The sequence below is a fragment of the Microvirga tunisiensis genome (assembly GCF_009296175.1).
GTDB lineage: Bacteria > Pseudomonadota > Alphaproteobacteria > Rhizobiales > Beijerinckiaceae > Microvirga > Microvirga tunisiensis.
Window position 1 is genome coordinate 1 of record NZ_VOSK01000014.1, and the last position, 56679, is coordinate 56679.

The following is a 56679-nucleotide window of genomic DNA, read 5'->3' on the forward strand; positions in this document are numbered from 1 at the left end:
GAACAAGAGCATCCGGGAGTGGACCGAGCTGCTGGCCGGCGACGAGGTGCTGGCCACGGCCATCCTCGACCGCCTGCTGCACCGAGCGCATGTTCTCAACATCAAGGGGCGCAGCTATCGCCTGCGGGATCTGGAGGAGGCTCTCCAGCGGGCTCACGCTTGAGCCGTCGTAAAACTGGATGTCGCCTTATCTCGTAAATCTCGGTGTCGCTTGACAGCTTGGTGCTGATTGCAGCACTGCTCCAGACGAAGATGCTTTTCCTGGTGCAAATGGCGGCTTCAAACCGACCGTTGCTGCCACCTTCAGCTGAACGGCTTGAGGTAACGGCACCTGACGGCAATCGACTTGTAGGCGTGCGGCTCGGGGCTCCATCAAATCCGAAGTCCCCCCTCCTCGGCTTCGGCGGCAACGCCTGGAATGCAGACTCCATGGCGCTTTATCTCCATAGCCTCTTTCCGGACCACGAAGTGATCGCCTTCCATTACCGAGGCTATGCGCCGAGCGGCGGCGAGCCAAGCGCAAAGGCTCTGTTCGCGGATGCATTGACGATCTTTGACCACCTCCAACAGGGCCGCTCACATCCCATCATTGCAATAGGCTTCAGCATCGGCAGCGGCGTGGCATCCCATGTGGCGCGCCATCGTCCCGTGAACGGGCTGATCCTCGTCACGCCATTCGATTCCTTGAAGGCGTTAGCGAGAGAACACTTCTCCTGGGCACCGACGGGACTGCTCCTGCGCCATCATATGCCTGTCATCGATCTGGTGAAGGAGCAGCGGACGCCCACCGCAATGATCGCAGCCGGTCGTGACACCATCGTTCCGGCGCGGCGCAGCGCCCCGTTGCGGAGCGCCATTCCCAATCTCGTTCTCGATCGAACGATTACGGATGCAGGCCACAACGATCTCTACGATCATCCGGCCTTCGTGTCCGCGATGCGCGAAGCGGTGGCGATATTCGAGGCCACCGCTCCGCGCTGAGCGCTCACTCCGCGTAGAGCGGCACCAGCTCCATCTCCGGCACGAGCACCAGTCCCTTGTCGGTGATGCGGATCTCGGGGATGACCGAAAGCGGGATGAGATTGAAGCCCATATAGGGGATTTTGCAGCCCGCCTTTTCCCATGCGGCCTTCAGGGTGCGGGTCTCCTCGGCCACTTCCGTCACGCGCTTGTCGGAGAGAAGTCCCGCAATGGGAAGCGGCACCATGGCGATGACCTTGCCCTGATCCACCACGCAAACACCGCCTTGCGCTTCGATGATGGCATCGAGGGCCACCTGCATATCGCCCTCGTTCGTCCCCGCCACGATCAGGTTGTGGGAATCGTGCCCGACGCTGCTCGCGACCGCTCCGCTCTTCAGGCCGAAATCCTTGAGAAACCCATGGGCGATACCGGCCCCATTCGTGCGGCCGTGGCGTTCGATGACCGACACGAAGGTGAGATCGTTCTTGGCGAGCAGCGCACCCCAATCCTTCTCGGGCTGGAGCCGCACCTTATCATGGAAGAGCACGATGCCCGGCAATGCGACGCGGATCACATTGGCTTCGCAGGCTGATGTGGGCAGTTCCGGGATCAGCTTCGGCCGCTTCGAGACATGGACCGTGCGGTACGCCTGCGCGGGATAGCGATAGGGGTTGGAGAGTGCCTGATCGAGCACCGGCGTGATCTTTCTGTTTTCGACCACGAGTTCGCCACCATACCAGGTGTTCTGCACCTCGAGCGCGTCGTTGAGCAGCACCACGTCCGCACGGCGTCCGCCCCCAGGCCGCCGATCTCTCCCTCCATACCGAAGCGCGTGGCCGGGTGGAGCGACCCCATGCTCCAGGCCTGCTCGCAGCTCATGCCCGCGCGGCGGGCTTCACGCGTCACCCAATCCATGCCGAACATCATCAGGTCGTCGGCATCGCGGTCGTCGGTGCAGACGCAGATGCGCTTGTGCGAAGAACCCAGCTCCGTGATGGTCTTGATAGCCTCGGGCAGCGAATGCCACGGCGTCGTGGGTGGACCGCCGCGCAGGAAGATCCACACCCCCGCATCGAGCAGATCGTCGGCGATGTCGCGGTCGATGGCTTCATGCGTATCGGTGACGCCGCTCGCCGCATAGGCGGCCACGAACTCGCGTCCGTAGATGTGGCCCGAGATCGGCTTGCCGCGCTCCAAGGCCGCCGCGAGGATCGCGTGGCTGCGCTCGTCGCCCATGGTGACAGGCACGAAATCCATCTTCTCGCCGAGGGCCGCCGCCTCGGGCCACCGGTCGAAAAGAGCCGCGATCTTGTCTGGCGTAAGGTCGCCGCCCGCTGTTTCCAGTTCCGGCGAGGTCGCGGGCACCGTGCTTGGCACCGTGAGAAAGATGGATAGAGGCGCGTGGCGGGCGTCTTCCAGCATCATTTCTATGCCGGCGGCGTCCATCACATTGCCGATCTCGTGGCTGTCGCAGAAGATCGTTGCGGTGCCATTGAGCAGCGCTGCCTCCGCATAGGCGCAGGCCGTGATCATGCTGCTCTCGATATGGATATGCGGATCGACGAGCCCAGGCGCGACGATCCCGCCCTTCGCGTCGTAGACCCGGCCCGGCGCGCCACTCACCTGGCGATGCGCACCCGCAGGCTTCACGGCCGCGATGCGTCCGCCTGCGATCCAGACCTCCCGCTCCGGCGCAATGCGCTCGCTGTAGGTCGAAAGCACACGGGCGCCCGTAATCACGAGATCGGCGGGAGCCCGACCCGAGGCGACATCCGCGAGGTGCCGGGTCATGGTCGACAGGGGAGCCACGGAAAAGCGGGTCAGCGCCGTCTTAGGCGGCAGCGAAGGTGTGCGATGGTCCATGGTCTCTCATCCGGTTTGGACAATATTGCCCCAGGGTAGCAGGACGGAACGGGAACTGCATCTCGGATCGGCCGGGAGAAGTACCTCCCCCAACGGAAAGTTTTCTTATTATTAAGCCTGGATAAAATAGGAACTATGCCGATTCAGCACGTGACCCAGACGGCTTGTCGAAACTTATGGGTACCGGTCCGGAAAACAAAAGGCGCCTTTCGGCGCCTTGAGTTGGAAAACATAATAAAGAAGTGGTGGCCAGCTGGGGACAGCGTTGAGGAGGCAACGATCTGCCCCCAAGCTGGCCGAGCCCCCGAACTCCCAGGAGATGCGGCGGACCTGAGCATCCGTAGGGCATTACGTCCGCTCTAAGGCGGAGACTTGGGCTGAAACGTATAGGAAACATGGAACGATGCAAGCACCCATGTGGCCAAAAAGCGGCATTTTCCAAAAAAAACTTAAAGCCAAGTCATCTCAAGGAGATGACTCGTTCTCTTGAAGCTTCTGCTTGGGTCATGCCTTGAATTCGGCCCAGTTAAGACGGCTTGCCGTCGGCCTCCAGATAAGTTTTCACGGTCGCGATGAACTTGGAAACCGAGATCGGCTTGGACATATAGGCCTCGCAGCCCCCTTCCCTGATCCGTTCCTCGTCGCCTTTCATAGCGAAAGCCGTGATGGCAATCACGGGAATCGACTTCAGCTCGTCATCAGCCTTGAGCCAGCGTGTCACTTCGAGACCGGAGACCTCGGGCAGCTGGATGTCCATGAGGATCAGGTCCGGCTTGTGAGCCCGGGCCAGCTCCATGGCCTCGATGCCATGGCTGGTCTTCAAGGTCGCATAGCCATGAGCCTCGAGGAGATCGTTGAAGAGTTTCATGTTGAGTTCGTTATCCTCAACGATGAGCACAGTCTTCTTCATGGCCGTTATCCCCGGGGCTCCAGATGTACTACACCGGCCCAATGGTTCATTTGATGGTATAGTTACGTCCAAACCTATTGATGAAATGCAAATTGACAGAATGAACACTCCCTTAAAAAGAGTTACTCGCGAGGAGGCCGAAAATGTCGCACTCGGCGCTTTTTCGTTCCTTACGGGCGACGAGGAGCGCCTGAGTCGGTTCCTGGCGGTCTCCGGCCTGCGCCCCGACACCATCCGCTCGGCCGCCTCGTCCCCTGGTTTCTTCGCCGGGATCCTCGACTATGTCGTATCCGACGAGCGGCTGCTGATCGCGCTTGCCAAGGAGCTGAACACCAAGCCGGAACACATCATGCAGGCCCATTGGACCCTCTCCCCATCCGAGTTCGAATAGCCCTGCCGCCCATGAGCGACGCTCCTTTCTGCCGTGACTGTCTGACGCTTTCAGCCAACCCTCTGGCGGAGCGGTGCTCGGCTTGCGGGTCCCCTCGCCTTTTGCGGCACAAGGAGCGCGACAGCCTCTCCATCGCCCACGTCGATTGCGACGCCTTCTTCGCGGCGGTGGAAAAACGGGACGATCCGAGCCTCGCCGACAAGCCGGTGGTCATCGGCGGTGGCAAGCGCGGGGTCGTCTCGACCGCCTGCTATGTCGCGCGCACCTACGGCGTGCGCTCGGCGATGCCTATGTTCCAGGCGCTCAAGCTCTGCCCCCACGCCACGGTGATCAAGCCCAACGGGGAGAAGTACAGCAAGGCCGGGCGCGACGTGCGCCAGCTCATGCGGGAGCTGACCCCGCTGGTGGAGCCCGTCTCCATCGACGAGGCCTTTCTCGACCTGACGGGAACAGAGCGGCTGCATCACGGCAGCCCTGCCCTAACCCTCGCCCGCTTCGCCCGTAAGGTGGAAAAGGAGATCGGGATCAGCATCTCCGTCGGGCTCTCCTACAACAAGTTCCTGGCCAAGATCGCCTCCGACCTCCAGAAGCCCCGCGGTTTTTCCATCATCGGACGCGAGGAAGCCGCCGATTTCCTGGCCGACAAGCCGGTCGGGATCATTCCCGGGATCGGCACCTCGGCGCAGAGCAGGCTCGCCAAGGTCGGCGTGACGCAGATCGCGCATCTCCGCGACGTGCCGCTGAGGACCCTGTTCGAGGCCCTCGGCCGCGACTCTCAGCGCCTGTCTCGGCTGGCCTGGGGCGAGGATAGCAGGTCGGTCACGCCGGAACGCGAAACGAAGAGCATCTCGGCGGAAACGACCTTCGAGACGGATCTGCGCTCCTTCGAGGATCTGGAGCCGATCCTATGGCGGCTCTCGGAAAAGGTTTCCCGCCGCCTCAAGGCTGCCGGCCTTGCCGGGCAGAGCGTGACCCTGAAGCTGAAGGACAAGGATTTTCGGCTCCTCACGCGAACCCGGTCGGGCTTCGCCCCGACCCAGCTCGCCGCCCGGCTGTTCGATCCGGCGCGGCAACTCCTGAAGGCTGCCTGCGACGGCACCGCCTTTCGCCTCATCGGCATCGGCGCGGCCGACCTCTGCGACGCCGCCGATGCGGACAAGGGCGATCTCGCGGATCAGAGCGTGGTGCGCCAAGCTCACATGGAAGCCGCCATCGACAAGCTCCGCGACAAGTTCGGCGCCACCGCCGTGCAGAAGGGAATCGTGCTGCGCAAGCCGTAGAGTGCGAGCCCTAGTGCTGACAGGGGCTCGGCGCCTGCACGTCCAGGCTCTTCAGGTCGCCCTTCAAGGCGAAGTCCCCATAATCGAGTTTGAGGGCGCGGCTGACCCCGTTCGCGTACAGCTCGAAGGAGATCGTATAGACCGGCATCCGGTCAGCCTTGCCATCCTCGAAGTAGCTGATGGTGATGGGCCAGCGTGGGACCGAGGCGAGCTTTTCGCCTTGGGCAACATCCTCGAGAGAGGCCGTCGCCGCGCCTGCCTCGATCTTGCGGCCGATCAGGCCCAGGGTGTCGTAAACCTTGTCGCCCTTGTTGGAACCGTCATAGACCTTCACGGAGAGAGTGCTGTCCCCCCGGCGCCCCGCCTCGATCAGGCGCTTGAGGTGCTCGGTCGGGAACACCGTCTCGCCCGCGGCCTCGAACGCCTTTCTCTTCGGCTGCTTCAGATCGACGTTGAGGCTCCCCTGGGGCGTGAGCTTGGCGTCGCCATCGACCTCGCCGTCCTTGATCATGCCCTGCCGAAGCGATGTCGACTTGAAATGCATAGAGCGGCCGTCGCCCGTCTCATAGGTCGCGGTCTGGATGTCGAGGGTGTTGGAGCCCGACTCGCTGCTGTTGAGGATGGTGACCTGCCGGTATTTGAGGGTGTAGCCGTCGCAGGCATCACCGCCGAATTCCATGGCGATGCGCCCCCTTGCGTTCTCGACTCCATTGGACTCGCCGGCCCGCAGGAGCGAAAGGTCGTAGACCGCTCTGTGAGGCACGAGTTGAACTGCAGGCTTTGGCGTTTGCGCGAAAGCCGGCGCCAGTAAGGCGATGGACAGGCCAGAGGCTACAACTAGGAACCGCATATCTTCTCCCGATCCGAAGGCAGCCAGGATAGGATCCTCCTGCGGACAGGGCAATGTTCTCGCTTGCGTCCTTACGGCTCATCCGCCACTACTCCGTCCGAATGATGTCACGGAACGAGGCTTCCATGAGCGCAGTCGACAAAAAACTTCAGGAACTGGATATCACGCTCCCGACGCCGGCCGCACCGGTTGCGAATTATGTCCCATTCGTCCGGACCGGAAACCTGATCGTCATCTCCGGGCAGCTCTGCCTCGGCCTCGACGGCAAGCTGGCCGATGCCCACAAGGGCAAACTCGGCGCGGAAATCTCGCCCGAGGTCGGCCAGGAGGCCGCACGCCTTTGCGCCATCAATCTGCTCGCCCAGCTCAAGGCCGCCGTCGGCGATCTGGACAAGGTCACCCGCTGCGTCCGCCTCGGCGGCTTCATCAATGCGGTGCCGACCTTCGCGGCCCTCGCACCCGTCATGAACGGCGCCTCGGACCTGATGGTCGAGGTCCTGGGCGACGCGGGCCGCCATGCCCGTTCCACCATCGGCGTGGCGGAACTGCCCCTCGATGCCTGTGTCGAAGTCGAAGGAATGTTTGAAATCAAATGAGCACCCCGAGCTGGCTTGTCGCGAAGCCCATCGCCCATCGCGGCCTCCACAACAAAGCCGAAGGCATCATCGAGAACACGATCTCGGCCGCGGAAGCCGCCATCGTGCGCGGCTTTCCTATCGAACTCGACGTTCAGTTGACCGCCGACAACGAGGCCATCGTCTTCCACGATTTCGAGCTGGACCGTCTCACGGGCGATACCGGCCTCGTGGTCGAGCGGAAACTCTCTGCTCTGACCGGGATCGGCATCGCAGGCGCCACGGACGGAGACAAGATTCCATCCTTCAAGGACTATCTTGCCAAGATCGCCGGACGCACGCCCCTCGTCGTCGAGATCAAGAGCAAGTTCAACGGCGACATGCGGCTGACGAAGCGGGTCATCGAGACCCTGGCCGACTACAACGGCCCGTTCGTAGTGAAGTCGTTCGACCCGGATATCGTCGCCTATCTTCGCGAAAATGCGCCGAGCATCACGCGCGGGTTCATCGGAGAGCTGGAATACGCCTCCAAGTCCGACAGCTTCCTAAGCTCTGAGCAGAAGCACCGGATGGCGAACCTGCTGCATTTCTCCGAGACGCAGCCGCATTTCCTGTCCTGGCGCGTCAAGGATATCCCCTGTGCCTCGACCCATCTCAGCCGGATCCTAGGCAACCTGCCCGTCATGACCTGGACGGTGCGCAATCCTGAGGATCGCGCCAAGGCCGAAAAGCATGCGGACCAGATGGTGTTCGAGGGCTTTCTGCCCTAGAGCACCGGACCCGAAAGTGGACACCGCTTTTAGGATTGGTCCGATGCACCTCTTCTTGAAGAGCACATTGCGCGGAAGACCGGCGCCACTTTTCCGCGCGATGCGCCAACAGTTGCAAGGATCTTGCTGAGTGATTAGCTCTTAATCCCCGATGGCGAGATCCTTCCACCCAGTGACATTCCAAGTCAAAATTGCCCAAGGTCTCAAGGCGGTTCCTGCCGCCGACTGGGATGCCTGCGCGATCGGCACGGGCTCGGGCGACGACGATCCGTTCAACCCGTTCGTGTCTCATGCCTTTCTCTCCGCGCTGGAGGATTCCGGCTGCGTCGGGGCCAAGACCGGCTGGACGCCTGTTCATATTCTCGTCGAGGACGAGGCTGAAAAACTTCTGGGCGCGGCCCCCTGCTACCTCAAGTCCCATTCCATGGGCGAGTACGTGTTCGACCATTCCTGGGCGGACGCCTATACCCGTGCGGGCGGGCGCTATTATCCCAAACTCCAGGTCGCGGTTCCGTTCACGCCGGTCACGGGCCCTCGCCTCATCGTTCCAGATGGGCCTCGATCAGCGGAGATCCGCTCCTATCTGATCGCCGGTCTGAGAGCCTTGAGAGACCAGACGGGCGCTTCCTCCATTCATGCCACCTTCTTGCAGGAAGCGGATCTCAAGGCGCTGACCGCGGAGAAGTTCCTGCAGCGGGACGACCAGCAGTTCCACTGGTTCAATGACAACTATGGCAGTTTCGAAGACTTCCTGGCTGCCCTCGCCTCACGCAAGCGCAAGGCAATCCGGCGCGAGCGGCGCGATGCCCTGGCAAACGGCATTTCCATCGAGTGGGTGACCGGAGGCGACATCACCGAGGCGCATTGGGATGCCTTCTTCGCGTTCTACATGGACACGGGCTCGCGCAAATGGGGCCGTCCCTACCTCAATCGCCGCTTCTTCTCCCTCGTCGGTGAACGTATGGCCGACCGGGTCCTGCTCGTCATGGCCAAGCGCAACGGGCACTATATCGCGGGTGCCATCAACTTCATCGGCGACAAGCGACTCTATGGACGCAACTGGGGATGCATCGAGGATCATCCCTTCCTGCATTTCGAGGTCTGCTATTACCAGGCTGTCGAATTCGCGATCGCCCGCGGGCTCGACCGGGTCGAAGCCGGAGCTCAGGGAGAGCACAAGTTGGCACGCGGCTATAGGCCCGTGATCACAGCCTCGGCCCATGATATCGCCGATCCTTCGCTGCGCCGAGCGGTGCAGGATTATCTGGATCAAGAGCGTCTCTACGTATCGGAGGCTGCGGAAGAGCTGTCGGAAGCGACCCCGTTCCGGCACCGGGATGAAGATCAGGATTAGGGAGCGGATGCGTTTTGCCGTGCAGCCCGAACGTAGGCGGTGAAGCCTTCGAGATATTTGCGCAGCTGCTCCTCGATCTTCTGATCGGCGAATGTGCCGTCCTGGTTGAAGACCGCCTGCGCGCGCGAGACCATCAGGCGACCGCCGGCCCAGAAATCGGCTCTTAGCGTTCGGAGGACTGGAAGCCAAGCATTCTGGGACAGAATTGTGCCGAAGCCGCCCGGCGAGGCGCCGATGACAGCCACGGGCTTGCTGCCGAAGACGCGCTTGATGTCCGTGTCCGGCCGGGAGAGCCAGTCGATGGCGTTCTTGAACACGCCCGGGATGGAGTTGTTGTATTCCGGCGTGACGAGAAGCAGGCCATCCGCAACGGCGATGACCTCCTTCAGCTCCGTCACCCGCTCGGGAATCCCTTCATTGGCTTCGACGTCTCCGTCGTAGAGCGGAATTCCGCGGATGGTTTCAACGACGAGCTCCGCATTCTCGGGCATCAGGCCCGCCGCGTTCCGCAGCAAGGCGGAGTTGTACGAGGCTTGACGCAGGCTTCCCGAAATACCGATCAGTTTCGTCACATCGACCTCGTTGCCTATCAGAAGCTCTTCCCGCAAGTGAGCGAGGAATTTGCGAGGCTAGGATTCGGAGCAGATCAAGTCAAACCGCTCCAAAAGAATACTTCCTCAGCCCAAAGTCGCGTCAGCAAGCCCCAAGCTGCGCCCTAGACAATGCGCGACATTGGTTCATATGTGGACTATGCATCTGCGCGCCCCTACTGAACTCCTCACCGTCCATGAACATTGACACCACCTGTATCCTGCGGGAGTGCACTTGATGCAGGAACGTGTGAAGCTTCAGCCCGATTTCCTTGCGGAAGGCGCGATCATGGGCGAGCGCACTCGCCATCACGATTGGTCGGCCACGCCGGTCGGCCCGATCGAGACATGGCCGCATTCTCTGCGCACGGCCGTCGGCATCATGCTCCACTCGAAGTTTCCGACCTACATGCTGTGGGGCCGGGAACTGACGAGTTTCTACAACGATGCCTATGCACCGATCCTGGGATCAAGGCCGCAGGCCCTCGGTCGACCCTTTCGGGAAGTCTGGGCCGAGGCCTGGGACACGGTTGGCCCCATTGCCGAAAAGGCTCTTCTCGGACAGGCAAGCTACTTCGAAGACCTGCCCATCACTGTCGAGCGCAACGGCTACCCCGAGCAAACGTGGTGGACCTTCTCTTATAGTCCTATTCACGATGAAGCAGGTCATGTGGGCGGCATCCTCTGCACAGTCCATGATACGACCGCAAAGGTTCTGAGCGAACGTAGACTTGAGTTTGTCGTTCGCCTGAGTGATCGCCTACGCGGTCTGCACGAGCCCATCGAGGTGATCGCGGCGGCACAGGCGATGCTGGGAGAGCATCTCAAGACGAGTCGTGTCGGCTATGGGGAGGTCGAGGAGACGGCTCGCTATTTCACTACTGAGCGCAATTGGACCGACGGCACGGTCGCGCACAGGACCGGCACCCATGACCTCGCGGCGTTCGGCCCAGAGATCCATGACGCCCTCAAGCGGGGTGAAACGCTCGTGGTTCATGATGCGGCGGCCGATCCGCGTACCGATTCGCCGGAGCACCTAGCCGCCTTTGCCTTTCTTGAGTTCTCCGCCGTCGTCACCGTGAGTCTGATCAAGCGCGGACGCATGGTCGCTGCCCTCTACGTTCACAACCACGAGCCGCGCCTCTGGAGCCCGGGCGAAGTCAAGCTCATCGAGGATGTGGCCGAGCGGACATGGGATGCCGTCGAGAGGCTGCGGTCGGAAGCCGCCTTGCGTAAGAGCGAGGAGCGCCTTCAACTCGCCCTTGAGGCATCGAGCGTCGTCGGAACCTGGGACTGGGATATCCAGTCCGACCTCGTATATGCGGATGAGCGTTTCGCAATCCTCTACGGCGTCGATCCCGAATTCGCCGCAGCGGGAGCGCCCATCGCCAGCTTCGTGAACGGCATTTATCCCGACGACCGCAACCGGATCAAAGAACAGATCCAACAGGCGGTTGAGACGGGTGCTCCCTTGGCCGCTGAGTACCGCACGGTCGATAAATACGGGCAGATCCGTTGGGTCTTCGCGCAGGGACGCTGCTATCACGCAGCTCGTCAACCGGTCAGGTTTCCCGGTATCGCCGTCGACATCACGGAAAGAAAGAAGGCCGAGGAGCACCGCGAGCTTCTGATCAACGAGTTGAATCACCGGGTGAAGAACACCCTGGCCACCGTTCAGTCCATTGCCTCTCAAACCTTTCGTAACGCAGACACCACGGAAGCGGCCCGCTTGGCCATGGAGGCGCGCCTGCTCGCCCTGTCCCGTGCCCATGACGTGCTCACGCGGGAGAACTGGGAAGGAGCCGGTCTGATCGAGATCGTGCGAGAGGCCATGGCTCCCTATCGTCACGAACGCGAGAACCGCCTGCACATGGAGGGTCCGGACGTCCGCCTATCGCCGCGCATGGCGCTGGCCATCGCCATGGCCCTGCAGGAGCTGGCCACCAATGCCGTGAAATACGGCGCCCTCTCAAATGCCAACGGTGAGGTTCGGGTTGCTTGGTCCGTCGAGCGGAAGGGAGAAAAGCGCCTGCATCTCACCTGGTCCGAAACGAACGGTCCCAGGGTCGAGCCCCCCAAGCGCCGCGGCTTCGGCAGCCGCCTTATCGAGCGCAGCCTGGCGCAGGATCTGAACGGCGAGGCGCAGATCACATTCGCTCCGGCGGGGATCATCTGTACGGTCGATGCTCCCGTAACGTGAGCCGCCAAATAAAAAGCCGCATCGGCATGGGATCCGATGCGGCTTGATAGAGAGCCAAGTCTGGACCCGGCTTATCTCAAAGACTGGAGATGATCGCGTCGATCCCTTCCATGATCGCGGCTGGCGATGTGCCGACCGCGTTCAGGCCGATGTTCAGCAGCCAGTAGCAGCCGAAAACGATCACCGGCACGAGGATCCAACCGAGGACTTCCTCGAACCATACGCGCCGGCGACGACGCACGTAGCGCTTTTCGCGCCATGACGGCTTCGCCGGAGCGTCCAGGGTCCGGGACGCCTCCAGGGGTCCCTCGTGAATCTCACTCATCATGCTCTAACCAATGGAACTTTCGGAACGGTGCGGACACCTCCGCCTCCATTACCATCGGATCCCTTCGGTTTCACTGCCTTTTTCGCCTTCGAAGAAGCGGCCTTGGCCTTGGGCTTCTTCTTCGCGGCATTCGTTACGTCCTTCTCGGGCTTCGGCTTCACAGGCCCTTCGACGTATTCGAAGCCGAGGCTCTGCAGGCCGATGTCGTCCGTCTTGACCACCACGCGGACGGCTCCGCCATCCTTCAGGCGGCCGAAGAGAACCTCGTCCGCGAGCGGCGTCTTGATGGTCGACTGAATCAGGCGGCCCATCGGGCGGGCGCCCATGGCTTCGTCATAACCGTGCTCGACCAGCCAGTCGCGGGCCTCGTCGGTGAGTTCGATCGAGACGTTGCGGTCGGCAAGCTGGGCATCGAGCTGCATGACGAACTTGTCGACGACCTTCTGCACCACTTCCTTCGGCAGATGGGCGAAGGAGATGATCGCGTCGAGACGGTTGCGGAACTCGGGCGTGAACAGCTTGTTGACCGCCTCCGTATCGTCCCCCTCACGCTTGGTACGGGTGAAGCCGTAGGCAGGACGTGCCATATCGGCGGCCCCCGCATTCGTGGTCATGATGATGATCACGTTGCGGAAATCGACCTGCTTGCCGTTGTGGTCCGTCAGCTTCCCGTGGTCCATGACCTGGAGCAGGATGTTGAACAGATCCGGATGCGCCTTCTCGATCTCGTCGAGCAGGAGCACGCAATGCGGATGCTGATCGACACCGTCGGTCAGGAGACCGCCCTGGTCGAAGCCAACATAGCCGGGAGGTGCGCCGATCAGGCGGCTGACCGTGTGCCGCTCCATATACTCCGACATGTCGAAGCGCAGGAGCTCGACCCCGAGCGACGTCGCAAGCTGCTTGGCCACCTCGGTCTTGCCGACGCCCGTGGGGCCGGCGAACAGGTAGGAGCCGATGGGCTTCTCCGCATCGCGCAGGCCGGCGCGGGCCAGCTTGATTGCCGAGGACAGCGCCTCGATGGCCTTGTCCTGACCGTAAACCACCCGCTTCAGGGTATCCTGCAGGTGCGCGAGCACCTCCGCATCGTCCTTCGACACGGTCTTGGGCGGGATACGGGCCATGGTGGCGATGGTCGCCTCGATCTCCTTGATGCCGATGGTCTTCTTGCGACGGCCTTCCGGGAGAAGCATCTGCGACGCGCCGGTCTCGTCAATCACGTCGATCGCCTTGTCCGGCAGCTTGCGGTCGTTGATGTAGCGAGCCGACAGTTCCACCGCCGCCTTCACGGCGTCGTTGGTGTACTTCAGCTTGTGGAAATCCTCGAAATAGGGCTTCAGGCCCTTCACGATCTCGATGGCATCCGGCACCGAAGGCTCGTTGACGTCAATCTTCTGGAAGCGACGCACAAGGGCCCGGTCCTTCTCGAAATACTGGCGGTATTCCTTGTAGGTGGTCGAGCCGATGCAACGAAGGCTGCCCTGAGCCAGGGCGGGCTTCAGGAGGTTCGAGGCATCCATCGCTCCGCCGGAGGTGGCGCCGGCGCCGATCACCGTATGGATCTCATCGATGAACATGATGGCGTTCGGATGCGCCTCGATCTCCTTCATGACCTGCTTCAGGCGCTCTTCGAAGTCGCCGCGATAGCGGGTACCGGCAAGGAGCGTGCCCATGTCGAGGGAGAAGACGGTGGCTCCCTTGAGAACCTCCGGCACTTCGCCCTGGACGATCTTGCGGGCCAGTCCTTCCGCGATGGCGGTCTTGCCGACGCCGGGCTCGCCGACGAGGAGCGGGTTGTTCTTCTGGCGGCGGCACAGGACCTGGATGGTGCGCTGGACCTCGGATTCACGGCCGATCAGCGGATCGATCCGGCCTTCCTTCGCCTTCTTGTTGAGATTGACGCAGTAAGCCTCGAGCGCATCGCCCTTTTTCTTCTGGCGCGCGTCACCTTCGTCCTGCGTCGGACGCTCGGCCGAGGATTCCTCCTCGGATCCGCGTGGGGAGCGGCTTTCCGTGAGACCGGGGCGCTTGGCGATGCCGTGGCTGATGTAGTTGACCGCGTCGTAGCGGGTCATGTCCTGCTCCTGCAGGAAGTAGGCGGCATGGCTCTCGCGCTCGGCGAAAATGGCCACGAGCACGTTCGCGCCGGTCACCTCGTCGCGGCCGGAAGACTGGACATGGATCACCGCCCGCTGGATCACACGCTGGAAGCCGGCTGTCGGCTTGGAATCCTGGCGTCCGTCGGCCACGAGATTGGCAAGTTCGCTGTCGACGTATTCGACCAGATTGCGGCGAAGAATTTCGATATCGACATTGCAGGCCCGCATGACGGCCGCAGCATCCTGGTCGTCGATCAGGGCCAGGAGAAGGTGTTCGAGGGTTGCATATTCATGGCGGCGCTCGCCTGCGAGAGCGAGAGCTCGGTGAAGGGCTTGTTCAAGACTGCGAGAAAAGCTCGGCAACGGCTTGTCCTTTTATGAGACGGGGCTCGGCTAATTCTTTTCCATGACACATTGCAGAGGATGCTGGTGCTTCCGAGCGAAATCCATCACCTGGGTCACCTTGGTCTCGGCAATTTCGTATGTAAAAACTCCACATTCCCCCACGCCATTCTGGTGTACGTGCAACATGATCCGGGTCGCATCCTCACGGTTCTTGTTGAAGAACCGCTCCAGCACGTGCACCACGAACTCCATCGGGGTGTAATCATCGTTCAAGAGGAGAACGCGGTAAAGGTTCGGCCGTTTCGTGCGCGGTTTGGTTTTCGTGATGATGGAGGTGTTCGAGCGACCGCCATCGTCGCCCCCAGGGGGCTGTGACCCGCCGGCAGCGGAAACCGGATAAGACTCCGACAGGGTCAAAGTACCTTGAGCTAACCGCAACATAATCGGACGACCGCCCCTTCATCTGTTTTTGGCCTCGGCCTCCGGTCCGTCCTATTTCGGGCCATCAGCATCAATCCAAATGTATAGTCGCTCCATTCGGTTTGCCAGATCAACCAGATGGGTGGTCGCAGCCTCCAAGAAAAGAGCGACATGTTGGTCACTCCTGCGCGAGCGGGAAGCTCAGCCCTGGGCGCATGGCAGCCCCAACGCAAAACGCCCGGGACAGGCCCGGGCGCTTCATGAGAGAAGATCTGGCGATCCGGCCTCAGGCGGCGGTTGCCTTGGAGAGGAGCCCTTCGTAGGGCTTCATCGTCTCCGTCGCGAGAGCGGAATAGAGCGCGCTCATCTTGGCCGTCTGGCTGACGAGGCTGTCATAGGCGCCTTTTACGAAGGCGGTCTGGATTTCAACAGCCTTGTCGAGGGTCTGCACACCGAGGAGCTTCTCCACGGTCGCAGAGGTCTGCTCGAACGACTTACGGGCGAAATCCGCCGTCTCGGACGCAATCGTCTGGCTGTTGCTGGAGAAGGCGCCCAGGGCCTTCACGGTGGCATCCAGGTTGTCCTGGCCGAACTTCTGAATCTGGGTAAGCGGCTGAAGCATTGTGAACCTCGGCAATAAGGAGTTAGATGACGGTAGGCGCCGCTGGATAGCTGACGGACCCAATATGTGCAGCGCACAAAAAGTTGTCAAGTTTTATTGTGCAGCGCACAATAATCAAATCAATCGATTCTCCCCCGTTAACCGCCCCGTAACCGCAACCTCTTACCGTCAGGGGATGTGTTGCGCCGGCAACGGTTCCTTCGAGAGAGCCGGGCGCAAGGGCCTAAAAACCAAACGAAACAGGGATTTTGCAGCATGAATTCGGTTAGGATGGGACACCGAAAGACATGGGCTCTGATTGGTATTGTTGCGTCAGTTGCCGTTGCGGTTGCGTCCCCTGCGGAAGCAGCACGCCGCAAGGTAAAGTCGTCCGGTGGTGGTTACACTCCTCTTTCCGCTTCCATCGTCGTCGATGCAAAGACCGGTAAGATCCTGCAGGGCGAAAACATCGACGAGCCGCGCATCCCGGCCTCGCTCACGAAGGTGATGAGCCTTTACCTGCTGTTCGAGCAGCTTGAGCGTGGCCGCATGCGCCCCGACACCCCTCTGACAGTTTCGGCCTATGCAGCAAGCCAGCCGCCAACCAAGCTCGGGGTCCGCCCCGGATCGACCATCGAGGTCGACGATGCCATCAAGGCCATGGTGACCCTCTCCGCCAACGACGTTTCCGTCGTGGTCGCCGAGAACATCGCCGGCTCCGAAGATGCCTTCGCTCAGATGATGACCCGCAAGGCCAGGGAACTCGGGATGAGCTCGACGGCGTTCTACAACCCGCACGGCCTGCCGCATGAGCCGCCAAATATCACAACCGCCCGCGACCTGTCCGTCCTCGGCCGCGCGATCCAGGACCGTTTCCCGAAGTACTTCGCCTATTTCCAGACCCGCTCGTTCCAGTACGGCAGCCGCACCATCCGGGGCCATAATCGGCTGCTCGGAAAGGTCGAGGGCGTGGACGGCATCAAGACCGGCTATACCCGCCTCTCCGGCTTCAACCTGCTGACCTCGGTCAACACCGACACGCGCAGCATTGTCGGCGTGGTGCTCGGCGGCCGCTCAGGCGCTTCCCGTGACCAGAAGATGGCTGCTCTCATCGACGATCATCTGCCCCGCGCCTATGCGGGTGCTCGGACTGCGCCTGCCGTATTCGAGAACCAGCCTGCCCTGGTGGCCGAGGCCCCGGCTCCGCGCTTGGTCGAGACCGCTCCCGTTGCGGCTCCTGTGAAAGTGGCTTCGGCCACCCCGCAGGCTCCCGTTGCACAGGCCTCGACACCTCAGGCTACGCCCGAGCGTAAGCCGCTCGACCTGAACACCTTGCGGCCGGTGGTCGCCTCGGCTTCGGGCGCCAGTTCGACCACCACTCCCTCCTCCGTGCGGTGGCAGAAGGGCCAGGAGCCGCTGCCGCTGAACGCTCAGGCCTACGCCGCTCTGCCGTCTCCGGCTCAGATCCCGGTCTCTCAGAAAGCTGCTCTGCAGGCCAAGATCGAAGCAAAGGCCGTCCAGCCCGCGCCGGCCACGACCACCGCTGCGGTGACCAAAACAGCCTCCCTCAAGGCTGAAGCTCCCAAGGCCGAGGCGGTCGAGCCCAAGAAGGTCGTGACCGGCTGGGTGATCCAGCTCGGTGCCACGGATGACGAGGACAAGGCCAAGGCCATGCTCGACTCGGCCCGCGGCCGCTTCGGCAAGGTCCTCGGAAAAGCCTCGCCCTTCACTGAGAAGGTGACCGTCGACGGCAGCACGCTCTACCGCGCCCGCTTCTCCGGCTTCTCCGAATCCAATGATGCAGCCAGTGCTTGCAAGCAGATCAAGAAAGGCGGCGTGAACTGCTTCGCCTCGCGTGGCTGACCTGATGTAGAGAACTCTGCGACGGTGCGTGTGTTTGTGCCGTCGCAGCTTGAAGCCAACCGGATCGCGCGTGGAGTATCAGCGATGTCGGCCCAACAAGACTTCTCTCGCCTCGTTTACGCGAGCCGCGAGATACGCCGTCCCTCCCTGGTCGGGATGGAGCTTCTTCATCAGCGTCCGATGCGCTTTTCGGACCTCGTCGAGGCTCGCACCAGGCTGAAGCCCCAGGATCTGATAGGCTTCTTCTTTCGTCATTACGCCCGAATGCGCATGGGTGCGCGTCCGCGTGTCGCGATCTCCCTGAGCGTTTTCACGCCAGCCGGAAAACCGGCGATCAAGATAAGCCTCTAGGAGAGGAACGCCCTGGGGATCGTGGGCGCAGCATTCGTCATAGAGACGACTCAAGCTCTGCGGGTCCAGGCTCGAGAGGCGGCGCCCCGCGAGAGCTCCCACCAGGATGCTTCCTTCGACAGCGCCGGTCGCGTGGTCGATCTCCATCTCGATCATGGCTGACCGGATGCGGGAAAAACGGCCGGTCTTCTGCTGGAATTTCCGCCAGGGCCCGGGAAGATTCAGGACGTTCCAGCCCAGCGCCCAGGCTCCGAAGCCGCCGAGCAGAAGGGCCATGTCGAAGCGCCCCTTGATGCCTAGAAGCACAGCGGCACCCAACGCGGCGACACCGGCCACGGCCTTGAGGCTTTTCGCCAGAGCCTGGGTATCAGTGCGCGTGTAAGCCTTGGCAAGCCACCACAGAAGGGCGACCGCCACAATTCCAAGAAGCAGCATCATCGTTTTCTTCCCCACCCCAACATGTGGGCCGGGATGGGGCGGATGTAAATTGGCAGCTTGAAGAATGACGGCGGCGGCGAAGGGCTATTCAGGCCGCTTCGGACTATCGAGGCCGCGCTGGACGGCAGGGCGAGCTAGGCCGCGTTCCAGCCAGACCGGGACATGTTTCAGGCTGTCGAAGTCCACGAGCTCGCCCGCGCCGTAGAATCCGACCAGGTTGCGGACCCAGCCGAGCAGAGAGATGTCGGCAATGGTGTAGTCCTCGCCCATGATCCAGTCGCGACCCTCGAGTCTCGTCTCCAGCACGCCGAGCAGGCGCTTGGATTCGTTCCGGTAGCGTTCGAGCGGGCGCTTGTCCTCGATCTCCCGACCGGCGAACTTGTGGAAGAAGCCGAGCTGGCCGAACATCGGCCCCACTGCCGCCATCTGGAAGAACACCCATTGGATGGTCTCGTAGCGCCGCGCCGGATCGGACGGCAGGAGCTTTCCGGTCTTCTCGGCGAGATACAGGAGGATAGCACCGGATTCGAACAGAGGCAGCGGTTTGCCGCCCGGTCCATCAGGATCGATGATGGACGGGATCTTGCCATTCGGGTTCAGCGAGAGGAATTCCGGCGTCCAGGTCTCGTTCTGGCCGATATTGATGAAATGCGGCTCGTAGGGAAGTTCGGTCTCCTCCAGCATGATGGAGACCTTGACGCCATTGGGCGTGGGCGTGGAATAGAGCTGGATCCGGTCGGGATGCCGGGCCGGCCAGCGGGTCGCAATCGGGAAGGCAGAGAGATCAGCCATGGAAACTCCATCATCGGTGTGAGTCGTGATGGAGCAATGCTAGAGGGACAGTCTCTGCTTGCAAACGCGAAGCTCAGGACTGTCCCAATCAAGTTTCAGTGCAGCAATCCGGCCCGGCTGCGCTGGCTTTCCCGTTCCCAGGCCTGGACGACGACGCCATTGATGCCGGAATCGTGGAGCCTGTCGCTCAGATCGATGAAATGGCGCTCGGTCGCTTCGACATCGAATTCGATCTGCTCGTCCTCGGCATGTTCGAGTTCCGACGCAGCGTAGCGCTCGTAGGCGGCCGACATCTCGGCATAGGCAAAGGCCACGGGAAGCGTGCGGAAGATGGTGGAGAATTCCTCGTCCAGCTCGCCCGTCATCAGATCGCGCATTTGGACAAGATAGCCGTCGTCATGCTCGCAGACCTCATGACGCCAGTGCCGGCCTTCGGATGCACACATCAGCATCGGAACCTCCACTCAACTGTACTGCTGAGCCAATGCTATTCGAGGCAGCGCGGTTCCAGGATGATCCCCAGCAAAAAAGTCTAACGGCGCCCCGTGACTTCCGCCCGAACACGACCACCGATCCGCACCTGCGTGCCGTTCCCCAAACCGATAAAGCCCTGACTTGCTCTAAGGGTATCCTGCCTCTCAGCCTCCATCCGGCGGTCCTGGAAACGATCCCTGCATTCCGGCGGCACTTGGACGCGCACGCCTGGAGGCACGTCAGGCATGCGGCACTCTTTCGCAAGCGCAGGACCAATTGTGACAATCGGAAGAGCGACAATCGCGGATAGAAGCCTCATCGAACCATCTCCAAAGATTCACATAGGTTATAGAAGGCCCAACTCAGCCAGTTCCCGGCGCATGTCTTCCGGCATTTTGGCAAGATCGCCTGCTTTCAGGTCGATGTCACGCGGAGCCTCCTTGGCGACCAGATAGCGCCAGCCCTGGAATGGCCTGTAGGGGCGCGGCTCGATGGCAACCACCTTCGGCTCCAGCACCAGATGGCAGCGGCCGATGCCGTCGGCATCGGTGAAGGGCCGAACGGCCAGTAGCATCTGGCGAGCCGCAACCTGCCCCTTGATCACCCAGAACAAGGAGCCGCCATCGAGCAACTCGTCGACGCGCTTGGGCACCATGCGGGTCGTGTGCGTCTGCTCATAATCGCGCCCAAGGCGCCGATGCAGCGCGCGGTTCTCCTCGATCCACTCTTCGAGATCCGTAATCGAGTCGCAGCCGACGCAGAGTTTGATCAGGTGAAGTGTCATATCCGTTTTCAACCATGCACCTGCCGGATCTGTCATCCGGCGATGCGCCGCAGGTTAGTCCTCCGTCTTGAGCACGATCAGGCGTGCCCCTTCCGCCACCTGCGCCCCCGGCTCAGCGGCGATCTCCGCCACCTCGGCATTGGAGGACGCTACCAGCACATGCTCCATCTTCATCGCTTCGACAATGGCGAGGCGCTGACCTTTCTCGACCCGGTCGCCGGGCTGCACGAAGATCGCGATGAGCTTGCCGTGCATCGGCGCCTTGACCGTACCACCTTCGTCCATGTGTTCGAGATCGACATCGAACGGATCATAGGGCTGCACGAGCGTCTGGCGTCCATGGCGGAGAATGTAGACGCCGTGCGGTGCATCCACCTCGCGGTCGATCTCCGCATCGGCCCAGGGATCGCTTTCGCCGAAAGCAACGGTGCTCGCGCCATGATGCTCGCGGCTGAACACCTCGCGGGCCTCGACGCGCTCGCCGTCGACACGCAGCGGCACGCCGACGCTGCGAAGTCCCAGAAGCTGGAAGCCATCCGGCATGGACCAGGGCGATGACGGCTCATCGCTTTTTTGCAGTTCGGCCATGCGCAGCCGCTCGATCTCCCGTGAGATGAGCGCGGATGCGCCGAAAGACACGGCGACCTCGTCAAGGGGCTGAGGTCCGACCCCAAGGCTCGCGATGTTGCGGTCGATGAAGCCGGTATCGAACGGCCCCGCCCTAAAGCCCTCGGCTTCGCAGAGCTTCTTCAAGAAAGCCGCATTGGTCTTAGGACCTGCGACGATCGTTTGCCCGAGCGCATCGGCCAGCTTGTCCAAGGCCTCCTCGCGGGTCGTGCCATGCGCGATGACCTTCGCAATCATGGGATCGTAATAGGGCGTGACCTCGGCGCCGGCTTCGACACCGGTATCGATACGGATCCCCTCGCTCTCCGGGAATTCAAGAGCCCAGAGCCTGCCCGTTGAAGGCAGGAATTCCTTTTCCGGATCCTCCGCATAGAGGCGTGCCTCGACCGCGTGTCCGTCGATGGTGAGATCGTCCTGTGAGAAAGGCAGCGTTTCGCCGGACGCGACGCGGAACTGCAGTTCCACCAGATCGAGCCCCGTGATTGCCTCCGTTACGGGATGCTCCACCTGCAGCCGGGTGTTCATTTCCATGAAATAGAAGCGGTCGGGGCGAAGGCCCTCCCGACCGTCGGCGATGAATTCAACAGTGCCCGCACCGACATAGCCGACCGCGCGGGCTGCTTCCACCGCAGCCTGCCCCATCACCTGGCGCATCTCGGGGGTCATGCCGGGAGCCGGTGCCTCTTCGATCACCTTCTGATGGCGGCGCTGGAGCGAGCAGTCGCGCTCGAAGAGATGCACCACGTTGCCGTGACCGTCGGCGAAGACCTGGATCTCGATATGACGCGGCGAGAGGATGTATTTTTCCACCAGCACCCGTGGATCGCCGAAGGAATTCTGCGCCTCGCGCTGGGCGCTTTCGAGCGCCGCGTCGAAATCGGCCGCTTTCTCGACCCGCCTCATGCCCTTGCCGCCGCCGCCGGCGACGGCCTTGATGAGAACCGGATAGCCGATCTCATAAGCCTTCTGGCGCAGGAAACCCGGATCCTGCTTGGAGCCATGATACCCAGGCACGACCGGCACGCCCGCCTGCTGCACGAGCGTCTTGGCCGCATCCTTCAAGCCCATGGCATTGATGGCGGAGGCCGGCGGCCCGACGAAGACGATGCCGTTCGCCGCACAGGCCTCGGCGAACTCGGCTCGCTCCGAGAGAAAGCCGTAGCCGGGATGGATGGAGGCTGCCTTTGTGCGCTTGGCGACCTCGATGATCCTGTCGATCCGGAGATAGCTCTCGCGGGCCGGAGGAGGACCTATGAGGTGGGCCTCGTCCGCCATCTGCATGAAGAGCGCGCCGGCGTCGGCCTCCGAATAGACCGCGATCGTGCGCATCCCCAGCTGCCTGGCGGTGCGGATGATGCGGCACGCGATCTCGCCGCGATTGGCAATCAGAACACTCTCGAGCATTTCCATCCCTTACCAGATTTTCTCGTCCGGGTTTTGGGAACCTAGAGCAAACCTGAAGCCACTTGTCACGCATCAACAGGAGGATTGAAACTAGCCTCCAACCGTTGCTGCCGCTGCCGGACCAAAATCGAGGCATCTCTCTGCAACTCTGTACAATACCCTCTTGTCGGATTGCTCATTCCAGGTTAGCCTCTTATTGCAAATGCTTCGCAACTGCAGAAAGAGCCCATGGATCAGCCCGCTCCCATCTCCCTCGTGCAGAAGGCCGCTTGGCGGCACTCCCGGGATCTGCCCTCCCTGCCGGAGGTGAATCGCTCGATCGCGGTGCGGCCGGGATCAGTGTGGAGGCGGGCTGCGGCCTTCCTCGGCCCCGGCTATCTGGTGGCGGTGGGCTACATGGACCCGGGCAACTGGGCGACCTCCATCGCCGGCGGCTCGAAATACGGCTATGCCCTGCTCTCGGTAGCGCTGATCTCCAACATCATGGCGATCATTCTGCAGTCTCTCTGCGCACGCTTGGCGGTCGCCACGGGCAGGGATCTCGCCCAGGCCTGCCGGGACGCCTATCCGAAGCCGGTCGCCTGGGGCCTGTGGCTGCTCGCGGAGCTTGCCATTTGCGCAACGGACCTCGCGGAGGTGATCGGCACGGCCATCGGCCTCAATCTCCTCTTCGGCATTCCGCTCGAGATCGGCGTCATCATCACGGCGCTCGACGTGTTCCTGATCCTGTATCTGCAGAACCTCGGCTTCCGGTGGGTCGAAGCCTTCATCATCACCCTGCTCGGCGTAATTGCCGTGTGCTTCGGCATCCAGATCGGCATGGCCGATCCGGATTGGGCCGGCGTGATCACCGGCTTTGCCCCGACGACCGACATCGTCACCAATCCCGACATGCTCTATCTCGCGCTCGGCATCCTGGGCGCAACGGTCATGCCGCATAACCTCTACCTGCATTCAGGCATTGTGCAGACCCGAGCCTATGGCGACACGCCGACGGAACGGCGCGAGGCCCTACGCTTCGCAACGCTCGACTCGACCATCGCCCTGATGTTCGCGCTGACGATCAACGCGTCCCTTCTCATCCTCGCGGCCGCGGCCTTTCATCACACGGGCCGGTCGGAAATCGCAGAGCTCGGCGAAGCCCATACTCTCCTCCAGCCGATCCTCGGCAGCGCCATCGCGCCGATGCTCTTCGGCCTGTCGCTCCTGTGCTGCGGCTTGAACTCGACGGTGACGGCGACCATGGCGGGCCAGATCGTCATGGAGGGCTTCATCAACTTCAGGATGGCGCCTTGGATGCGCCGCCTCATCACGCGCGGCATCGCCATCGTTCCGGCTGCCGGCGTCACTATCGCCTATGGCGAGGGTGGCACCGGGAAGCTCCTGATCCTGAGCCAGGTGATCCTGAGCCTTCAGCTCCCCTTCGCTGTCATCCCGCTCGTCACCATGACCGCCTCGAAGAACAAGATGGGCGCCCTCGTCACCCCGCGCTGGCTCACCGCGATTGCAGGCATCGTCGCTGCGGTGATCGTGGTGCTGAACGTGAAGCTGCTGGTGGACTTCGTGATGGGATGAGGCGGCGCTTACGGTATCCGCGCCGATGACAAACCGGAGCGCCATGCCAGATCTGCGAGCAGGCCTGCAGGAAGAATCGCGAGACCTGGCGTCGTACGAATGCCTGCGGCATCCAGCAGATCGGCGACCCAATGGTTGCAAACGTGAAACAGGTTGAACTGGCCCTTGGCCTTGTAGAACAGGCTCGGCCCATAGAGGCCGGGCCTAGCTCCTGCGGTCGCTGGCTATCATCGGCAGCAAAGGATTCCTCGATCTTCTGCCCCAGACGGGCAAAGCCCTCAGGCGAGAGCCTGATCCTCACGAGATCGGATGTGCGGAACGTCCGTTCCGGCTCCTTCTCAAGACCGACGACGTGAAGGACGCTTCCCTGCCCCTGCCCCGTCAGCGCGAGCCAAGCGAGACGCCATTGAAACTCAGCGGTCGTCGGCGTCGCGCGATAGAACTCGGCATCGCCCCACCCGAACTCGATCCACTCATAATGCTGGAAGCGTGAAGCGATTGAGATCAGGGCCGGCAGCCCCTTGGCGCCTCCGAGATTGGCCACCTGTTTTCGAGGCAGCGCCAATCCTGCATGATAGCGGTTGCTGACGAACACGGCCTCCAGACGATCCCGGCCAGCGGGAGAGATCTTTGGATCGCCATGCCGTGCAGTCAGCACGATCAAGCCGGCCAGAACGAGAAGAAGGGCGATGCCGCCCTTCAATCCATTTCGTAGAATGCGCCTCAACCGGCGTCCCTGAGGCGCCCGAGCGCCTCTTCCATCTTGGCCTTGCGGGCTAGCGCCTCGTCGCGGCGCTCGCGCTGCTCCTCGACCACCTCTTCCGGTGCGCGCTTGATGAAATCCGCATTCCCGAGCTTCGCGTCGATTTTGCCGACATCCACATCGAGCTTCTGGATTTCCTTGGCAAGACGCGCCCGCTCGGCGTCGAGGTCGATGACGCCTTCCAGCGGCAGCGCCGCCACTTCGCCGCGGATGAGGAGCTGGATCGAGCTCTTCGGAGCGGCATCGGCGTAGGAGATGTCCGAGATGCGCGCGAGGCGCCGCACGATATCGCCCCAGCGTTCGGCACGGGCCTTCACATCCGCAGAGGATGCGACGAGCACGAGCGGGATCTGCGCGCCGGCCGGCACGTTCGTCTCGGAACGCGCGGAACGGATCTCGGTGACGAGATCCACCACCCAGCCGATCTCGGCCTCCGCCTGCGGATCGATCAGATCGTCGAGGTTCGACCAGGGTGCAAGCGCCAGGATCGTCTCACGCTTCGGACCCTCCTGCCCCTTCACCTCCCACAGCTCCTCCGTGAGGAACGGCATGATAGGATGCAGGAGCTTGCAGATTTCGTCGAGGATGAAGGCGATGGTGGCGCGAGTCTCATCCTTTGCCGGCGAATCCGCTCCCTGCAACACCGGCTTGGAGAGTTCGAGCGTCCAGTCGCAGAACACGTTCCACACGAAGCGGTAGGCAGCACCCGCAGCTTCGTTGAACTTGTAGCTCTGGATGCCTGAGGCGACTTCGTTGATCGCCTTGGCGCATTCGCTGAGCGCCCATTTGTTGAGCGTCTCCTTCACCGACTTCGGATCGAAGCCGGCGACGCGCCTGCACTCGTTCATCTCGGCAAAGCGAGCCGCGTTCCAGATCTTGGTTGCGAAGTTACGGTAGTTCTCGACGCGCTGAACCGACAGCTTGATGTCGCGCCCCTGCGCCGCCATCGAGGTCAGCGTCATGCGCAGCGCGTCCGCGCCGTACTGCTCCACCACGTCGAGCGGATCGATGACGTTGCCCTTCGACTTCGACATCTTCGCGCCCTTCTCGTCACGAACAAGGGCGTGGATATAGACCGTGTCGAACGGCACTTCGTCCATGAAATGCAGGCCCATCATCATCATCCGGGCAACCCAGAAGAAGATGATGTCGAAACCGGTGACAAGCGTGTTCGTCGGGTAGTAGCGCTTCAGCTCCGGCGCGTCATCCGGCCAGCCCAGCGTCGAGAACGGCCAGAGCGCCGAGGAGAACCAGGTATCGAGCACGTCCTCGTCGCGCTTGAGCGGCACATCGCGCCCGTTCTTCGCGCGTGCTTCGGCCTTGGCCTCATCCTCGCTCATGGCGACGTAGACATTGCCTTGATCGTCATACCAGGCTGGAATCTGGTGTCCCCACCAGAGCTGGCGCGACACGCACCAGGGCTCGATGTTCTCAAGCCACTGGAAGTAGGTCTTCTCCCAGTTCTCGGGCACGAACTTGGTCTGGCCCTTGCGCACCACATCGAGCGCCCGGTCGGCGAGCGGCTTCACGTTCACATACCATTGGTCCGTGAGATAGGGCTCGATCACCACATTCGAGCGGTCGCCATGCGGAACGGTGTGCGCATGCGGCTCGATCTGCACGAGGATCTCGCGCTCTTCGAGCATGGCGACGATGCGCTTGCGCGCCTCGAAGCGGTCGAGGCCATCCAGGGCGAGCACGGCCTTCAGGTCGTCGGTCTGGTTCAGGCCATCGAGGAAAGCCTCGTTCCCGGCAAGCGCGAGTTGCGCCTCGGTGCCGAAGATGTTGATGAGCGGCAGCTTGTGGCGCTTGCCGACCTCGAAGTCGTTGAAGTCATGCGCCGGCGTGATCTTCACCGCGCCGGTGCCCTTCTCCGGGTCGGAATACTCGTCGGCCACGATGGGGATGCGGCGGCCGACCAGCGGCAGGATGGCGAACTTGCCGACCAAATCCTTATAGCGCTCGTCTTCGGGATGGACGGCCACGGCCACGTCGCCGAGCATCGTCTCGGGACGGGTGGTGGCCACCGTGATGGAGCGGTCGGGCATGCCGTCGATGGCATAGCGGATATGCCAGAGATTGCCCTTCACCTCGACCTGCTGGACCTCCAGGTCCGAGATCGCGGTCTGGAACTTAGGGTCCCAGTTCACGAGGCGCTTGTCCTTGTAGATCAGTCCTTGCTTGTAGAGATCGACGAACACCTTCAGGACGGCGCGGGACAGGCCCTCATCCATGGTGAAGCGCTCGCGCGACCAGTCGCAGGAGGCGCCGAGGCGCTTGAGCTGGCGTACGATGGTGCCGCCGGACTCCTCCTTCCACTCCCAGACCCGCTTCACGAACTCCTCACGGCCAAGGTCACGGCGCTGGATCTGGCGCTCGGCGAGCTGGCGCTCGACGACCATCTGTGTGGCGATGCCCGCATGGTCCATGCCCGGCTGCCAGAGCACGTCCTTGCCCCGCATGCGCTCGAAGCGGCAGAGAATGTCCTGGATCGTGTTGTTGAGGGCGTGCCCCATGTGGAGCGAGCCGGTCACGTTCGGCGGCGGAATGACGATCGTGTAGGGTACGGCGTCCTTGCGATCCGCGCGGCCGGCCCTGAAGGCTTCAGCCTCTTCCCAGCGGGTGGAAATGCGTGCTTCGACAGCGGAGGGATCGAACGTCTTGTCCATCATGATGAATACCGGTCTTTTGGCGCGAGAAACGCACAAGCAAGACGGCTACAAACCGGACGGATCGGTCGAAGTCAACAGAGGGGCGACAATCTGGGCGCAACGGGCTTCAAAAGTGGCCAGCCCCTCCGCAGGAGGCGCTCATCCGAGGACCTATCCCCGGCTGCGGGTCACGCGTTCGATTTCATCCCGCACCAGCCGCTCGACCAGAGAAGGAAGATTGTCATTGAGCCATGCCTTCAGCATGGGACGCAGCATCTCCTTCATGAGATCGTCGACGGTCTGAGGCTGGCTTGGCTTCAAGGAAGCACTGAGAAGGTCGAAGGCGCCGGAAACCGAGGCGCTGGTCTCGTTCGAGATGAGGACACCGGCGGCTGCGTGCTCGACTGGTGCAGCTATCACCGGCGGAGATTCACGGACGGCAATCGGTGCAGGAATTCGCTCAGCCCGCTCGGCAGGAATATGGCGATCCTCCACGATGTCGTCTTCGGCATATGTATCGACTGCCAGGGCCTCCCCCCGGCTCCAGGGACCAAGCACCGACTCGTTGGGACTTGGGGCAATCAGCGGAGACACATGAAGCTCGGCAATGTCGAGGACGTTGCTCAGAGGCGAGGAGCTCGGCTCATCAGGCTCGGAGGATCGCAGCGCGTCATCGTCAGAGATGATACGTCGGATGGAAGCCAAAATTTCTTCCATCGATGGCTCATTAACCTTCAGGCTCGCAGAACCCATAGCCGCATCCAAATTAAAATACGCAAGAATCACATTCGAATGAATGTAGATGAAGTATTTTACGCAACCTTAAAGAAAACAAGCGGGGCCAGAACTTTTTGGTTCTGGCCCCGAAACTTATCAACGGCCGTCAGGCGTGCTCGTACCGACCCAAAGATCTTTGACTTGATCGTAATGGATCTTCGGGCTGTAGTGGTTGACCTTGAGGCCGAGCGCCCGTGAGTTGAGGCGGCCCATCGCATTGACGAGGCTGTAGGAGGCCACCACGCGGTCGCGCTGGGCCGTGATGAGATTCACGCGAGCATTCAGCAATTCCTGCTGGGCGTTCAGTACGTCGAGGGTCGTACGCTGACCGACGCGGGCCTCTTCACGCACACCGCTGAGCGCAGTCTCGGCGGCATCGATCTGGGCCTGGGCGGCGACGATCTGAGCGCGGGCCGCCTCCAGACGTCCCCAAGAAGAGCTGACGGCGGCGCGAACCTGATCGCGCACGGAATCGGCTTCGAGGCGGCGCTGACCGGCCGTTTCCTTGGCTTGGCGCGTCGCGGCATAAGCCTGACCACCTTCGTAGATCGGCACGGTCAGTCGAGCGACCACAGAAGCCGAAAGTGCGGCGTCGCCCCCCTGCTGCCGGTCGTAGCGCTGGTCGACCGCGCCGGCGACACCCAGCTGGGGAGCAAGGGCGCCCTGCTCGATCTTCACCTGCAGCTCGGCCACATCGACAGCGTGCTGGCGCGCCTTGATGGCTGGATGTTCGTTAAGGCCAGCCTTCAGAGCAGCATCGACATTGCGCGGCGTCAGACGGTCCAGAGGACGCCCAGGCGCCAATTGGGCAGGTTCGACACCAACGACTTGGCGATAGGTAGCAATACTGTTGCGCAGGGTCGCCTCGGCCAAGCTGGCCTCGGACCGCGCGGCCGCGAGACGGGCTTCAGCCTGGGCAACGTCCGTCCGGGTGACCTCGCCGACGTTGAACCGATCCTGGGTCTGACGCAGCTGCTCATCGATGACCTCGACGTTGTTGCGCTGCAGGTCGAGAATGGCCGTGTCCCGCAGAACGTCCATATAGGCCGTCGCGGCGTTGAGCAGGATGCTCTGCTCGGTGCTGTTCAGGGATTCCCGCGAACCGAGAACGGAGGATTCCGCCGCACGGACCCGGTTCTGGGTCCGAAACCCATCGAAAATTGTCTGATTGAGCTCAACGCCGACCCCGCGCGGGTTCAGCGCACTTCTAGTGGTCGTGTTCGCCGAGAACCGCGATGACGGTGTCTCGGCCGACACCCAGCTCCTGCCGGCGTCGGCGGTTGCATTGATCGTCGGCCGATAGCCTGACTTGGCCTGCGCGACCGTCTCGTCCGTCGCTCGGACATTCGCGCGCTGAGCATTCAAATCCGGATTGTTGCCGTAAGCCCGCGCCAAAGCGCTTTCCAAGGTCTCAGCCGACACGCCGCCAAGGCCCGCCAGCACGAACACCGAGGTCATAGCCCCAAAGAGCAAGCGATACGTCTTCCTGGAATGCTTCTTCTTCACGCGCACCTGCCTAGCGACCAATACGGAACAACCGCAAGAGCCGCCGTTTTCAGAAACCACTACGACTCAAAGCGCAACAATACCCGAGGGAACAGAGTCGGCAACAACGCGTTGGGGCCAACTCGATTTTAGCTTGGGAGTGGCGCAAAAAAGCGACACCACCAATCGAGGAAATTAAGGATCTGGAAGGAATTAGAACGTGAAGCCTGGGGTCTGAACGAAGGGCGCCAGGAGAGGCGCCGCAGCTTCGAACAGGCTACGCTCGCCAATGGCATCGCCGGAGCGGACATAGAGCATCGCCCGAGCGGCACGTCCCCGCCCCTTCACGCACACGAGGCGGCCGCCCTCGGCCAGCTGCTGGAGGAGCCCTTCAGGACGAACCTCGACGGAGCCGTTCACGACAATGGCGTCATAGGGAGCGTGGGCGGCATAGCCCTGCTCGAGAGGTCCCGTCACGACCATGACATCGCCGGCACCGGCCGCACTCAGGCAGTGCCTGGCAGCAGCGGCAAGAGCCTCATCCGATTCAAGGGCCGTCACTTGCGTGCCGAGTCTATGAAGGACAGCCGAGGCGTAGCCACGGCCACAGGCAACGTCGAGGATCTTGCTTCCCGCATCGATCTCGAGCGCCTGGATCAGGCGGCCGAGGATCATCGGAGAGAGCATATAGCGGGTCTCGCCGCTGTCACTGACGAGGATATCCTGATCGATATAGGCAAGGCCTTCGCGGCCTGGCAGCACGAAAAGCTCTCTCGGAACGTTGTCCATGGCATCCAGGAGAGGCATGTCGTTCACATCGAAAGTGCGCAGCTGGCCATCAACCATCATGCGGCGCGCTTGGGTGAAATCGACCATGGATAGTGCCTTCAGAATTTTGTTGGAGGCCTCGCCCGGAATCGAACCGGGGTGCAAGGATTTGCAGTCCTCTGCGTAACCACTCCGCCACGAGGCCATCCGGGGCGTGTCACGAACGCGACGGCTGCTCCATAGCAACCATCCCCCCAAAGAGCAACAGGCCCTTTTCGGTCCCGTGCGCCAACAATGCACTTGCAACCGTTGAAACCCGTGCTATATGCCTCCCACCTCGCGACGGACACGTCTCCAGAGACCTCCGTGGCGCTCAGGAAGTCTAATAAAGGCTTCTTTGAAAGGTGTGGCTTATTCCGGCGTGGCGCAGCGGTAGCGCAGCGGACTGTTAATCCGTTGGTCGTAGGTTCGAATCCTACCGCCGGAGCCAACCTTCCCAGTGCTCATCCTCAGCAAAGCCAATCGGCCCGGAACCCTTCGCGATGCGCTGTATCACGGGTTCGAAGCTTGGCTATGATCCGGCACCATGAGCACCGTTTCACAATCTCCCGTTCTGGTCTGGTTCCGCGACGATCATCGTCTCGCCGATAACCCTGCCCTCGCCGCTGCCGCCTCAACAGGATCGCAGGTTCTATGCTTTGCTGTTGTCGACGACGGCTCGGACGGACTGCGCCCGCTCGGTGGTGCGGCTCGCTGGTGGCTTCACGGTTCACTTCGCGCCCTTGGAGAGGCGTTGGAACGAGCCGGTTCCCGGCTCATCCTGTTCAGAGGCCCCGCCCTCTCGGCGGTCGAGAATGTGGCGCTCGAGACAGGCGCGTCCGCAATCTTCTGGAACCGGCGCTACAGTGCGGTCGAGATCGCCCTCGACAGCGCGATCAAGAAGCGCCTGACCGATCGCGGCATCAAGGCCTACAGCTTCAACGGGCGGCTTCTCCACGAACCGTGGGAGATCCCCAACCAGGCCGGCAAACCGTTCCAGGTCTTCACCCCCTATCTCCGGGCCGTGATGGCCCGCGCCGTTGCCGCTCCGCTCCCGGCTCCGAAGAAGTTGATGGGTGGAACGTGGCCGTCATCGCTCCTCGATGCAGCCGTCCCCTCCGAAGAGCTTGGTCTCGAACCTTCGTCCCCCGATTGGGCCGGCGGGATACGCAAGCATTGGCAGCCTGGTGAGCAGGCTGCGCGAGCACGCTTCAAGCGATTCCTTCGCGAGGGCATCAAAGGCTATGCGGAGAATCGCGACTGGCCGTCGATTCCCGGCACGTCGGGTCTTTCACCGCATCTCCGCTTTGGAGAGATCGCTCCCCGGCAGATCTGGCATGCCATGACAGCCCAGGTTGCCCATGAGCCCGGCCTGGGACGGGATGCCGAGAAATACCTGAGTGAGATCGTGTGGCGCGATTTCAGCTATCAGCTTCTCCACTTTCACCCTCACCTGACGGCCAGGTCGCACAGCAGCCGGTTCGACAATTTTCCATGGATCGAGGATGCGAAAACTCTGAAGGCCTGGCAGAAGGGCCGGACCGGATACCCCGTCGTGGATGCCGGAATGCGCCAGCTCTGGCAGACCGGCTGGATGCGCAACCGGGTGCGCATGATCGCGGCCTCGTTCCTGATAAAGCATCTCCTCACCGACTGGCGACGGGGCGAGGCCTGGTTCTGGGACACCCTGGTCGATGCGGACGCGGCCAACAATGCCTTCGGCTGGCAATGGGTCGCGGGATCGGGGCCGGATTCTTCGCCATTCCATCGGATCTTCAACCCGGTCACCCAAGGCGAGAAGTTCGATCCGCGAGGCGATTACATCCGCACTTTCGTGCCGGAGCTTTCAGGACTGCCCTCGACCTTCATCCACAAGCCTTGGGAAGCCCCTCCCGATATTCTCTTCGCAGCGGGAATCAGGCTGGACGAGACCTATCCTGGTCCCATCGTCCCCCATGGTCCGGCGCGGGAGCGCGCCTTGGAAGCCTTTCGCGGCCTTCGCGGTATGGCTGATGCACTTTCCTGACGTTCGACCGACGGAGCGGCTTGACCCGCAAAGCTCCTTGCCGTCAGCATCGCCCCTCGTTTTCCAGATGCGGCCACTCAGGCCCGTCACAACTCGAGACGATCATGACCACGACCACGCTTCTTTTCCGCGACGATGCCTATGCCACCGCCTGTGAAGCGCGCGTTCTCGGGACCACTCCGGAGGGCGGTGTCATTCTGGATCGCACGGTGTTCTATGCCCAAGGAGGCGGGCAGCCGGGAGACGTCGGCGCTATCGTGAGGGCGAATGGCGACAGGTTCGACATCACAAATACGGTCTACGGTGCCGACCGCTCACAGATCGTTCATCTCGTCGGGCCCGAGGCGGCATCGCGTTTCGAAGAAGGCGAAACGGTAGAACTGCTGCTCGATTGGCTCCGTCGCTTGAGACGCATGCGGGTCCACACTGCGCTCCATCTGCTCAGCGTCGTCCTGCCCTACCCGGTCACCGGCGGCGCCATCGGCGAGGGCGACGGGCGGCTCGATTTCGACATTCCCGACGCGGGCCTCGACAAGGCGGAGATCACGGAGAAGCTCAACGCACTGATTCAGCGCGATGCGCCGGTCACCGAGCGCTGGATCACGGATGAGGAACTCGATGCCAATCCGGGGCTCGTGAAGACCATGTCCGTGAAGCCGCCGCGTGGATCGGGCCGCGTTCGTCTGGTGGAAATCGAAGGAATCGACCTTCAACCCTGCGGCGGCACCCATGTCCGCCGCACCGGCGAGATCGGCACGGTCGCGATCACCGATATCGAGAAGAAGGGCAAGCAGAACCGCCGCGTCCGCATGTCCCTGATCGACTAGAGCATTTTGCGGCGAAGTGATCCGGTTCGCCGCAAAATGCGGCAGAGGAAAGAGGAGAGATGATTCCACGCAAGTGGAAACAGCTCCAAGCCCGTTCAGCCATTCAGAAGGAACTGCCGATGTCCCAGCCTTTCGTTTCAACCTCCTGGCTGCAGGAGCATTTGAACGATCCCAATATCGTCGTGGTGGATGGCTCTTGGTATCTTCCAAACCATAACCGGGACCCCCAAGCGGAATATCTTGCCGGTCATATTCCTGGCGCGGTGCGCTTCGACATCGACACGGTGAAGGACACATCGTCCTCCCTGCCCCACATGCTGCCTTCCCCTGACGATTTCGCGAAAGCTGTAGGTGCCATGGGAATCAGCGAAGACATGACCGTCATCGTCTACGATGGCGTCGGACTGTTCTCGGCACCCCGCGTCCGTTGGATGTTTCAGGTGTTCGGATCTCGCAACGTTTCGATCCTCGACGGTGGTTTTCCTGCCTGGAGGGCCGAGGGGCGTCCGGTCGAGACGGGACCGGAAAAGCCCGCCGCACCGAAGACCTTTACTCCGTCTTTTGACGGTTCGGCCGTCGCAGATGTCGCCAAGGTTCAAGCCGCGCTCCGCTCCGGCTCGGCTCAGGTGGTCGATGCGCGGGCTGCCGACCGCTTCAGAGGCGAAGCGCCTGAGCCCCGCCCAGGCCTCAAGGCCGGCCATATTCCTGGGAGCCTGAATCTTCCCTGGAGCGCGATTGTCGACAATGGTCGCTTGAAGGACAAAGGGAGTATCGAGCAGGCTATGCGGGAAGCTGGCCTCGATCCGGAACGCCCCATCATCGCCAGTTGTGGCTCTGGTGTTTCGGCAGCGATCCTCTCGGTTGCTTTCGAGACTTTGGGCCGCCCAGCCAAAGCGATCTATGACGGATCCTGGTCCGAGTGGGGCGCACGGGAGGATCTGCCGGTGGAGACGGGACCGGCGAAGAAAGCTTGAACACTGTTGGACAAAGAAAAAGGCCCCGGGGTGTCCGGGGCCTTTTGCGTTTCGGGGATCCGTCTCAGTGCAGGATCTGGGATAGGAAGAGCCGGGTGCGCTCGTGCTGCGGGTTCTTGAAGAACTCGTCCGGGGTGTTCATCTCCACGATCTGTCCGTAATCCATGAAGATCACCCGATCGGCCACCTGACGGGCAAAGCCCATCTCGTGGGTGACGCACAGCATGGTCATGCCCTCGTCGGCCAGCCCCACCATGGTGTCGAGCACCTCCTTGACCATCTCGGGATCGAGCGCCGAGGTCGGCTCGTCGAACAGCATGATCTTGGGGCTCATGCACAGCGAGCGGGCGATCGCCACGCGCTGCTGCTGGCCGCCGGAGAGCTGGCCCGGGTACTTGTTCGCCTGCTCGGGGATCTTGACCCGCTTCAGGTAGTGCATGGCGATCTCTTCCGCCTCCTTCTTGGGCATCTTCTTGACCCAGATCGGAGCCAGCGTGCAGTTCTCGAGAATCGTCAGGTGCGGGAACAGGTTGAAGTGCTGGAACACCATGCCGACCTCGCGGCGCACCTCGTCGATGCGCTTGAGGTCATTGAGAAGCTCGGTGCCGTCGACGATGATGCGGCCCTTCTGGTGCTCTTCCAGGCGGTTGATGCAGCGGATCATCGTGGACTTGCCCGAGCCCGAGGGACCGCAGATGACGATGCGCTCGCCGCGGCGCACGTTGAGGTTGATGTCCCGCAGCACGTGGAACTCGCCGTACCACTTGTGCACGTCGATCATCTGAACGGCGGCCTCCGCCTTGGGATCGACGTCGACGGAGCGAATGGTTTGAGATGACAGTGTCGTAGCCATGGATGTTTACCGTTTCTGACCAGCCGCAAGGCGCCGCTCGACCCCGAGCGAGTACCGCGACATGCCGAAGCAAAAGATGAAGTAGAACAGGGCCGCGAAGGCATAGCCCGTGATACCGATGGTCGGGGCAGCCCAGCTCGGGTCGATACGGGATGCCTCAATGGTCTTCACCAGATCGAAAATGCCGACGATGGCAACGAGCGATGTATCCTTGAACAAGCCGATGAAGGTGTTGACGATGCCTGGGATCACGATCCGTAGGGCCTGGGGCAGAATGATGAGGGTCATCATCTGCGGATAGTTGAGGCCCAGCGACATCGCGCCTTCATACTGCCCCTTCGGCATGGCCTGGAGACCTCCGCGCACCACCTCGGCCATGTAGGCTGCGGCGAAGAGCGCGGTGCCGATGAGAGGCCGGAGCAGGCGGTCGACTGTCATTTCGGCCGGGAGGAAGAGCGGCAGCATGGTGTTGGCCATGATCAGCACCGTGATCAGAGGCACGCCGCGCACGAACTCGATGAAGATCACCGAGGCCATCCGCACGATGGGGAGCTTCGAGCGCCGCCCCAACGCCAGCACGATGCCGAAAGGCAGCGAGACCACGATGCCCACCGTCGCGACGAGCAGCGTCACCAGGATGCCGCCCCACAAGGATGTGGGCACATGGGGCAGGCCGAAATCGATGTCGACGAGGGCCAAGGTAATGCCGATCACCGCCACGATGCCGCCGCCCATGATGAGCGCCGGACGCATGGCTGCCTTGAGCAGAGCCGCGAAAAAGGCGAACAGCGCGATTACCAGCGCCCCGAAGATCGCAAAGCCGATCCAGAAGCGGACACCGAAATCGGCATCGCCGCCTGTCAGGAGGACGTAGGAGACGATCGGAAAGATCCAGAAGAAATAGACCGCCCCCAGGTCCCGGCGCGGAGCCCTCAACCAAAGCATCCAGACGACGCCAATGGCCAGAAGAGCGAAGAAGACGTCCACCCGCCAGCGTTCGGAGATCGTATAGGAGCCGTAGATGAAGTAGTTGATCTTGTCCCATATGAAGGCCCAGCAGGCTCCCGACTCGCTGCCGCCCGCATCGGCACGGCAGGCGGCCCGGTCGGAGCCCGTCCAGACCGCGTCGATGATAAGGTATCTCACCAGCGGAGGAACGGTGACGTAGAGGAGGTAAAACACCACCAGCGTCAGGATCGTGTTGAAGGGACCGGAAAAAAGGTTTTCCCGAACCCAGGCGATGGGACCGCGGGCCAGATTGGGCGGAGGCAGCGCCTCCACCTGGTTGGCGCGGACGAAACGGGGCATGTCGACGGCGGTGCTCATGCGATTTCCTACCGTTCGACGATCGCTACACGGCGATTGTAGACGTTCATGATGAAAGATGTCACGAGGCTGATCGTCAGATAGACGCCCATGGTGATGACGACGACTTCGATGGCCTGACCCGTCTGGTTGAGCACGGTGCCCATGAACACCTGCACGAGATCCGGATAGCCGATGGCCACCGCCAGCGAGGAGTTCTTCGTCAGGTTCAGGTATTGGCTCGTCAGCGGTGGAATAATGACCCGCATGGCCTGCGGAATCACCACCAGACGCAGGGTCTGTCCCGGAGTGAGACCGAGAGAGCCCGCCGCTTCCGACTGTCCCTTCGATACGGCCAGAATGCCGGCACGGACGACCTCGGCGATGAAGGCTGCGGTGTAGGTGACGAGGCCAAGGAGCAGCGCCACGAACTCCGGCAGGATCTGCAAGCCGCCAGTCAGGTTGAATGTGCCCTTGCGCGGCAGCTCGAAGGTAATGGGATTGGCGCCGACTAGGGCAAGGACGATCCAAGTCAGGATCGGCAGACCGAGGATTAAAGCGAGCGTGACCTTGCCGACGGGAGATTGCCGTCCAGTCTGCTCCTGCTGCTTCTTGGCCCAGCGCCGGTACAAGAATGTGCCGACGAGGCCGATCGCGAGAGCCGCAACAAGGACCGAGATGTTGGGACCATAGATGGGCTTCGCCATGAAGAGGCCGCGGGAATTCAGGTAGAATCCGGCACCCATCTCAAGGGAGTTGCGTGGCTGCGGCAGGGTGCCAAGAACGGCGATGTACCAGAACAGCAGCTGCACCAGCAGCGGGATGTTGCGCAGCACCTCGACATAGACCATCGCAACTTTCGCCACCATCCAGTTCTTCGACAGCCGGGCGATACCGATCGTGAAACCAAGGATGGTCGTGAAGAAGATGCCGATGATTGATACGATCAGGGTGTTCAGAAGGCCGACTATGAAGGCGTCGCCATAGGTTGAGCCGGCCGCGCTGAACTGGATCAGCGACTGGCTGATGTCGAAGCCGGCGGTATTATTGAGAAAGCCGAAGCCCGACGCGATCTTGGCACGCTGCAGGTTCTCGATGGCGTTCGTCGCTGCCATATAGAAAAGGTAGACGACCGCGGCGACGAGAACGACCTGGTAGAAAATTCCACGGACCTTCGGATCGTACAGAAACGATTTTCGGGGGGGCGATGTCTGACTGACAACGGTCTGCACTGAGTTCATCCTCTGACGGCTTTTTTATTTTATACCGGGCCGTCCTCCCCTGTTCATGCCTGGGTCGAGCCCCATGAACGGGCGGCATTTTTATCGTTTTTGAAGGGCGCCCGGAATGCCGGGCGCCCTGGTCTTAAAGTGGCTTAGCGAACCGGGATGCCATATTGCAGGCCGCCCTTGGTCCATTGGGCGTTCTGGCCGCGCTTGATCTTCAGGCGCGAGCCCTCGCCCACGTTCTTCTCGAAGACCTCGCCGTAGTTGCCCACGTGCTTGATGATGCGGACAGCCCAGTCGTTGGTCAGGCCGATGGCCTCACCGAACTTGCCCTCCGTGCCGAGCAGACGCTTGATCTCCGGGTTCTCGGACGTCTTCATCTGGTCGGCATTTGCCTTGGTCACGCCGAGTTCTTCAGCGTTCAGCATGGCATTGTGCGTCCAGCGGACGATATCGCCCCACTGGTTGTCTCCATGGCGGACTGCCGGTCCAAGCGGCTCCTTGGATATGATCTCGGGCAGAACGATATGATCGTCCGGAGCCGAGGCGCGCAGACGCTCGGCGTAGAGACCGGAGGCATCCGTTGTGAAGGCGTCGCAGCGGCCGGCGTCATAGGCCTTGAACGTCTCGTCCGAGGTCGCGAAAGCCACCACTTCGTACTTCAGGTTGTTGGCACGGAAGTAGTCGGCGAGGTTCAGCTCGGTCGTGGTGCCCTGCTGGGTGCAGATCGAAGCGCCGTTCAGCTCCTTGGCGGAGGCGACACCGAGCTTCTTGCGAACCATGAAGCCCTGGCCGTCGAAGTAGGTAACCGCCGGGAAGTCGAGGCCGAGCTGCGTGTCGCGCGACATCGTCATGGTGGAGTTGCGGGACAGCACGTCCACTTCGCCCGACTGGAGCGCCGTGAAGCGGTCCTTGGCAGCGAGCGGAATGAAACGAACCTTGGTCGGGTCGTCGAAGATCGCGGCAGCGATGGCGCGGCAGAAATCGACGTCGAGGCCCGTCCAGTTGCCCTGAGCGTCCGGCTGACCGAAACCGGCAAGGCCCGTATTCGAGCCGCAGGTCAGGAAACCCTTCTGCTTCACGCTGTTGAGTGTCGCCTGGGCCGATGCGCCCGTTGCGAACAGGCTGGCTGTCAGGCCGAAGGCAATCGATACGAGAGCCTTTTTCATGTTGGTATCTTCTCCCAATAGTTCGACATGGCTCGACCGCTTATGGTTATCACCCCCCAGCCGAGCCTCGATAGACCGTTCCGCGCCGTTTCGGTTGAGGCGGCATCGAGATCCATCACATTCCATGATTAATCACTGGTCAAGTCTTGATGAAAGGCATTTCTTGCCTGACTTGACGGCAGGGGCTGCCCGGTTTCAGATAGAAATCTCCTCAGCAACCCCTTGAAGCAATGTCAAAACTCCCTCCAAAGCCCCAAAACATATCCGAACGAACCCGTCTCGTTCATGCCGGCCGAGAGCCGTTCGAGCAGCACGGTTTCGTCAATACGCCGATATATCGCGGCTCCACCGTCCTGTATCCGACGACCGATGATCTCCTTCACCGGCGCGGGCGATATTCCTATGGAACGAAAGGGACTCCGACCACTAATTCCCTTGAATCGGCCTGGACGGAGCTGACGGGAGCGGCCGGCACGGTGCTTGCCCCCTCGGGCCTCGCGGCCGTCGCGGTTGCCCTTATGTCATGCCTGAAAGCCGGCGACCATCTTCTGATGACGGATTCGGTCTACCTGCCGACTCGGCAGTTCTGTAACGGCGTCCTTAGAAATTTTGGTGTGGAAACCACCTACTACGACCCCGAGATCGGTGCCGGGATCGGAGCCCTGATCCGTCCGAACACGACGGCCGTGTTCACCGAGGCTCCGGGTTCCCAGTCCCTTGAGATGCAGGACATCCCGGCCATTGCCGAGGTGGCGCACCGGCATGGGGCTGTCGTCCTCATGGACAACACTTGGGCGACCCCCCTGCTCTTCCCGCCCCACGAGCGCGGCGTGGATCTCGCAATCGAGGCCGGCACGAAGTATCTCAGCGGAGGATCGGACCTGCTGCTCGGCATGGTCTCGGCCAATGAGCGCTGCTTCAAGCGGCTTCGCGAGACGTACGATTCGTTCGCCATGTGCCCGGGCCCGGAGGATGTCTTCCTGGGCTTACGGGGCCTGCGTACCATGGCGCTGCGCCTGAGGGAGCATGGAACCCAGGCCTTGGAGATGTCCCGTTGGCTCGAAGGCCGTCCTGAGGTGGCCCGGGTGCTGCATCCGGCCATGGAGACCTATCCGGGCCACGAAATCTGGAAGCGCGACTTCAAGGGCTCCTCGGGCCTGTTCTCAATCATCCTCGAGCCCTGCTCCGACCGGGCGCTCGCCGCCATGCTCGATGGGCTTTCCCTCTTTGGCATGGGCTATTCCTGGGGCGGGTTCGAGAGCCTCGTGATCCCCTTCAACTGCGCGACTTATCGCACGGCCACCAAGTGGGAGCCCGGCGGCCATGCCCTGCGCTTCCATATCGGGTTGGAGGATCTGGACGACCTGAAGCGGGATCTCGATGCCGGATTCGCCCGGCTCCGGGAGACGGATGCCCAGGCGGCCTGAGGAATTCAGTCTTCGGCGGCGGTCAACCTGCCGAAGCTTCCACCTCGGAACCGGTGACGATCTGGCCTTCGGTTCTCTTCTTCTCCTTCGCGATCAGCATCAGATTGCGGATATAGATGAAGATCGAGAAGGCTTGACCCAGGATGATGACGATGTCGCTGCGGGCGAAGCCATAGACCAGGGTCATCAGCCCGCCGGAGATCGACAGCATCCAGAACCCGACAGGGATCACGCTCTTTTCCGCCTTCTCGCTCGCGATCCACTGCACGATGAAGCGTGCCCCGAAGACGAACTGGGCCAGCACGCCGAAGGCAGCCCACAGATCGAACCGGGCGACGACCAGGTCGTAGAAGTAAAGTCCTAGGTCGTGGGAAAGACGCATCAACATCAAACGATTTCCTGAGCAACGGGAACGCGGCGGCGACGCCGGATCAACCACCAGACTCCGGCTAAATCAAGGATGCCGACCCACAGACGGTCGAACATACCATAATTGGAGCGACCCGCATGGCGGGACCGGTCGATGACATCCACATGGGCGATTTGGAAGCCCTCACGCTTGACCAAGGCCGGCATGAAGCGGTGCAGGGCGTCGAAATAGGGCAGTCGCAGATAGACGTCGCGACGGAAGGCCTTGAGCCCGCAACCCGTGTCCCGCGTCCCATCCTTCAGGATTTTCCCGCGCACGCCATTGGCGATGCGGGACTGCCATTTCTTGTAGGCGCCGTCCTTGCGCCCCACCCGTTGCCCGGCGACAAGAGCCGTCTGAGGATCGTCGAGGGCCGCCACGAGCTGAGGAATGAACGCGGGATCGTTCTGCCCATCCCCGTCCAGGGTGACGACGATGGGCCCACGGGCGGCATGGACGCCGCTGCGAACGGCCGCGCTCTGGCCGCAGCTCGCCTCATGCCGGACGAGGCGCAGCCATGGGCGGGTTGCACGGGCGCTCAGAACCTGCTCCACGGTCGCATCCGTCGAGCCGTCGTCCACATAGATGACCTCGAAGGGCGAGAGCGGCGCGCAGGCGCGCTCGATCTCCTCCACCAGGGGGAGAATGTTGAGCGCCTCGTTCTTGACAGGCACCACGACGCTGATGCGGGGGCCCGGGGAAAGGTCAATCATCCGTTACGGGCCATTGCTGGCCGCCTCTTCAAAACGCAATCGGAGCTCTAGCGCATCGTGCGGCAAAGTGGACCCGGTTTTCCGCGCCAAACGATGCGCAAGTCAAGATGATGAACATCGGATTGATCCCAAAAGTGGACCCCACCTTTAGGTCCGATGCTCTAGAAGCCGGTCGCGTAGACGGCGAGATCGACCCGTCGCCCGCTGTTGATATTGAACCCCTGGATCCGGGTCGAGAGCGTGGGCTGCTGCTTCAGACGCTCGTTCTCTGTCCGGAATTCACCCTCGTAGCGCTTTTCCACGAAGACGACACGACATCCGCCCTGCTGCAGGAAGGCGGAGGCCTGGGCCCCCGTCTCGACCATCTCGAGGTTCGTACCCGTGAGGAAGACGAGGCTGGGCTCGCGATAGCCGAGGGTCGCGACCTGCGGATTGTCGCAAGCCACGTTGCGGGCGACTTCGGCCAGTCGGTCCGACAGCTTGAGGGAGCGCAGGTCAAGCTGGGCAAACCCGAAAACGCCGATAGCCAGGAAAGCGGCCGAGATGAAGCCTGCCCATAGCGTCGGCACCATTCGGTTCTTCACGAAGAGCCACCAGGCCCAGAGAGCGAGAAGAGAGGAGACGACAAGGAATGGGAGCGCCCGGAAGGGCGGCATCCCGTCGAACGACCATCCGACCGCCGACAGGCCAATGGTCAGCCCCACCGGGATGAACGGGATCAACACCGTCGCCAGCTTGGCCGCGGGCCGGTGCGGCCCGACGAAATGGCGCGAAATGGCCATGACCGTGATGATCGCCACCGCCGGCAAAAGCGGCAGCGTATAGTGCGGGAGCTTGGTCGGCACCGCTTCGAAGATGATCCAGGAAGGCACGATCCAGGCAAGGGCGAAGGCCACCGGCTCCTCGCGGCGGTGGATCCAGGCGAATGGAACCGCGATGGCTGCCAGAATGGCACCGGGCCAGAAAGTGGCAAAGAACGAGACCAGATAGAAGCCGGGCGGAGCCCAATGATATCTCTGCGCCGTGCCGACCTTGCCCAGCATGTCGTGACCGACGGCCTCGGAATAGAAGGCACCACCGGTCTTGAGAGCGATTGCAATGAACCATGGCAGCACGATCGCAAGTGTGAAGACGGCGCCGAGCCACGGCCGCAGGGTGAGGAGCCAGCGGACGGAGCGCTCCTTGTAGGCGAGAACGGCTGCCGTCAGGCCCGCGAACATGATCACCAGGGGCCCCTTGATCAGGATCCCCAGGGCGAATCCGGTCCAGAAGATCAGCAAGGCTCGACGGGGCAGAACCCCGGCTCCACGGCTTAAATAAGCCCGGGCAAGTCCTCCCATGACCGCGACGGAGCAGGCGGTGAGCATGGCGTCCGTTTTGGCGAGACGGGCCTCGACCATCAGAATCACGCAGGTCGCCATGAGGGCTGCTGTCAGGAAGGCCCCTCGCCTCCCGAAGAAGGCCAGGGCCGCCCAGTAAGTCAGCAGAACCGTCGCAATGGCACCGAACAGGGACGGGATTCGATAAAGCGCGATGGTGGTCCGCGCCTCAGGCACGCCCAGCGCCTGGCCGATGGCGACGCTGGCGCTCTGCATCCAGTAGATTCCGACCGGCTTCTTGTGCCGCGCCTCATCCTGGAAGCGGATGTCGACGAAATCGCCCGCCTCCAGCATCTGCTTGGATGCCTGGGCATAGCGGGGCTCGTCCCGGTCCATGGGCTGGAGCGAGGTGAAGCCCGGCAGGAAACAGACGAGCGACAGCAGCACGAGAACGGCGCAGAGGCGGGCGTGGCTCCGCTCGACGACGCTCGTCAGCTGGGCCACGGAGAAGTAGCGCAATGACATCCGCTGCTGGGGGACAGAACCGTCCATCAATCACTCCGGAGGCGGGTAATCCTTCGTGCCGACGGGATTTTCCGTGGGCACAGGTCCATCAAACCGCGTGATGTCCTCTAAACCCGATGGGAAGTCAAATTGACGGAAGGTAGCGGCTAATGCACCGGACCCGAATGTGGAGGCCACTTTTCCGCGCGAAGCCCAAGGAACCAGGCGCCCGCGCCGGCTTTGCCCTCGCAAGTGGGGTTCGATGCTGGAGGTCTTGCCATGAACAGGTCTGTCCGATGGTGCGGCATTGCCTTCCTCCTCATCGCGGCCTGCCCGGCCACCGCTCTCGACCAGCCCGTGGTCTGGCGCGACGAGGATACGGGCTGCGCCTATCTCCTCACCCCTCAGGGCGGCATCTCACCCCGGCATCGGCGGGATGGCACGCTGGACTGCCCTGAGGTGGCCGCGAGTACCGGCGTCGTCGAGAACATGGGCAGGGATATTGCGCGCGGTCTCGATGCCTTGCAGCGTGAGGTCGAACGCCTGCGCGAGCGATACAATCGTCCCTGATCTAAGGAGGACATTCGTGCCGACGAATACCCGCATCTACGGCGAGCACGACGAGAAAACCATCAGGCAGCTGGACCGCTGCATGCAGGTCGGGAGCGCCGCGAAGGGCGTGCTCTGCGCAGACGGGCATCTCGGCTATGCCCACCCCATCGGCGGCGTGATCGCCTATGAGGAGCATGTTTCCATCAGCGGCGTCGGGTTCGACATCGCCTGTGGGAACATGGCCGTTCGGCTCGATACCCGCTACGAGGATATCGCCGGCCAGGCAGGGCGCATCCTCTCCGATATCGGGCGTCACATCAGCTTCGGGATCGGGCAGAAGAACGCCGTGGCAGTCGATCACGAGCTGTTCGACTCGCCGCTCTGGGACGAAGCCGGTGTCAGGGACCTCAAGAAGCTGGCCTCGGGGCAACTCGGGACGGTCGGCTCCGGCAACCACTATGTGGACCTGTTCGAGGACGAGGAAGGATTCGTCTGGGTCGGGGTCCATTTCGGCTCCCGCGGCCTCGGCCACAAGATCACCACCCGGCACCTTGCTTCGGTCGGAGCGAAGGACGGCATGGAGGTCGACCCCGCCCTCGTCCATCAGGACAGCGAGGTTGGACGAAGCTACATTGCCGGAGTGAAGCTTGGCGGGCTCTATGCCTATGCCGGACGCGAATGGGTGGTCGAGCGCGTGCGCCAGATCGTCGGCGGTCGGGTGACAGATACGGTCCACAACCACCACAACTTCGTGTGGCGGGAGAAACACGGCGACAGGGAGTACTGGGTCGTCCGCAAAGGCGCGACGCCTGCATTTCCTGGACAGCGCGGTTTCGTCGGCGGCTCCATGGCAGACAATGCGGTGATCCTGCATGGGGTCGAGAGTTCGGAAAGTGCCGACAGTCTCTATTCCACGGTGCACGGCGCGGGCCGCCTCTTCGGTCGCATGGAGGCGAAGGGCAAGAAGAACAAGGCTGGCGAATGGACCCGCCCTCCCCGGTTCACCCGCGACGAAATGGACTCGTGGTTGCGCGAGAAAGGCGTTCTCCTGCGTGGCGGGGATGTGGACGAAAGCCCCATGGTCTACCGGCGCCTGGAGGATGTGCTCGCCTATCACAAGGGCACGATCAGGATCGAGCACACGCTGAAACCCTTTGCCGTGGCGATGGCAGGCCCTGGCGAGTTCGATCCCTACAAGGATTGATCCCCAACCAGGGCCGCGTGAGCGTTATCGAAACCAGCCGAAATAAAGAGCCCAGAGACCGGGAGACCGGATGCCACGCACCCGGCGGGCGGCCTCATCCGCACGCATCGCTTCACCGCCATGGCATGAGCACAGAACGATGTGAGCATCGTGCTCGGAAATCTCGAAGAAATCGACGGCATCCCCGAACCTGTCGCTGAGCAGCCCGGCCGTCCGGAGCACCGGATCGGAATAAGCTATCGTCAGGGCGGACCCGTCCGCACGCAAGGCGCGGCGCTGCGCCTTGGGCTTCCACTCGATTTCGTCCAGGGTCTTGAGGATGCGGTCAGGCTCCCGCTCCAGGAGCTCGACCCAACGGTCCAGGCGTTCCCGCTTCGACAGGACCGGCGCTGCGACTTCCTTTGGGCTCTTCAGGTCGGCGACGCTACTGAGTTCGGACAGAGGCCTGTGTTCCATGCTCCCCTCCTTGGCAGAAGAGCGGTTACGAGCACCCACCAGCTACAAGCTCAACCTTGAAACCGGTGCAAAAGTTCGAAGCCGGAGGTGTTGCGGACGCTGATATTTTAGGCAGGTCAGGCTGCGGCCAGAAGGCGAATGACGGCCGGAGCGCCAAGAGACACCCCGGATAAAAACAGGAGGATGAACACGACCCGACGCATGGTGGCGGGCGAAAGCGGCGGCGGCCATCGGCGTGCGGCATGGGTCGCGCCCATGACGACGGGAATGGCCAGAAGGCTGCTCAAAGTCGACCAAGAAGGCAGATCGCCTGAAAAGGTCACAAGACCGGTTCGGAAGACGGCATTCAGCGCGAAGACAGTCACCAGGGTTTCGCGCACCGTCACCAGCGGCATCGGCTGCCGGTAGAGGTGATAGACCAGCGGCGGCCCAGCAGTCGAGAACAGTCCGCCCATGAGGCCGGCAATGCTGCCGAAGAACAGAAACGAACCATCGCCGGATTTCCTGGCGAGCGGCTCCGGCTTCCGCGCGAGCTGAAGGCTCGAGACGATGATCACGAGACCGAGAATAAAGCGCAGAAGGTCGGCACGCGTGCCGGCAAGCCATTCCAGAAGCCAATAGCCGACAAAGAGCATGGGGACGCTGGTCAGCATCACGAGGCGGAATTCCCGCCACGCCACGTCCCGCCACCCCTTCAGGAGCATCTGAGTGGCATTCACGAAAGTGAGCACGCTCACGATCAAGGCCGCATCGGGAAGCGAGAGCAGACCTGTGAGACCGACACCGCCCATGGTGATCAGACCGAAGGCAAAGCCCGTCAGGGTCTGCGTATAGGCGGCGCCCCCTGTAAGAGCGAGAAACCCGATCAGTGCGACAAGCGACATGCCTCAAAGCGTCCTTCAGGCAGTCAGTTGCCCTGCGAAGTCCAGACGGCGTTTACGGCGCTGAACGTGGGCAACTGCGGCCGGAGAGCAGCAGCAAGGCTCCGGAACGAGAGAATGCTATGCGTCTGCCCATGGTGGTGGAGCCGACGCATAGCACGCGGTGAATGGATTTGTCAGGCAGTTGCCGAGTGGTCGTGCTCGACCCGGCTCGTGCCCATCAGTTCGGCGAGGCGGTTACGAGCGCGGTTGACGCGGCTCTTGATCGTCCCGACCTTCACGCCCAGTGCCTCTGCAGCGTCCTCGTAGGACATGCCTTCGGCACCGATGAGGATGATCGCCTCGCGCTGCTCCTGTGGCAGCTTTTCGAGTGCGGTCGAGAGATCCTGGAGCGCGAGCTTGTCCTCCTGGTCAGGGATGGCGATCATGCTGGCAGCATGGGTCCCATCTCCATCCTCGACCTCGCGGCTGGTCTTGCGGTGGGTGGAGTAAAAGCCATTGCGCAGAATGGTGAAGAGCCAGGCCTGCAGGTTCGTGCCGGATTCGAACGTGTCCTGCTTGGTGAGCGCCTTGAGCACGGTGTCCTGCACCAGGTCCTCGGCCTGATCGACCTTGCCGGTCAGGGAAAGCGCAAAGGCGCGCAGGTTCGGTAGCGCATCCATGACGCCGTTGATGAACTCTTGGTCGACCGGCTCCGTATGGGCACGGATGACCTGGGCCACGCGATCGGCAAGCCGTGCGAGATCACGTGGAAGCTTGTCCTCCGCGGGGTCGCCATAGAGGGCACGCAGTTGCTTTCCCAGATGAAGCCGCACGGCAGCGCTCAGCGCTGCTGCCGAGGAAGGCGCATCGGGACGGGTGAACTCGGACTGGTTTTCGGAATTCTGTGGCATGCCGAACTATTTGGTGCATGCCGCCGCCATTTAAATATCCGAGCGACATTTCGACCATGAGTTTTTTTCATGGCCACGCCTCTGGATTTAATCATCTGTATGCCTAAGCGGCGGGGCTGGGCTATATGCTCGTCCGAACATGAGGCCAAACCAAGGCCATCAACATTCAAGGAGCATGCGGCGTGCCTCATTATCTCGGTATCGATGTCGGCACTTCAGCGGTGAAAGCCATTCTCGTTGACGAGCGACAAACTGCGGTTGCAGAAGCGGACGTTCCGCTACAGGTCTCCCGCCCGCACGACCTGTGGTCGGAGCAGGATCCGGAGATCTGGTGGCAGGCGGTGCAATCCGCGCTCGATCAGCTGCGCACCCAGTCGCCTTCCGCGCTCGCCAATATCCGCGGCATTGGTCTCTCAGGCCAGATGCACGGTGCCGTGCTGCTCGACGAGAACGACCTCCCCCTTCGTCCCGCGATTCTCTGGAATGACGGCCGCTCTTTCCGGGAGGCGCAGGAGCTTGGAGCCAAGTACCCTGAACTCTCGCATGCCACGGGTGTCATCCCGATGCCCGGCTTCACCGCCCCGAAGCTGGTTTGGCTCGCACGGCATGAACCGGAAATCTTTCGCGCCGTGCGCAAGGTGATGCTGCCGAAGGATTACATCCGCCTCAAACTGACCGGCGAGATCGTGACCGAGATGTCCGATGCGGCCGGAACCTGGTGGCTGGATGAAGCCAAGCGCGATTGGTCTGACGAGGCGCTGGCTGCGACAGGCCTGACGCGCGACCACATGCCGAGCCTTGTCGAGGGCTCGCAAGCCTCCGGCACCCTGCGCGCCGACATCGCTCAACGATGGGGCCTGCGGAGCGACGTTGTCGTGGCGGGCGGCGCGGGAGATGCGGCGGCGGGCGCCGTCGGTCTCGGCGCCATCGAGGACGGGTCGGCTTTCATCTCGCTCGGCACCTCCGGCCAGCTTTTCGTCACCACGCAGGATTTCAGCCCGGCTCCGGAGGCAGTGGTGCATTCCTTCTGCCATGCGGTTCCCGGCCGGTGGTTCCAGATGGCGGCCATGCTGAACGGGGCAAGCTGTCTGGCCTGGGGCGCCCACCTCCTGAAACGGGACATCGACGAACTCCTGCGCGAAACCGAAGGGGCCTATCGAAAGCCGTCTTCCGTTCTCTTCCTGCCCTATCTCGCAGGAGAGCGGACGCCGCACAACGATCCTTATGCACGCGGTGTTTTCTTCGGGCTCTCGCCCCGGACGCAGCAGACGGATCTGGTGCAGGCCATCCTCGAAGGTGTGGCCTTCAGTTTCGCCGACGCGAAGCGGTGTCTCGAGCAGGCGGGCACGCCCCTCACTTATGCCGGCATGATCGGAGGCGGCTCGCGAAGCGTGTTCTGGGCCAGGATCTTCGCTAGCGTCCTGAACGTTCCGATGCTGCGCTATCAAGGCAGCGACAAGGGACCGGCCTTCGGCGCGGCCCGGCTGGCGCGCCTCGCCGCAACCGGCGAAGCCCCGGAAGCCGTATGCACCGCACCCAGCATTATCGAGACCATCGAACCCCAGCCGCAGCTCGTGGAGCTATACGGCCCGCGGATCGAGGCCTTCCGCAGTCTGTATCGCGCCTTGAAGCCGGAATTCATGCGTTCCTGAACAGAGCTGGATGAGGCGCCATTCTCATAATTGAAATAGTGTATCTACTAGTGTCCGGCATTTTGGCGCGTACGATAGCCCATGCGGATGAAAAGTTGTGGGCTGTCGTCCACGAACAAAAAGGAGGGATTGAAACGCAATTTAATTGAAGCATTTAGGGCAGTCACAATCCCTTCTGATCCGGTCCGACTTTTGGCATGATAGAGTCTTCAGAATTCGAGGCTGAAAACTGCCGTTCCAATAAAGCGCCTTTAGGGAAACGCCAATGACAGGATCCACCCCGATCCTTGAAATGAAGGACATTTCCAAGTCGTTTCCGGGCGTCAAGGCGCTCACGAACGTCTCTCTCACCGTCTACCCCGGCGAAATCCATGCGTTGATGGGCGAAAATGGTGCCGGCAAGTCGACGCTGATGAAGATCCTGTCCGGAGCCTACCAAGCCGATCCGGGTGGCGAGATCCGTATCAGCGGGCAGCCTGTCACCATTGACGGACCGTTGACAGCCCGTCACCACGGCATTTCGATCATCTATCAGGAGCTCTCCCTCGCCCCCAATCTGACGGTGGCGGAGAACATGCTTCTCGGGCGTGAGCACAAGTCGGGCCCGATGGTCGACCGGCGCTCCATGGAGAAGGCCTGCCAGACGGTTCTCGAGCGGCTCGGGGTTCACTTCAAGGCCACGACCAAGGTCAGCGAATTGTCGATGGCCGAGCGGCAGCTCGTGGAGATCGCCCGAGCCCTCATTGCGAATTCCCGCATCCTGGTCATGGACGAGCCCACGACCTCTCTCTCCTCCCGCGAGACGGAGGCAATGTTCGCGCTGGTCCGGCAGCTTCGGGCCGAAGGACTTGCGATCATCTATATCAGTCACCGTATGGCGGAGATCTACGAACTGGCCGAGCGGGTCTCGGTACTCCGGGACGGCTCCTATGTCGGCACCCTCGTCGGCGACGAAATCTCGGCGGAACGCCTGGTGCAGATGATGGTCGGCCGCGACCTGTCGTCCTTCTACAAGAAGGAGCACGACGCCCATCAGAGCCGCGGGCCGGTGATGTTTGCCGTTCGCAACATGGGCGATGGCATTCGCGTGCACGATTGCTCCTTCGAGCTGCATGAGGGCGAGGTTCTTGGCATCGCTGGTCTCGTCGGAGCAGGGCGTACCGAACTCGCGCGCCTCGTCTACGGAGCCGATCCGCGCACCAGCGGCGAGGTTTTCCTTGGGGGCAAACGCCTCTCGATCCACAGGCCCGAGGACGCCATCAGTTCCGGCGTCGTCTATCTGACCGAGGATCGCAAGCATCTCGGCCTCTTCCTTGATCTGACCGTCCGCGAGAACGTGAACATCAGCGTTCTGAATCGGGACGCCCGCCCAGGTGGCGTCCTCAACCTGAAAGCCGCTAAGCAGAGAGCGGCTGCAGCAATCCGGGCGCTCGGCATTCGCGTAGCGGGCGACGTGGTGCCCGTCGGCAGCCTGTCCGGCGGCAACCAGCAGAAGGTTCTGCTCTCGCGCCTGCTCGAAACCAAGCCGAGGGTGCTGATCCTCGACGAGCCGACCCGCGGCGTCGACATAGGGGCCAAGTCGGAGATCTACCGCTTGATCGATAGCCTCGCCCGCAATGGCGTCGGCGTGATCGTGATCTCCAGCGAGCTGCCGGAAGTCGTCGGCATCTGCGACCGCGTGCTCGTGATGCGGGAGGGTCGGCTTGCCGGCGAGGTGGGCGGAGCCGGTCACCCGCCCATGACACAGGAAAACATCATCACCATTGCGACAGGCGTAAGGGAAGCGGCCGAATGACACCCCCGAATGAGACCAGCGCATCCGTGCAAGTAACCGGAGCCAAGGGCGCCGATGCGGCGTCTCAAAGCCTGCAGCGCCGCCTTGCCTGGCGCTCGACCCTGCAGGCCATCGGCATGCTGCCGGTGCTCATCATCCTCGGCGTCGTGTTCGAGCTCATGTCGGGCCGGTTCCTGAGCTTCCAGAACCTCTCGATCGTGATGCAGCAGGCCTCGATCAACACCGTGCTTGCGGCCGGCATGACGTTCGTCATCCTCACCGGCGGCATCGACCTGTCGGTCGGCTCGATCCTGGCCGCCGCCGCCATGGTGGCGATCCTAGGATCCCTGATTCCTGAATGGGGCATGCTGGGCATTCCGGCCGCCCTGCTGGCGGGCCTGGGCCTCGGCCTCGTGAACGGCGCGCTCATCGCCTTCGCGAAGCTGCCACCCTTCATCGTCACTCTAGGATCGTTGACCGCCGTGCGCGGCCTCGCGCGCCTGCTCGGTGGCGACACGACCCAGTTCAATCCGCAGCTTCCCTTCGCCTTCATCGGCAACGGCACCCTGTTTGGCCTGCCCTGGCTGGTGTGGATTGCCTTCGCGGTGGTGATCATCTCCTGGTTCATCCTCCGAAGAACGGTCCTGGGCGTTCATATCTACGCGGTCGGCGGCAATCCGGATGCGGCGCGGCTCACCGGCATCAAGGTCTGGGCCGTGCTGCTGTTCGTCTATGCCTTCTCGGGCCTCGCGGCAGGCCTCGGCGGCGTCATGTCGGCGGCGCGCCTGTTCGCCGCGAACGGATTGCAGCTCGGTCAATCCTACGAGCTAGACGCCATCGCGGCCGTCATTCTCGGCGGCACCAGCTTCGTCGGCGGCATCGGGTCGATCTGGGGCACGCTGATCGGCGCGCTGATCATCGCCATTCTGACGAACGGCCTCATTCTGGTGGGCGTCTCCGACATCTGGCAGTTCATCATCAAAGGGCTCGTGATCATCGGGGCCGTGGCGCTCGACCGCTACCGCCTGAAGGGATCGGCGCGCACCTGACACGAAATACCGGCGCCCGGCTCGGGCGCTCGTATCTGCGATTGCCCGGTGGCCAGCACAAGCTCTGGGAATCGTGAGGCAATAAGACACCTGCAATGAAGATCCTGGAGGAACCTCTATGACACTGTCTCGTCTCTCTCTCGGCCTAGCCCTCGCTGCGGTTCTGGCAGCCCCGGCTTACGCCAAGGACGTCAAGAACGTCGGCATCTCGGTCGGCCTACTCGGCAATCCGTTCTTCGTCGCCACCATCAAGGGCATCGAGGCCAAGGCGAAGGAGGTCACTCCCGGCGCCAGGATCACATCCGTGTCGGCGGATTACGATCTGAACAAGCAGTTCACGCAAATGGACAACTTCACGGCAGCCGGCACCGACATTGTGATGATCAACGCGGTGGACCCGAAGGCCATCGAGCCGTCCGTCAAGCGCGCTCAGGCAGGCGGCATGGTCGTGGCCGCTTTCGACGTGGCTGCCGCGGGAGCGGACGTGACGGTGATGACGGACAACGTCAAAGCCGGCGAGCTCGCCTGCCAGTACATCGCTGACCACCTCAAGGGTAAGGGCGACGTCCTCATCGTGAACGGTCCGCAGGTCTCATCGATTACGGACCGTGTGAAGGGCTGCAAGAACGTCTTCTCCAAGTTCCCGGACATCAAGGTTCTTTCAGACAACCAGGACGCCAAGGGCTCACGTGAAGGCGGCTTCGCCGTCGGCCAGAGCCTGCTGACCCGCTTCCCGAAGATCGATGCCGTCTTCGCGATCAACGATCCCACCGCCATCGGCGTCAACCTGGCCGCCAAGCAGCTCAACCGCAACGAGTTCATCATCACGGCGGTCGACGGTGCTCCGGATATCGAAACCGAGCTGAAATCGGGCAACTCCCTGATCAAGGCCTCCGCCTCCCAGGACCCGTACGTCATGGCCGCTCAGTCCTATGAGCTCGCGGTCGGTATCGTGAATGGCAAGAAGCCCGAGAAGAACGTCATTCTCCTTGAGCCGAAGCTGATCACGGCCGACAACATCAAGGATTACAAGGGCTGGCAGGCAGTCCGCTGATCTGATTTGACATCCGGCGGCCATGGCGGGAGCTGTGGCCGCCGTTTTCCATTCACGGGCCATCAGGAGGCGCCCCGATGTTGAAGCAGCTGCGCGAGCAGGTTCTGGAAGCCAATCTGGAAGTGGTGCGCCGCGGGCTCGTGCTTTACACCTTCGGCAATGTCAGCGGCATCAGCCGCGAGGACAATCTCGTCGTCATCAAGCCGAGCGGCGTGCCTTATGAGCGCATGAAGGCAGACGACCTCGTGATCACGGATCTCGACGGCAAGATCGTCTGGGGCGAGCTGCGCCCCTCCTCCGATCTCGACACCCATATCCACCTGTACAAGTCCTTCCCGGACATTGGGGGTGTCGTGCACACGCACTCGGAACACGCCACCGCCTGGGCCCAGGCCTGCCGTTCGATCCCAGCCTTGGGCACGACCCATGCCGATTATTTCTACGGCCCGGTTCCGATCACCCGCGAGCTGACCGCCGACGAGATCAAGAACGATTACGTCCGTGCGACAGGTGTCGCCATCACGGACGCCTTCGGCAACCGCGATCCCATGGAGGTGCCGGCAGCCCTGGTCGCCGGGCACGGTCCCTTCGCCTGGGGCAGGACGCCGGACGACGCCGTTCACAACGCCGTCGTGCTCGAAGCGGTGGCCCGCATGGCGATGTACACGTTTTCTCTGCAGCCGAACGCGCGGGGCGTATCTCAGGCGCTTCTCGACCGGCATTATTTTCGCAAGCACGGTGCGACGGCGACCTATGGCCAGGCCGAGAAGTAGCGCCCCTTCCCTTTTTCGACCGCATACGCCCCTTATTGGGAGACACAGATGGCCGTTGTAGCAGGTGTCGATTTTGGCACCCTGAGCGTACGGGTCACCCTCGTCGATGATCGCAAGGGCCCGCTCGGCCTTGCCACGGCGGAGTACCCGCTTCACCGCAAGCGCGAAAATCCCGACCATGCCACCCAGGCACATGCCGACCACATGGATGCCCTGGCACGCGCCATGCGCGGTGCCCTGGATTCGGCGGGTGTGAAGGGTGAGGACGTCGCGGCGCTCGCCATCGACACGACCGGGTCCAGCGTCGTCATGGTCGGCGAAGGTCTTGAGCCGCTCGACGAGTATTACCTCTGGTGCGACCACCGGGCGAAATCCGAAGCCGAAGAGATCACCCGGCTCGCACACCAGGAAGGTCTCGAAGCGATCCAGTGGTGCGGCGGCGTCTACTCGCACGAATGGGGCTTCTCCAAGCTGCTGCACTGGCTGCGCCACAATCCTGACAAGCGCGACAGGCTCGTGACGGCTCTCGAGCATTGCGACATGGTTGCAGCGACCCTCACGGGCGTCACCGATCCGCGGCGTTTGAAGCGCAGCATCTGCGCCATGGGGCACAAGTGGATGTGGAACCCGCGCTGGGGCGGCCTGCCCCCGCAGGAATTCCTGTCCAAGGTCGATTCACTCTTCGACGGCATCCGCGAGAAGCTCGCGGGCGAGTACGTCACCTCCGATGTCGTCGCAGGCCACCTCACCCCCTATTGGGCGAAGCGGCTCGGCCTGAAAGCCGGTATCCCGATCCCGGTCGGCGCATTCGACGCCCATTGGGATGCTGTCGGCGCAGGCTGCCGCGTCGGCGATGTGGTGAACGTGGTTGGGACCTCCACCTGCATCATCGCTATGGCTGAGGACACCAGCCTGATCCAGGGCGTGTGCGGTGTCGTGCCCGGCAGCGTCGATCCCAGGCTCGTGGGCATCGAAGCGGGCTTGTCGGCTACCGGCGATATCTTCGAGGCGATTGCGCGGCGCGCCAACACCAACGTCAAGGAACTCTCGAAAGGCCTGGAGCGGTACCGCGCCGGCCAGACCGGCCTCCTGCGTCTGACCTGGGATAACGGCGACCGCACGGTTCTCGTGAAAGCGGATCTCGGTGGCATCACGCTCGGCTGGAACCTGCTGCACACGGCACAGGACGAGCTGTTCGCCGCTATCGAAGGCACCGCCTTCCACACGCGCATCATTCTCGAGCGCATGGCTGAGGGCGGCGTGCCGGTAGAACGGGTCATCAACGCGGGCGGCATCCCGCAGCACAATGCGGTTCTGAACCAAGTTTATGCCAATGTGCTCGGTCGGCCCGTATTGGTGCCGAACGGCATCCCGACGGGCCTCGGCTCCAGCATCTTCGCGAGCCTCGCCGCCGGATCCCATCCGGATCTCGACAGCGCTCAAGGAGCGATCTGCCTGCCCTTCCGCACTTTCGAGCCGGATCCGAAGGCACACGCTGTTTATGAGCAGCTCTTCGCCCATTACAGGACGCTCTATTTCGGTTTCGGCGGTGTCTCTGGACCCGTCTCCCTGGATCATATATTGCGCGACCTTAAACGGATCGCGGCTCTTCCCTCGGGGCCGGTTCCGCCCGATGCCATGCCCGAGTGATCTCGAGCGGGCCAGCCGGTCGGGTGTCCACGAGTGTCATTGAGGTTTAGTCAGGAGGCTTTTGATGATCCTGGTCTGTGGTGAAGCCCTGATCGACCTCTTTATCGGAGCATCGGCCCCGGCCGGCTTTCCGGCGGAGGCCGTGGCAGGCGGCTCGCCCTTCAATGTCGCCATCGGAATCGGCCGCCTCGGTCGGCCCTCGGCCTTCCTGTCCACCCTGTCGGACGACGTATTCGGCACCTTCCTGGCGGAGAAACTGGCCGAATCCGGCGTGAGCCCGGCCTATATCCAGCGCTGTCCGAACTACACCACCCTCAGCGTGGTCGCCACGAACGCTTCGGGGCAGCCGCAGTATTCCTTCTATGCTCCGAACAGTGCGGACCGCGCTCTCACGGCCGAGGCGCTCCCTGCCCGATTGCCTCCTGACGTGAATGCCATTGCCGCTGGGTCCTATGCGCTTGGGGTTGAGCCCATCGCGAGCGCTATCGAAACCCTCCTCCGCCGCGAGGCCGGAGCGCGCGTGATCTCGCTTGATCCCAATGTCCGACCGCGCGTCGTGGGCGACCTGAGGGCCTATCGCGAGCGCTTCGAAGGCCTGCTCGCCCATGCAGACATCGTGAAGGCGAGCGACGAGGACATTGAGCTTCTCTACGCTACCCACGACCTCGCATCGGCCGCCCGCGCCTGGCTCCAACGCGGCCCGAAGCTCGTCATTGTAACGCGTGGCGAGAAGGGCCCGCTGGCGGCCTTTGGCGATCAGATCCTGGAGCGCCCCGCTCCCCAGATCGAGGTGGTGGATACGGTCGGCGCGGGCGACACCTTCCATGCCGGGCTTCTCTCCTGGTTCGATGCCAATAACCTGCTCTCGCCCGAAGGAATCGCCGAATTGACCGAGGCGCAGGTCACGGCAGCTCTCGATTTTGCAGCCGCCGCAGCCGCCATTGTCTGCACGCGTCGCGGCGCCAATCCGCCCTCATGGGCCGAAGCCGAACAATTCATCGCGGCACGCGCCTGATCACAACGGATCTTGTCATGACGATATCCCAGCCTGTCCTCCCTCCGCTCGGCCCGAACTGGCGCTCGAATCGCTTTCATCGGCAATGGCTGCTCGATCAGGCCAACAACCTCTTCGATTTCTTCCAGCACGGCATCATCGATCCGGCTGGCGGCTTCTTCGATCTCGACGATGCGGGGCAGCCCATCGAGACCGCCAACCCAGTCCGCCAAATCCATAACACCACTCGGATGGTGCATTGCTTTGCCATCGGCACCCTGCTCGGCCGGCCCGGATGCGATGCGATCGTCGATCACGGCATGAACTATCTCTGGAACGCGCACCGCGATGCCCAGAACGGCGGCTATGTCTGGTCGCTGGACAACAATGGACCGAAGGACGACACCAAGCAGGCCTATGGGCATGCCTTCGTGCTGCTCGCCGCCTCCAGCGCGAAGGTGGTGGGGCATCCTTTCGCGGACCGCCTCATCGAGGACATCACGCAGGTTCTGGAGGAGCGCTTCTGGGAGGAGCAGCACGGGGCCGTGACCGAGGAGTTCTCCCGCGACTGGCAGCCCCTGAGCCAATATCGCGGCCAGAATTCCAATATGCACCTGACGGAATCGCTCATGGCCGCCTTCGAGGCCACGGGCGCCAAAGCCTAT

The 56679-nt window shown here is 62.3% G+C and carries 51 protein-coding genes, 2 tRNA genes and 3 pseudogenes (1 of these 56 only partly in view); 25 read left to right on the top strand and 31 right to left on the bottom strand.

Features of this window, described 5'->3' with window-relative positions; genetic code table 11:
* Positions 1-142 (top strand): annotated as a pseudogene (locus FS320_RS06710) (ATP-binding protein); the annotation flags it as partial.
* Between the two features lie 128 nt (positions 143-270).
* Positions 271-981, top strand: a complete 711-nt coding sequence (locus tag FS320_RS06715; RefSeq protein ID WP_338105346.1) for an alpha/beta hydrolase — start codon at positions 271-273, stop codon at positions 979-981.
* Positions 982-985: 4 nt separating this feature from the next.
* Here FS320_RS06715 and FS320_RS06720 read toward each other — a convergent pair.
* A pseudogene (locus FS320_RS06720) lies at positions 986-2826 on the bottom strand (adenine deaminase).
* Between the two features lie 526 nt (positions 2827-3352).
* The gene (locus FS320_RS06725; RefSeq protein ID WP_036351276.1) at positions 3353-3736 is read right to left on the bottom strand and encodes a response regulator; all 384 of its coding nucleotides are present in this window, start codon (positions 3734-3736) and stop codon (positions 3353-3355) included.
* 100 nt (positions 3737-3836) lie between these two features.
* Here FS320_RS06725 and FS320_RS06730 point away from each other — a divergent pair, with 100 nt between their 5' ends.
* Both FS320_RS06730 and FS320_RS06735 read left to right on the top strand, forming a co-directional pair.
* Positions 3837-4127 (top strand): DUF3572 domain-containing protein, encoded by a 291-nt coding sequence (locus FS320_RS06730; protein ID WP_162002990.1) that lies wholly within the window; start codon positions 3837-3839, stop codon positions 4125-4127.
* A gap of 11 nt (positions 4128-4138) precedes the next feature.
* Positions 4139-5407, top strand: a complete 1269-nt coding sequence (locus FS320_RS06735) for a DNA polymerase IV (RefSeq protein ID WP_152710324.1) — start codon at positions 4139-4141, stop codon at positions 5405-5407.
* Between the two features lie 10 nt (positions 5408-5417).
* Here the strand turns inward: FS320_RS06735 and FS320_RS06740 are convergent, their stop codons facing one another.
* Complete coding sequence (locus FS320_RS06740; RefSeq protein WP_152710325.1) at positions 5418-6257, bottom strand: cell envelope integrity EipB family protein; 840 nt, start codon at positions 6255-6257, stop codon at positions 5418-5420.
* 125 nt (positions 6258-6382) lie between these two features.
* On the opposite strand from FS320_RS06740, the gene FS320_RS06745 reads away from it, so the two are divergent.
* The 3 genes from FS320_RS06745 (at position 6383) to FS320_RS06755 (ending at position 8956) form a co-directional block, all read left to right on the top strand.
* Entirely contained in the window at positions 6383-6853 is a 471-nt protein-coding gene (locus tag FS320_RS06745; RefSeq protein WP_152710326.1) for a RidA family protein, read from the top strand.
* Positions 6850-7602 (top strand): glycerophosphodiester phosphodiesterase family protein, encoded by a 753-nt coding sequence (locus FS320_RS06750; protein ID WP_152710327.1) that lies wholly within the window; start codon positions 6850-6852, stop codon positions 7600-7602. Before FS320_RS06745 ends, FS320_RS06750 begins: the two co-directional genes overlap by 4 nt.
* 151 nt (positions 7603-7753) lie before the next feature.
* A complete protein-coding gene (locus FS320_RS06755) occupies positions 7754-8956 on the top strand; it encodes a GNAT family N-acetyltransferase (protein ID WP_152710328.1) in 1203 nt (400 codons plus the stop codon).
* Here the strand turns inward: FS320_RS06755 and FS320_RS06760 are convergent.
* Positions 8953-9528 (bottom strand): NAD(P)H-dependent oxidoreductase, encoded by a 576-nt coding sequence (locus tag FS320_RS06760; protein WP_162002991.1) that lies wholly within the window; start codon positions 9526-9528, stop codon positions 8953-8955. The genes FS320_RS06755 and FS320_RS06760 overlap by 4 nt on opposite strands.
* Positions 9529-9784: 256 nt before the next feature.
* Here FS320_RS06760 and FS320_RS06765 point away from each other — a divergent pair, with 256 nt between their 5' ends.
* Positions 9785-11746, top strand: coding sequence for an HWE histidine kinase domain-containing protein (locus FS320_RS06765; RefSeq protein ID WP_152710329.1), 1962 nt, complete (start codon positions 9785-9787; stop codon positions 11744-11746).
* Between the two features lie 76 nt (positions 11747-11822).
* Here FS320_RS06765 and FS320_RS06770 read toward each other — a convergent pair whose 3' ends face one another.
* The 4 genes from FS320_RS06770 to FS320_RS06785 all read right to left on the bottom strand — a co-directional run bounded on the left by FS320_RS06770 (position 11823) and on the right by FS320_RS06785 (position 15560).
* Positions 11823-12074, bottom strand: a complete 252-nt coding sequence (locus tag FS320_RS06770; protein WP_244626998.1) for a hypothetical protein — start codon at positions 12072-12074, stop codon at positions 11823-11825.
* Positions 12071-14536 (bottom strand): ATP-dependent Clp protease ATP-binding subunit ClpA, encoded by a 2466-nt coding sequence (gene clpA / locus FS320_RS06775; RefSeq protein ID WP_152710330.1) that lies wholly within the window; start codon positions 14534-14536, stop codon positions 12071-12073. Before clpA ends, FS320_RS06770 begins: the two co-directional genes overlap by 4 nt.
* Positions 14537-14566: 30 nt before the next feature.
* Positions 14567-14959, bottom strand: a complete 393-nt coding sequence (gene clpS / locus FS320_RS06780) for an ATP-dependent Clp protease adapter ClpS (protein ID WP_244626999.1) — start codon at positions 14957-14959, stop codon at positions 14567-14569.
* A 265-nt stretch (positions 14960-15224) separates the two neighbouring features.
* Positions 15225-15560 carry a phasin family protein gene (locus FS320_RS06785; protein ID WP_152710331.1) on the bottom strand — a complete coding sequence of 112 codons (336 nt, stop codon included), beginning with the start codon at positions 15558-15560 and terminating at the stop codon, positions 15225-15227.
* A 255-nt stretch (positions 15561-15815) separates the two neighbouring features.
* Between FS320_RS06785 and FS320_RS06790 the strand changes: the two genes are divergently transcribed.
* Complete coding sequence (locus FS320_RS06790; RefSeq protein WP_152710332.1) at positions 15816-17402, top strand: SPOR domain-containing protein; 1587 nt, start codon at positions 15816-15818, stop codon at positions 17400-17402.
* Between the two features lie 78 nt (positions 17403-17480).
* Here the strand turns inward: FS320_RS06790 and FS320_RS06795 are convergent, their stop codons facing one another.
* From FS320_RS06795 to FS320_RS06820, 6 genes are all read right to left on the bottom strand, one after another.
* Positions 17481-18191 carry a DnaJ domain-containing protein gene (locus FS320_RS06795; RefSeq protein WP_152710333.1) on the bottom strand — a complete coding sequence of 237 codons (711 nt, stop codon included), beginning with the start codon at positions 18189-18191 and terminating at the stop codon, positions 17481-17483.
* 84 nt (positions 18192-18275) lie between these two features.
* Entirely contained in the window at positions 18276-18983 is a 708-nt protein-coding gene (locus FS320_RS06800; protein ID WP_152710334.1) for a glutathione S-transferase N-terminal domain-containing protein, read from the bottom strand.
* Positions 18984-19078: 95 nt separating this feature from the next.
* Positions 19079-19435, bottom strand: coding sequence for a hypothetical protein (locus FS320_RS06805; protein ID WP_152710335.1), 357 nt, complete (start codon positions 19433-19435; stop codon positions 19079-19081).
* A gap of 80 nt (positions 19436-19515) precedes the next feature.
* On the bottom strand, positions 19516-19704 hold the full coding sequence (locus FS320_RS06810) for a hypothetical protein (RefSeq protein WP_152710336.1): 189 nt from the start codon (positions 19702-19704) through the stop codon (positions 19516-19518).
* A 99-nt stretch (positions 19705-19803) separates the two neighbouring features.
* Positions 19804-20241 carry a DUF1489 family protein gene (locus FS320_RS06815; RefSeq protein ID WP_152710337.1) on the bottom strand — a complete coding sequence of 146 codons (438 nt, stop codon included), beginning with the start codon at positions 20239-20241 and terminating at the stop codon, positions 19804-19806.
* Positions 20242-20295: 54 nt separating this feature from the next.
* On the bottom strand, positions 20296-22272 hold the full coding sequence (locus tag FS320_RS06820; protein ID WP_152710338.1) for an acetyl/propionyl/methylcrotonyl-CoA carboxylase subunit alpha: 1977 nt from the start codon (positions 22270-22272) through the stop codon (positions 20296-20298).
* Between the two features lie 228 nt (positions 22273-22500).
* On the opposite strand from FS320_RS06820, the gene FS320_RS06825 reads away from it, so the two are divergent.
* Entirely contained in the window at positions 22501-23847 is a 1347-nt protein-coding gene (locus FS320_RS06825) for an Nramp family divalent metal transporter (RefSeq protein WP_152710339.1), read from the top strand.
* An 8-nt stretch (positions 23848-23855) separates the two neighbouring features.
* Here the strand turns inward: FS320_RS06825 and FS320_RS47680 are convergent, their stop codons facing one another.
* The 7 genes and pseudogenes from FS320_RS47680 to FS320_RS06855 all read right to left on the bottom strand — a co-directional run bounded on the left by FS320_RS47680 (position 23856) and on the right by FS320_RS06855 (position 30496).
* Positions 23856-24029, bottom strand: coding sequence for a DUF2459 domain-containing protein (locus tag FS320_RS47680; protein WP_338105347.1), 174 nt, complete (start codon positions 24027-24029; stop codon positions 23856-23858).
* Between the two features lie 77 nt (positions 24030-24106).
* A pseudogene (locus FS320_RS47685) lies at positions 24107-24505 on the bottom strand (DUF2459 domain-containing protein); the annotation flags it as partial.
* Positions 24506-24570: 65 nt separating this feature from the next.
* Positions 24571-27282 carry a valine--tRNA ligase gene (locus FS320_RS06835; RefSeq protein WP_152710340.1) on the bottom strand — a complete coding sequence of 904 codons (2712 nt, stop codon included), beginning with the start codon at positions 27280-27282 and terminating at the stop codon, positions 24571-24573.
* Positions 27283-27432: 150 nt separating this feature from the next.
* On the bottom strand, positions 27433-28014 hold the full coding sequence (locus tag FS320_RS06840; RefSeq protein WP_152710341.1) for a PopZ family protein: 582 nt from the start codon (positions 28012-28014) through the stop codon (positions 27433-27435).
* Positions 28015-28134: 120 nt separating this feature from the next.
* Positions 28135-29496, bottom strand: coding sequence for a TolC family outer membrane protein (locus tag FS320_RS06845; protein ID WP_244627005.1), 1362 nt, complete (start codon positions 29494-29496; stop codon positions 28135-28137).
* 240 nt (positions 29497-29736) lie between these two features.
* Positions 29737-30399, bottom strand: coding sequence for a protein-L-isoaspartate O-methyltransferase family protein (locus FS320_RS06850; protein WP_152710343.1), 663 nt, complete (start codon positions 30397-30399; stop codon positions 29737-29739).
* A 23-nt stretch (positions 30400-30422) separates the two neighbouring features.
* A tRNA-Cys gene (locus FS320_RS06855) sits at positions 30423-30496 on the bottom strand.
* A 210-nt stretch (positions 30497-30706) separates the two neighbouring features.
* Here FS320_RS06855 and FS320_RS06860 point away from each other — a divergent pair.
* The 4 genes from FS320_RS06860 (at position 30707) to sseA (ending at position 34157) form a co-directional block, all read left to right on the top strand.
* Positions 30707-30781 (top strand) — tRNA-Asn (locus tag FS320_RS06860).
* A 96-nt stretch (positions 30782-30877) separates the two neighbouring features.
* Complete coding sequence (locus tag FS320_RS06865; protein WP_152710344.1) at positions 30878-32356, top strand: cryptochrome/photolyase family protein; 1479 nt, start codon at positions 30878-30880, stop codon at positions 32354-32356.
* 104 nt (positions 32357-32460) lie between these two features.
* Positions 32461-33183, top strand: coding sequence for an alanyl-tRNA editing protein (locus FS320_RS06870; RefSeq protein WP_152710345.1), 723 nt, complete (start codon positions 32461-32463; stop codon positions 33181-33183).
* Between the two features lie 119 nt (positions 33184-33302).
* Positions 33303-34157 carry a 3-mercaptopyruvate sulfurtransferase gene (gene sseA, locus FS320_RS06875; RefSeq protein ID WP_152710346.1) on the top strand — a complete coding sequence of 285 codons (855 nt, stop codon included), beginning with the start codon at positions 33303-33305 and terminating at the stop codon, positions 34155-34157.
* 64 nt (positions 34158-34221) lie between these two features.
* On the opposite strand, the gene FS320_RS06880 is transcribed toward sseA, so the two are convergent.
* The 4 genes from FS320_RS06880 to FS320_RS06895 all read right to left on the bottom strand — a co-directional run bounded on the left by FS320_RS06880 (position 34222) and on the right by FS320_RS06895 (position 38710).
* On the bottom strand, positions 34222-34938 hold the full coding sequence (locus FS320_RS06880; RefSeq protein WP_152710371.1) for an amino acid ABC transporter ATP-binding protein: 717 nt from the start codon (positions 34936-34938) through the stop codon (positions 34222-34224).
* A gap of 78 nt (positions 34939-35016) precedes the next feature.
* The gene (locus tag FS320_RS06885) at positions 35017-36336 is read right to left on the bottom strand and encodes an amino acid ABC transporter permease (RefSeq protein WP_152710347.1); all 1320 of its coding nucleotides are present in this window, start codon (positions 36334-36336) and stop codon (positions 35017-35019) included.
* An 8-nt stretch (positions 36337-36344) separates the two neighbouring features.
* Positions 36345-37556, bottom strand: coding sequence for an amino acid ABC transporter permease (locus FS320_RS06890; RefSeq protein ID WP_152710348.1), 1212 nt, complete (start codon positions 37554-37556; stop codon positions 36345-36347).
* Between the two features lie 134 nt (positions 37557-37690).
* Positions 37691-38710 carry an amino acid ABC transporter substrate-binding protein gene (locus FS320_RS06895; RefSeq protein ID WP_152710349.1) on the bottom strand — a complete coding sequence of 340 codons (1020 nt, stop codon included), beginning with the start codon at positions 38708-38710 and terminating at the stop codon, positions 37691-37693.
* 230 nt (positions 38711-38940) lie between these two features.
* Here FS320_RS06895 and metC point away from each other — a divergent pair, with 230 nt between their 5' ends.
* Entirely contained in the window at positions 38941-40137 is a 1197-nt protein-coding gene (gene metC / locus FS320_RS06900; protein WP_152710350.1) for a cystathionine beta-lyase, read from the top strand.
* A gap of 22 nt (positions 40138-40159) precedes the next feature.
* Here metC and FS320_RS06905 read toward each other — a convergent pair whose 3' ends face one another.
* The 3 genes from FS320_RS06905 to FS320_RS06915 all read right to left on the bottom strand — a co-directional run bounded on the left by FS320_RS06905 (position 40160) and on the right by FS320_RS06915 (position 43130).
* Positions 40160-40525 (bottom strand): lipid-A-disaccharide synthase N-terminal domain-containing protein, encoded by a 366-nt coding sequence (locus FS320_RS06905; RefSeq protein WP_152710351.1) that lies wholly within the window; start codon positions 40523-40525, stop codon positions 40160-40162.
* Positions 40525-41259 carry a glycosyltransferase family 2 protein gene (locus tag FS320_RS06910; RefSeq protein ID WP_152710352.1) on the bottom strand — a complete coding sequence of 245 codons (735 nt, stop codon included), beginning with the start codon at positions 41257-41259 and terminating at the stop codon, positions 40525-40527. Before FS320_RS06910 ends, FS320_RS06905 begins: the two co-directional genes overlap by 1 nt.
* A 161-nt stretch (positions 41260-41420) precedes the next feature.
* A complete protein-coding gene (locus FS320_RS06915; RefSeq protein WP_152710353.1) occupies positions 41421-43130 on the bottom strand; it encodes an ArnT family glycosyltransferase in 1710 nt (569 codons plus the stop codon).
* A gap of 231 nt (positions 43131-43361) precedes the next feature.
* Here FS320_RS06915 and FS320_RS47690 point away from each other — a divergent pair, with 231 nt between their 5' ends.
* On the top strand, positions 43362-43652 hold the full coding sequence (locus FS320_RS47690; protein WP_244627001.1) for a hypothetical protein: 291 nt from the start codon (positions 43362-43364) through the stop codon (positions 43650-43652).
* Between the two features lie 16 nt (positions 43653-43668).
* Positions 43669-44838 carry an RtcB family protein gene (locus FS320_RS06920; protein WP_338105393.1) on the top strand — a complete coding sequence of 390 codons (1170 nt, stop codon included), beginning with the start codon at positions 43669-43671 and terminating at the stop codon, positions 44836-44838.
* 24 nt (positions 44839-44862) lie between these two features.
* On the opposite strand, the gene FS320_RS06925 is transcribed toward FS320_RS06920, so the two are convergent.
* The 3 genes from FS320_RS06925 to FS320_RS06935 all read right to left on the bottom strand — a co-directional run bounded on the left by FS320_RS06925 (position 44863) and on the right by FS320_RS06935 (position 47068).
* Positions 44863-45294, bottom strand: a complete 432-nt coding sequence (locus FS320_RS06925) for a hypothetical protein (RefSeq protein ID WP_152710355.1) — start codon at positions 45292-45294, stop codon at positions 44863-44865.
* A 116-nt stretch (positions 45295-45410) separates the two neighbouring features.
* Positions 45411-46178 (bottom strand): sulfite exporter TauE/SafE family protein, encoded by a 768-nt coding sequence (locus FS320_RS06930; protein ID WP_152710356.1) that lies wholly within the window; start codon positions 46176-46178, stop codon positions 45411-45413.
* A 173-nt stretch (positions 46179-46351) separates the two neighbouring features.
* Positions 46352-47068, bottom strand: coding sequence for a sigma-70 family RNA polymerase sigma factor (locus tag FS320_RS06935; RefSeq protein ID WP_152710357.1), 717 nt, complete (start codon positions 47066-47068; stop codon positions 46352-46354).
* Positions 47069-47250: 182 nt separating this feature from the next.
* Here FS320_RS06935 and xylB point away from each other — a divergent pair, with 182 nt between their 5' ends.
* The 8 genes from xylB to FS320_RS06975 all read left to right on the top strand — a co-directional run.
* Positions 47251-48720 carry a xylulokinase gene (gene xylB, locus FS320_RS06940; RefSeq protein ID WP_162003056.1) on the top strand — a complete coding sequence of 490 codons (1470 nt, stop codon included), beginning with the start codon at positions 47251-47253 and terminating at the stop codon, positions 48718-48720.
* A 265-nt stretch (positions 48721-48985) separates the two neighbouring features.
* Entirely contained in the window at positions 48986-50515 is a 1530-nt protein-coding gene (locus FS320_RS06945; protein ID WP_152710358.1) for a sugar ABC transporter ATP-binding protein, read from the top strand.
* A complete protein-coding gene (locus FS320_RS06950) occupies positions 50512-51543 on the top strand; it encodes an ABC transporter permease subunit (protein ID WP_244627002.1) in 1032 nt (343 codons plus the stop codon). Before FS320_RS06945 ends, FS320_RS06950 begins: the two co-directional genes overlap by 4 nt.
* 118 nt (positions 51544-51661) lie before the next feature.
* Positions 51662-52597: an ABC transporter substrate-binding protein gene (locus FS320_RS06955; protein WP_152710359.1), complete on the top strand. Its 936-nt coding sequence runs from the start codon at positions 51662-51664 to the stop codon at positions 52595-52597.
* A gap of 77 nt (positions 52598-52674) precedes the next feature.
* The gene (locus FS320_RS06960; RefSeq protein WP_152710360.1) at positions 52675-53370 is read left to right on the top strand and encodes an L-ribulose-5-phosphate 4-epimerase; all 696 of its coding nucleotides are present in this window, start codon (positions 52675-52677) and stop codon (positions 53368-53370) included.
* A gap of 48 nt (positions 53371-53418) precedes the next feature.
* Complete coding sequence (locus tag FS320_RS06965; protein ID WP_152710361.1) at positions 53419-55020, top strand: ribulokinase; 1602 nt, start codon at positions 53419-53421, stop codon at positions 55018-55020.
* Between the two features lie 64 nt (positions 55021-55084).
* Positions 55085-56035, top strand: a complete 951-nt coding sequence (locus tag FS320_RS06970) for a carbohydrate kinase family protein (protein WP_152710362.1) — start codon at positions 55085-55087, stop codon at positions 56033-56035.
* A 17-nt stretch (positions 56036-56052) separates the two neighbouring features.
* Positions 56053-56679, top strand: the start of a protein-coding gene (locus FS320_RS06975) for an AGE family epimerase/isomerase (protein ID WP_152710363.1). It continues 630 nt past the right edge of the window; the window shows 627 of its 1257 coding nt (coding positions 1-627); it begins with the start codon at positions 56053-56055; the stop codon falls past the right edge of the window.

What these genes read in the sequence shown, in the direction of transcription:
- FS320_RS06885 (WP_152710347.1), bottom strand. Translation starts at nt 36,336, where the DNA reads ATGAGCACCGCCGTCGACATGCCCCGTTTCGTCCGCGCCAACCAGGTG.
- FS320_RS06915 (WP_152710353.1), bottom strand. Translation starts at nt 43,130, where the DNA reads ATGGACGGTTCTGTCCCCCAGCAGCGGATGTCATTGCGCTACTTCTCC.
- FS320_RS06725 (WP_036351276.1), bottom strand. Translation starts at nt 3,736, where the DNA reads ATGAAGAAGACTGTGCTCATCGTTGAGGATAACGAACTCAACATGAAA.
- FS320_RS06910 (WP_152710352.1), bottom strand. Translation starts at nt 41,259, where the DNA reads ATGATTGACCTTTCCCCGGGCCCCCGCATCAGCGTCGTGGTGCCTGTC.
- FS320_RS06820 (WP_152710338.1), bottom strand. Translation starts at nt 22,272, where the DNA reads ATGCTCGAGAGTGTTCTGATTGCCAATCGCGGCGAGATCGCGTGCCGC.
- FS320_RS06960 (WP_152710360.1), top strand. Translation starts at nt 52,675, where the DNA reads ATGTTGAAGCAGCTGCGCGAGCAGGTTCTGGAAGCCAATCTGGAAGTG.
- FS320_RS06800 (WP_152710334.1), bottom strand. Translation starts at nt 18,983, where the DNA reads ATGGCTGATCTCTCTGCCTTCCCGATTGCGACCCGCTGGCCGGCCCGG.
- FS320_RS06955 (WP_152710359.1), top strand. Translation starts at nt 51,662, where the DNA reads ATGACACTGTCTCGTCTCTCTCTCGGCCTAGCCCTCGCTGCGGTTCTG.
- FS320_RS06785 (WP_152710331.1), bottom strand. Translation starts at nt 15,560, where the DNA reads ATGCTTCAGCCGCTTACCCAGATTCAGAAGTTCGGCCAGGACAACCTG.
- FS320_RS06895 (WP_152710349.1), bottom strand. Translation starts at nt 38,710, where the DNA reads ATGAAAAAGGCTCTCGTATCGATTGCCTTCGGCCTGACAGCCAGCCTG.
- FS320_RS06865 (WP_152710344.1), top strand. Translation starts at nt 30,878, where the DNA reads ATGAGCACCGTTTCACAATCTCCCGTTCTGGTCTGGTTCCGCGACGAT.
- FS320_RS06735 (WP_152710324.1), top strand. Translation starts at nt 4,139, where the DNA reads ATGAGCGACGCTCCTTTCTGCCGTGACTGTCTGACGCTTTCAGCCAAC.
- sseA (WP_152710346.1), top strand. Translation starts at nt 33,303, where the DNA reads ATGTCCCAGCCTTTCGTTTCAACCTCCTGGCTGCAGGAGCATTTGAAC.
- FS320_RS06965 (WP_152710361.1), top strand. Translation starts at nt 53,419, where the DNA reads ATGGCCGTTGTAGCAGGTGTCGATTTTGGCACCCTGAGCGTACGGGTC.
- FS320_RS06930 (WP_152710356.1), bottom strand. Translation starts at nt 46,178, where the DNA reads ATGTCGCTTGTCGCACTGATCGGGTTTCTCGCTCTTACAGGGGGCGCC.
- FS320_RS06770 (WP_244626998.1), bottom strand. Translation starts at nt 12,074, where the DNA reads ATGATGAGTGAGATTCACGAGGGACCCCTGGAGGCGTCCCGGACCCTG.
- FS320_RS06870 (WP_152710345.1), top strand. Translation starts at nt 32,461, where the DNA reads ATGACCACGACCACGCTTCTTTTCCGCGACGATGCCTATGCCACCGCC.
- FS320_RS06805 (WP_152710335.1), bottom strand. Translation starts at nt 19,435, where the DNA reads ATGCTGATGTGTGCATCCGAAGGCCGGCACTGGCGTCATGAGGTCTGC.
- FS320_RS06840 (WP_152710341.1), bottom strand. Translation starts at nt 28,014, where the DNA reads ATGGGTTCTGCGAGCCTGAAGGTTAATGAGCCATCGATGGAAGAAATT.
- FS320_RS06810 (WP_152710336.1), bottom strand. Translation starts at nt 19,704, where the DNA reads ATGCCTGACGTGCCTCCAGGCGTGCGCGTCCAAGTGCCGCCGGAATGC.
- FS320_RS06730 (WP_162002990.1), top strand. Translation starts at nt 3,837, where the DNA reads ATGAACACTCCCTTAAAAAGAGTTACTCGCGAGGAGGCCGAAAATGTC.
- FS320_RS06945 (WP_152710358.1), top strand. Translation starts at nt 48,986, where the DNA reads ATGACAGGATCCACCCCGATCCTTGAAATGAAGGACATTTCCAAGTCG.
- FS320_RS47690 (WP_244627001.1), top strand. Translation starts at nt 43,362, where the DNA reads ATGAACAGGTCTGTCCGATGGTGCGGCATTGCCTTCCTCCTCATCGCG.
- FS320_RS06850 (WP_152710343.1), bottom strand. Translation starts at nt 30,399, where the DNA reads ATGGTCGATTTCACCCAAGCGCGCCGCATGATGGTTGATGGCCAGCTG.
- FS320_RS06825 (WP_152710339.1), top strand. Translation starts at nt 22,501, where the DNA reads ATGGATCAGCCCGCTCCCATCTCCCTCGTGCAGAAGGCCGCTTGGCGG.
- clpS (WP_244626999.1), bottom strand. Translation starts at nt 14,959, where the DNA reads ATGTTGCGGTTAGCTCAAGGTACTTTGACCCTGTCGGAGTCTTATCCG.
- FS320_RS06795 (WP_152710333.1), bottom strand. Translation starts at nt 18,191, where the DNA reads ATGATGCTGCTTCTTGGAATTGTGGCGGTCGCCCTTCTGTGGTGGCTT.
- FS320_RS06845 (WP_244627005.1), bottom strand. Translation starts at nt 29,496, where the DNA reads ATGACCTCGGTGTTCGTGCTGGCGGGCCTTGGCGGCGTGTCGGCTGAG.
- FS320_RS06745 (WP_152710326.1), top strand. Translation starts at nt 6,383, where the DNA reads ATGAGCGCAGTCGACAAAAAACTTCAGGAACTGGATATCACGCTCCCG.
- FS320_RS06740 (WP_152710325.1), bottom strand. Translation starts at nt 6,257, where the DNA reads ATGCGGTTCCTAGTTGTAGCCTCTGGCCTGTCCATCGCCTTACTGGCG.
- metC (WP_152710350.1), top strand. Translation starts at nt 38,941, where the DNA reads ATGTCAAAACTCCCTCCAAAGCCCCAAAACATATCCGAACGAACCCGT.
- FS320_RS06755 (WP_152710328.1), top strand. Translation starts at nt 7,754, where the DNA reads ATGGCGAGATCCTTCCACCCAGTGACATTCCAAGTCAAAATTGCCCAA.
- FS320_RS06765 (WP_152710329.1), top strand. Translation starts at nt 9,785, where the DNA reads ATGCAGGAACGTGTGAAGCTTCAGCCCGATTTCCTTGCGGAAGGCGCG.
- FS320_RS06815 (WP_152710337.1), bottom strand. Translation starts at nt 20,241, where the DNA reads ATGACACTTCACCTGATCAAACTCTGCGTCGGCTGCGACTCGATTACG.
- FS320_RS06750 (WP_152710327.1), top strand. Translation starts at nt 6,850, where the DNA reads ATGAGCACCCCGAGCTGGCTTGTCGCGAAGCCCATCGCCCATCGCGGC.
- FS320_RS06905 (WP_152710351.1), bottom strand. Translation starts at nt 40,525, where the DNA reads ATGTTGATGCGTCTTTCCCACGACCTAGGACTTTACTTCTACGACCTG.
- FS320_RS06890 (WP_152710348.1), bottom strand. Translation starts at nt 37,556, where the DNA reads ATGAACTCAGTGCAGACCGTTGTCAGTCAGACATCGCCCCCCCGAAAA.
- FS320_RS06715 (WP_338105346.1), top strand. Translation starts at nt 271, where the DNA reads ATGGCGGCTTCAAACCGACCGTTGCTGCCACCTTCAGCTGAACGGCTT.
- FS320_RS06935 (WP_152710357.1), bottom strand. Translation starts at nt 47,068, where the DNA reads ATGCCACAGAATTCCGAAAACCAGTCCGAGTTCACCCGTCCCGATGCG.
- FS320_RS06950 (WP_244627002.1), top strand. Translation starts at nt 50,512, where the DNA reads ATGACACCCCCGAATGAGACCAGCGCATCCGTGCAAGTAACCGGAGCC.
- FS320_RS06835 (WP_152710340.1), bottom strand. Translation starts at nt 27,282, where the DNA reads ATGATGGACAAGACGTTCGATCCCTCCGCTGTCGAAGCACGCATTTCC.
- FS320_RS06925 (WP_152710355.1), bottom strand. Translation starts at nt 45,294, where the DNA reads ATGGAACACAGGCCTCTGTCCGAACTCAGTAGCGTCGCCGACCTGAAG.
- FS320_RS06970 (WP_152710362.1), top strand. Translation starts at nt 55,085, where the DNA reads ATGATCCTGGTCTGTGGTGAAGCCCTGATCGACCTCTTTATCGGAGCA.
- FS320_RS06880 (WP_152710371.1), bottom strand. Translation starts at nt 34,938, where the DNA reads ATGATCGACGTGCACAAGTGGTACGGCGAGTTCCACGTGCTGCGGGAC.
- FS320_RS06790 (WP_152710332.1), top strand. Translation starts at nt 15,816, where the DNA reads ATGAATTCGGTTAGGATGGGACACCGAAAGACATGGGCTCTGATTGGT.